The sequence below is a fragment of the Rhizobium sp. BR 362 genome, from assembly GCF_036528765.1.
In the GTDB taxonomy this organism is placed as follows: Bacteria; Pseudomonadota; Alphaproteobacteria; order Rhizobiales; family Rhizobiaceae; genus Rhizobium.
Window position 1 is genome coordinate 288,358 of record NZ_JARWGH010000007.1, and the last position, 53,537, is coordinate 341,894.

55 protein-coding genes and 3 pseudogenes are annotated in these 53,537 nt (G+C 59.1%); 27 read left to right on the forward strand and 31 right to left on the reverse strand.

Going from position 1 to position 53,537, the window contains the following annotated elements:
- Nucleotides 1–13 precede the first annotated feature (13 nt).
- From QDY28_RS13470 to QDY28_RS13495, 6 genes are all read left to right on the forward strand, one after another.
- The gene (locus QDY28_RS13470) at nucleotides 14–1,018 is read left to right on the forward strand and encodes an ABC transporter substrate-binding protein (RefSeq protein WP_331382181.1); all 1,005 of its coding nucleotides are present in this window, start codon (nucleotides 14–16) and stop codon (nucleotides 1,016–1,018) included.
- 53 nt (nucleotides 1,019–1,071) lie between these two features.
- Entirely contained in the window at nucleotides 1,072–1,887 is an 816-nt protein-coding gene (locus QDY28_RS13475) for an ABC transporter ATP-binding protein (protein WP_331382182.1), read from the forward strand.
- A 3-nt stretch (nucleotides 1,888–1,890) separates the two neighbouring features.
- Nucleotides 1,891–2,754 (forward strand): ABC transporter permease, encoded by an 864-nt coding sequence (locus QDY28_RS13480; RefSeq protein ID WP_331382183.1) that lies wholly within the window; start codon nucleotides 1,891–1,893, stop codon nucleotides 2,752–2,754.
- A gap of 51 nt (nucleotides 2,755–2,805) precedes the next feature.
- Nucleotides 2,806–4,542, forward strand: a complete 1,737-nt coding sequence (araD, locus tag QDY28_RS13485; RefSeq protein WP_331382184.1) for an L-arabinonate dehydratase — start codon at nucleotides 2,806–2,808, stop codon at nucleotides 4,540–4,542.
- Nucleotides 4,543–4,560: 18 nt separating this feature from the next.
- Nucleotides 4,561–5,286 carry a ribonuclease activity regulator RraA gene (locus QDY28_RS13490; protein ID WP_331382185.1) on the forward strand — a complete coding sequence of 242 codons (726 nt, stop codon included), beginning with the start codon at nucleotides 4,561–4,563 and terminating at the stop codon, nucleotides 5,284–5,286.
- 322 nt (nucleotides 5,287–5,608) lie between these two features.
- Nucleotides 5,609–6,028, forward strand: a complete 420-nt coding sequence (locus QDY28_RS13495; RefSeq protein ID WP_331382186.1) for a GlcG/HbpS family heme-binding protein — start codon at nucleotides 5,609–5,611, stop codon at nucleotides 6,026–6,028.
- Nucleotides 6,029–6,050: 22 nt separating this feature from the next.
- On the opposite strand, the gene QDY28_RS13500 is transcribed toward QDY28_RS13495, so the two are convergent.
- From QDY28_RS13500 to QDY28_RS13525, 6 genes are read right to left on the reverse strand one after another with little or no spacing between them, the layout of a single operon-like run.
- Nucleotides 6,051–7,244, reverse strand: coding sequence for an aminotransferase class V-fold PLP-dependent enzyme (locus QDY28_RS13500; protein ID WP_331382187.1), 1,194 nt, complete (start codon nucleotides 7,242–7,244; stop codon nucleotides 6,051–6,053).
- Between the two features lie 13 nt (nucleotides 7,245–7,257).
- A complete protein-coding gene (locus QDY28_RS13505; RefSeq protein WP_331382188.1) occupies nucleotides 7,258–7,719 on the reverse strand; it encodes a RidA family protein in 462 nt (153 codons plus the stop codon).
- 20 nt (nucleotides 7,720–7,739) lie between these two features.
- Nucleotides 7,740–8,534: an amino acid ABC transporter ATP-binding protein gene (locus QDY28_RS13510; RefSeq protein WP_331382189.1), complete on the reverse strand. Its 795-nt coding sequence runs from the start codon at nucleotides 8,532–8,534 to the stop codon at nucleotides 7,740–7,742.
- Between the two features lie 5 nt (nucleotides 8,535–8,539).
- Complete coding sequence (locus QDY28_RS13515; RefSeq protein ID WP_331382190.1) at nucleotides 8,540–9,187, reverse strand: amino acid ABC transporter permease; 648 nt, start codon at nucleotides 9,185–9,187, stop codon at nucleotides 8,540–8,542.
- Nucleotide 9,188: 1 nt separating this feature from the next.
- Complete coding sequence (locus QDY28_RS13520) at nucleotides 9,189–9,917, reverse strand: amino acid ABC transporter permease (RefSeq protein ID WP_442967511.1); 729 nt, start codon at nucleotides 9,915–9,917, stop codon at nucleotides 9,189–9,191.
- 16 nt (nucleotides 9,918–9,933) lie between these two features.
- Nucleotides 9,934–10,809 carry a transporter substrate-binding domain-containing protein gene (locus QDY28_RS13525; RefSeq protein WP_331382191.1) on the reverse strand — a complete coding sequence of 292 codons (876 nt, stop codon included), beginning with the start codon at nucleotides 10,807–10,809 and terminating at the stop codon, nucleotides 9,934–9,936.
- A 152-nt stretch (nucleotides 10,810–10,961) separates the two neighbouring features.
- Here QDY28_RS13525 and QDY28_RS13530 point away from each other — a divergent pair, with 152 nt between their 5' ends.
- Nucleotides 10,962–11,768: an IclR family transcriptional regulator gene (locus QDY28_RS13530; protein ID WP_331382192.1), complete on the forward strand. Its 807-nt coding sequence runs from the start codon at nucleotides 10,962–10,964 to the stop codon at nucleotides 11,766–11,768.
- A gap of 15 nt (nucleotides 11,769–11,783) precedes the next feature.
- Here the strand turns inward: QDY28_RS13530 and QDY28_RS13535 are convergent, their stop codons facing one another.
- The 4 genes and pseudogenes from QDY28_RS13535 to QDY28_RS13550 form a co-directional block, all read right to left on the reverse strand.
- The gene (locus QDY28_RS13535; protein WP_331382193.1) at nucleotides 11,784–12,383 is read right to left on the reverse strand and encodes a DUF922 domain-containing Zn-dependent protease; all 600 of its coding nucleotides are present in this window, start codon (nucleotides 12,381–12,383) and stop codon (nucleotides 11,784–11,786) included.
- A 95-nt stretch (nucleotides 12,384–12,478) separates the two neighbouring features.
- Nucleotides 12,479–13,015: a recombination regulator RecX gene (recX, locus tag QDY28_RS13540; RefSeq protein ID WP_331382194.1), complete on the reverse strand. Its 537-nt coding sequence runs from the start codon at nucleotides 13,013–13,015 to the stop codon at nucleotides 12,479–12,481.
- Nucleotides 13,016–13,098: 83 nt separating this feature from the next.
- Nucleotides 13,099–14,511, reverse strand: a complete 1,413-nt coding sequence (locus QDY28_RS13545) for a mannitol dehydrogenase family protein (RefSeq protein ID WP_442967514.1) — start codon at nucleotides 14,509–14,511, stop codon at nucleotides 13,099–13,101.
- Nucleotides 14,508–14,689: pseudogene (locus QDY28_RS13550) on the reverse strand (mannonate dehydratase); the annotation flags it as partial. The gene QDY28_RS13545 and the pseudogene QDY28_RS13550, both read right to left, overlap by 4 nt.
- 216 nt (nucleotides 14,690–14,905) lie before the next feature.
- Between QDY28_RS13550 and QDY28_RS13555 the strand changes: the two are divergent.
- Nucleotides 14,906–15,937 carry an aldo/keto reductase gene (locus tag QDY28_RS13555; protein ID WP_331382196.1) on the forward strand — a complete coding sequence of 344 codons (1,032 nt, stop codon included), beginning with the start codon at nucleotides 14,906–14,908 and terminating at the stop codon, nucleotides 15,935–15,937.
- A 135-nt stretch (nucleotides 15,938–16,072) separates the two neighbouring features.
- Here QDY28_RS13555 and QDY28_RS13560 read toward each other — a convergent pair whose 3' ends face one another.
- Nucleotides 16,073–16,906: an alpha/beta fold hydrolase gene (locus QDY28_RS13560; RefSeq protein ID WP_331382244.1), complete on the reverse strand. Its 834-nt coding sequence runs from the start codon at nucleotides 16,904–16,906 to the stop codon at nucleotides 16,073–16,075.
- A 283-nt stretch (nucleotides 16,907–17,189) separates the two neighbouring features.
- Here QDY28_RS13560 and QDY28_RS13565 point away from each other — a divergent pair, with 283 nt between their 5' ends.
- Nucleotides 17,190–17,630 (forward strand): MarR family winged helix-turn-helix transcriptional regulator, encoded by a 441-nt coding sequence (locus QDY28_RS13565; RefSeq protein ID WP_331382197.1) that lies wholly within the window; start codon nucleotides 17,190–17,192, stop codon nucleotides 17,628–17,630.
- 21 nt (nucleotides 17,631–17,651) lie between these two features.
- Here QDY28_RS13565 and QDY28_RS13570 read toward each other — a convergent pair whose 3' ends face one another.
- The 5 genes from QDY28_RS13570 to QDY28_RS13590 all read right to left on the reverse strand — a co-directional run bounded on the left by QDY28_RS13570 (nucleotide 17,652) and on the right by QDY28_RS13590 (nucleotide 21,287).
- Nucleotides 17,652–18,143: a DUF4142 domain-containing protein gene (locus QDY28_RS13570; RefSeq protein ID WP_331382245.1), complete on the reverse strand. Its 492-nt coding sequence runs from the start codon at nucleotides 18,141–18,143 to the stop codon at nucleotides 17,652–17,654.
- A 111-nt stretch (nucleotides 18,144–18,254) separates the two neighbouring features.
- The gene (locus QDY28_RS13575) at nucleotides 18,255–18,485 is read right to left on the reverse strand and encodes a hypothetical protein (protein ID WP_028750278.1); all 231 of its coding nucleotides are present in this window, start codon (nucleotides 18,483–18,485) and stop codon (nucleotides 18,255–18,257) included.
- A 132-nt stretch (nucleotides 18,486–18,617) separates the two neighbouring features.
- Entirely contained in the window at nucleotides 18,618–18,932 is a 315-nt protein-coding gene (locus QDY28_RS13580; protein ID WP_331382198.1) for a DUF982 domain-containing protein, read from the reverse strand.
- A gap of 195 nt (nucleotides 18,933–19,127) precedes the next feature.
- On the reverse strand, nucleotides 19,128–20,528 hold the full coding sequence (locus QDY28_RS13585; RefSeq protein WP_331382199.1) for an FAD-dependent oxidoreductase: 1,401 nt from the start codon (nucleotides 20,526–20,528) through the stop codon (nucleotides 19,128–19,130).
- 81 nt (nucleotides 20,529–20,609) lie between these two features.
- Nucleotides 20,610–21,287, reverse strand: coding sequence for a peroxiredoxin-like family protein (locus tag QDY28_RS13590; RefSeq protein ID WP_331382200.1), 678 nt, complete (start codon nucleotides 21,285–21,287; stop codon nucleotides 20,610–20,612).
- 115 nt (nucleotides 21,288–21,402) lie between these two features.
- On the opposite strand from QDY28_RS13590, the gene QDY28_RS13595 reads away from it, so the two are divergent.
- Nucleotides 21,403–22,293, forward strand: a complete 891-nt coding sequence (locus QDY28_RS13595) for a LysR family transcriptional regulator (RefSeq protein ID WP_331382201.1) — start codon at nucleotides 21,403–21,405, stop codon at nucleotides 22,291–22,293.
- 328 nt (nucleotides 22,294–22,621) lie between these two features.
- Here the strand turns inward: QDY28_RS13595 and QDY28_RS13600 are convergent, their stop codons facing one another.
- From QDY28_RS13600 to QDY28_RS13610, 3 genes are all read right to left on the reverse strand, one after another.
- On the reverse strand, nucleotides 22,622–23,281 hold the full coding sequence (locus tag QDY28_RS13600) for a peroxiredoxin (protein WP_331382202.1): 660 nt from the start codon (nucleotides 23,279–23,281) through the stop codon (nucleotides 22,622–22,624).
- Between the two features lie 113 nt (nucleotides 23,282–23,394).
- Nucleotides 23,395–23,979 carry an RBBP9/YdeN family alpha/beta hydrolase gene (locus QDY28_RS13605; RefSeq protein ID WP_331382203.1) on the reverse strand — a complete coding sequence of 195 codons (585 nt, stop codon included), beginning with the start codon at nucleotides 23,977–23,979 and terminating at the stop codon, nucleotides 23,395–23,397.
- 238 nt (nucleotides 23,980–24,217) lie between these two features.
- Nucleotides 24,218–24,403, reverse strand: a complete 186-nt coding sequence (locus tag QDY28_RS13610) for a hypothetical protein (RefSeq protein ID WP_331382204.1) — start codon at nucleotides 24,401–24,403, stop codon at nucleotides 24,218–24,220.
- An 841-nt stretch (nucleotides 24,404–25,244) separates the two neighbouring features.
- On the opposite strand from QDY28_RS13610, the gene QDY28_RS13615 reads away from it, so the two are divergent.
- The 3 genes from QDY28_RS13615 to QDY28_RS13625 all read left to right on the forward strand — a co-directional run bounded on the left by QDY28_RS13615 (nucleotide 25,245) and on the right by QDY28_RS13625 (nucleotide 27,563).
- The gene (locus QDY28_RS13615) at nucleotides 25,245–26,150 is read left to right on the forward strand and encodes a hypothetical protein (RefSeq protein WP_331382205.1); all 906 of its coding nucleotides are present in this window, start codon (nucleotides 25,245–25,247) and stop codon (nucleotides 26,148–26,150) included.
- Nucleotides 26,151–26,284: 134 nt separating this feature from the next.
- A complete protein-coding gene (locus tag QDY28_RS13620; RefSeq protein ID WP_331382206.1) occupies nucleotides 26,285–27,094 on the forward strand; it encodes a mechanosensitive ion channel family protein in 810 nt (269 codons plus the stop codon).
- 127 nt (nucleotides 27,095–27,221) lie between these two features.
- Nucleotides 27,222–27,563, forward strand: coding sequence for a DUF2934 domain-containing protein (locus QDY28_RS13625; RefSeq protein ID WP_331382207.1), 342 nt, complete (start codon nucleotides 27,222–27,224; stop codon nucleotides 27,561–27,563).
- Between the two features lie 301 nt (nucleotides 27,564–27,864).
- Here QDY28_RS13625 and QDY28_RS13630 read toward each other — a convergent pair whose 3' ends face one another.
- On the reverse strand, nucleotides 27,865–28,143 hold the full coding sequence (locus QDY28_RS13630; protein WP_331382208.1) for a hypothetical protein: 279 nt from the start codon (nucleotides 28,141–28,143) through the stop codon (nucleotides 27,865–27,867).
- A 187-nt stretch (nucleotides 28,144–28,330) separates the two neighbouring features.
- On the opposite strand from QDY28_RS13630, the pseudogene QDY28_RS13635 reads away from it, so the two are divergent.
- The 3 genes and pseudogenes from QDY28_RS13635 (at nucleotide 28,331) to QDY28_RS13645 (ending at nucleotide 29,937) form a co-directional block, all read left to right on the forward strand.
- Nucleotides 28,331–28,911: pseudogene (locus tag QDY28_RS13635) on the forward strand (hypothetical protein).
- Nucleotides 28,912–29,079: 168 nt separating this feature from the next.
- Entirely contained in the window at nucleotides 29,080–29,244 is a 165-nt protein-coding gene (locus tag QDY28_RS13640; RefSeq protein WP_331382209.1) for a DUF1328 domain-containing protein, read from the forward strand.
- A 486-nt stretch (nucleotides 29,245–29,730) separates the two neighbouring features.
- Nucleotides 29,731–29,937 carry a CsbD family protein gene (locus tag QDY28_RS13645; protein WP_028750292.1) on the forward strand — a complete coding sequence of 69 codons (207 nt, stop codon included), beginning with the start codon at nucleotides 29,731–29,733 and terminating at the stop codon, nucleotides 29,935–29,937.
- Between the two features lie 267 nt (nucleotides 29,938–30,204).
- Here QDY28_RS13645 and QDY28_RS13650 read toward each other — a convergent pair whose 3' ends face one another.
- From QDY28_RS13650 to QDY28_RS13660, 3 genes are all read right to left on the reverse strand, one after another.
- Complete coding sequence (locus tag QDY28_RS13650; protein ID WP_331382210.1) at nucleotides 30,205–30,468, reverse strand: hypothetical protein; 264 nt, start codon at nucleotides 30,466–30,468, stop codon at nucleotides 30,205–30,207.
- Between the two features lie 37 nt (nucleotides 30,469–30,505).
- Nucleotides 30,506–31,171 (reverse strand): acyl-homoserine-lactone synthase, encoded by a 666-nt coding sequence (locus QDY28_RS13655; protein WP_331382211.1) that lies wholly within the window; start codon nucleotides 31,169–31,171, stop codon nucleotides 30,506–30,508.
- A gap of 78 nt (nucleotides 31,172–31,249) precedes the next feature.
- Nucleotides 31,250–31,993 carry a LuxR family transcriptional regulator gene (locus QDY28_RS13660; RefSeq protein ID WP_425337579.1) on the reverse strand — a complete coding sequence of 248 codons (744 nt, stop codon included), beginning with the start codon at nucleotides 31,991–31,993 and terminating at the stop codon, nucleotides 31,250–31,252.
- Nucleotides 31,994–32,131: 138 nt separating this feature from the next.
- Here QDY28_RS13660 and QDY28_RS13665 point away from each other — a divergent pair, with 138 nt between their 5' ends.
- Together QDY28_RS13665 and fba are read left to right on the forward strand one after the other, a co-directional pair.
- Nucleotides 32,132–32,341 (forward strand): hypothetical protein, encoded by a 210-nt coding sequence (locus QDY28_RS13665; RefSeq protein WP_331382212.1) that lies wholly within the window; start codon nucleotides 32,132–32,134, stop codon nucleotides 32,339–32,341.
- A 412-nt stretch (nucleotides 32,342–32,753) separates the two neighbouring features.
- Nucleotides 32,754–33,818, forward strand: coding sequence for a class II fructose-bisphosphate aldolase (gene fba / locus QDY28_RS13670; protein ID WP_331382213.1), 1,065 nt, complete (start codon nucleotides 32,754–32,756; stop codon nucleotides 33,816–33,818).
- 81 nt (nucleotides 33,819–33,899) lie between these two features.
- Here fba and QDY28_RS13675 read toward each other — a convergent pair whose 3' ends face one another.
- Nucleotides 33,900–34,802: a LysR family transcriptional regulator gene (locus QDY28_RS13675; RefSeq protein ID WP_331382214.1), complete on the reverse strand. Its 903-nt coding sequence runs from the start codon at nucleotides 34,800–34,802 to the stop codon at nucleotides 33,900–33,902.
- 129 nt (nucleotides 34,803–34,931) lie between these two features.
- Between QDY28_RS13675 and QDY28_RS13680 the strand changes: the two genes are divergently transcribed.
- The gene (locus QDY28_RS13680; RefSeq protein ID WP_331382215.1) at nucleotides 34,932–36,068 is read left to right on the forward strand and encodes a TauD/TfdA family dioxygenase; all 1,137 of its coding nucleotides are present in this window, start codon (nucleotides 34,932–34,934) and stop codon (nucleotides 36,066–36,068) included.
- Nucleotides 36,065–36,826 (forward strand): class II aldolase/adducin family protein, encoded by a 762-nt coding sequence (locus QDY28_RS13685; RefSeq protein WP_331382216.1) that lies wholly within the window; start codon nucleotides 36,065–36,067, stop codon nucleotides 36,824–36,826. Before QDY28_RS13680 ends, QDY28_RS13685 begins: the two co-directional genes overlap by 4 nt.
- A gap of 28 nt (nucleotides 36,827–36,854) precedes the next feature.
- On the opposite strand, the gene QDY28_RS13690 is transcribed toward QDY28_RS13685, so the two are convergent.
- From QDY28_RS13690 to QDY28_RS13720, 7 genes are all read right to left on the reverse strand, one after another.
- Nucleotides 36,855–38,594 carry a glycerol-3-phosphate dehydrogenase/oxidase gene (locus tag QDY28_RS13690; RefSeq protein WP_331382217.1) on the reverse strand — a complete coding sequence of 580 codons (1,740 nt, stop codon included), beginning with the start codon at nucleotides 38,592–38,594 and terminating at the stop codon, nucleotides 36,855–36,857.
- A gap of 60 nt (nucleotides 38,595–38,654) precedes the next feature.
- Nucleotides 38,655–40,184 carry an FGGY-family carbohydrate kinase gene (locus tag QDY28_RS13695; RefSeq protein WP_331382218.1) on the reverse strand — a complete coding sequence of 510 codons (1,530 nt, stop codon included), beginning with the start codon at nucleotides 40,182–40,184 and terminating at the stop codon, nucleotides 38,655–38,657.
- 90 nt (nucleotides 40,185–40,274) lie between these two features.
- Complete coding sequence (locus tag QDY28_RS13700) at nucleotides 40,275–41,117, reverse strand: DeoR/GlpR family DNA-binding transcription regulator (RefSeq protein ID WP_331382219.1); 843 nt, start codon at nucleotides 41,115–41,117, stop codon at nucleotides 40,275–40,277.
- A 172-nt stretch (nucleotides 41,118–41,289) separates the two neighbouring features.
- Nucleotides 41,290–42,237, reverse strand: coding sequence for a D-ribose ABC transporter substrate-binding protein (locus QDY28_RS13705; protein ID WP_331382220.1), 948 nt, complete (start codon nucleotides 42,235–42,237; stop codon nucleotides 41,290–41,292).
- 115 nt (nucleotides 42,238–42,352) lie between these two features.
- The gene (locus QDY28_RS13710; protein WP_331382221.1) at nucleotides 42,353–43,405 is read right to left on the reverse strand and encodes an ABC transporter permease; all 1,053 of its coding nucleotides are present in this window, start codon (nucleotides 43,403–43,405) and stop codon (nucleotides 42,353–42,355) included.
- 23 nt (nucleotides 43,406–43,428) lie between these two features.
- Entirely contained in the window at nucleotides 43,429–44,973 is a 1,545-nt protein-coding gene (locus QDY28_RS13715) for a sugar ABC transporter ATP-binding protein (RefSeq protein ID WP_331382222.1), read from the reverse strand.
- Nucleotides 44,970–45,617: a DUF2291 domain-containing protein gene (locus QDY28_RS13720; protein ID WP_331382223.1), complete on the reverse strand. Its 648-nt coding sequence runs from the start codon at nucleotides 45,615–45,617 to the stop codon at nucleotides 44,970–44,972. The genes QDY28_RS13715 and QDY28_RS13720 overlap by 4 nt, the downstream gene beginning before the upstream one ends.
- 832 nt (nucleotides 45,618–46,449) lie before the next feature.
- Here QDY28_RS13720 and QDY28_RS13725 point away from each other — a divergent pair.
- The 7 genes and pseudogenes from QDY28_RS13725 to QDY28_RS13755 form a co-directional block, all read left to right on the forward strand.
- Nucleotides 46,450–48,003, forward strand: coding sequence for an FGGY-family carbohydrate kinase (locus QDY28_RS13725; RefSeq protein WP_331382224.1), 1,554 nt, complete (start codon nucleotides 46,450–46,452; stop codon nucleotides 48,001–48,003).
- 63 nt (nucleotides 48,004–48,066) lie between these two features.
- Nucleotides 48,067–49,578 carry a glycerol-3-phosphate dehydrogenase gene (locus tag QDY28_RS13730; RefSeq protein ID WP_331382225.1) on the forward strand — a complete coding sequence of 504 codons (1,512 nt, stop codon included), beginning with the start codon at nucleotides 48,067–48,069 and terminating at the stop codon, nucleotides 49,576–49,578.
- A gap of 20 nt (nucleotides 49,579–49,598) precedes the next feature.
- Nucleotides 49,599–50,531, forward strand: coding sequence for a sugar phosphate isomerase/epimerase family protein (locus QDY28_RS13735; protein WP_331382226.1), 933 nt, complete (start codon nucleotides 49,599–49,601; stop codon nucleotides 50,529–50,531).
- Between the two features lie 174 nt (nucleotides 50,532–50,705).
- Nucleotides 50,706–51,656: a sugar-binding transcriptional regulator gene (locus QDY28_RS13740; protein ID WP_331382227.1), complete on the forward strand. Its 951-nt coding sequence runs from the start codon at nucleotides 50,706–50,708 to the stop codon at nucleotides 51,654–51,656.
- Between the two features lie 92 nt (nucleotides 51,657–51,748).
- Nucleotides 51,749–52,513, forward strand: a complete 765-nt coding sequence (locus QDY28_RS13745; protein ID WP_331382228.1) for a DeoR/GlpR family DNA-binding transcription regulator — start codon at nucleotides 51,749–51,751, stop codon at nucleotides 52,511–52,513.
- 8 nt (nucleotides 52,514–52,521) lie between these two features.
- Entirely contained in the window at nucleotides 52,522–53,340 is an 819-nt protein-coding gene (locus QDY28_RS13750) for a triose-phosphate isomerase (RefSeq protein ID WP_331382229.1), read from the forward strand.
- Between the two features lies 1 nt (nucleotide 53,341).
- A pseudogene (locus tag QDY28_RS13755) lies at nucleotides 53,342–53,537 on the forward strand (IS110 family transposase); the annotation flags it as partial.

The following is a 53,537-nucleotide window of genomic DNA, read 5'->3' on the forward strand; positions in this document are numbered from 1 at the left end:
TTGGGAGGATTAAATGAGAAGATTTCTTCTCGGCATGACCGCGGTCGCCGTGATGCTGGCCGGTGCTTTTTCGGCTGCCGCCGCCGAAAAAACCGACGTTTCGATCACGCGCCAGCCGGGCATTCTTTATCTCGTCAGCCACGTCATGGAGACACAGAAGCTTATCGAGAAACGCGCCGAGGCTGACGGCCTGCCGGGCGTCAAGGTCGAATGGCGCACGTTTAGCGGCGGTGGCGCGCAAACCGATGCGCTGCTTGCCGGCAGCGTCGACATCGTCAATACCGGTACCGGCAATCTGCTGCTGCTTTGGGATCGCACCAGAGGCAAGGTCAAAGGCATCGTCACCAATTCTGCGCAGCCGGTTGTCATGGTCTCGCGCGATCCGCGCATCAAGTCTCTGAAAGACATCCAGCCAGGCGACAAGATCGCCGTGCCGACGGTCGGGGTTTCGACGCAGGCGATCCTGCTGCAGATGGCCGCCGCTCAGATGTATGGCGATGATCAAGTTCATAAGTTCGATGCCAACACGGTGCAGCTCGGTCATCCGGATGCGATGGCAGCGCTTGCAAATCAGAACCATGAGGTGAAGAGCCATTTCTCGGCCCCGCCTTTTCAATATCTGGAACTCAAGCAGCCGGGCGTTCATGAAGTCGTCAATTCGCGCGACATCATCGGTGGCGAGCTGACGCAGGGCACTTTCTTCACGACGACGCAATTCGCCAGCGCCAACCCGACGATCGTCAAGGCTATACGTGAAGCAACGGCCGATGCCATCGGTGTGATCAAAAAGGATCCGAAGACAGCGGTCGAGGCTTACAAAACGGTCAGCGGCGACAAGACGAGTGTCGACGATCTCCTGGCGATTCTCAATCAGCCTCACATGATGGAGTTCCGCATGGATCCGCAGGGAACCATGAAATTTGCGGCGCATCTCTACAAGATCGGGACTTTGAAGACGATGCCCAAGGTCTGGACCGACTATTATCTGCCCGAAGCGGCGGATCTGAATGGCAATTGAAGCCTGTTGGCGGCGCCAATGCCGCCTTCAGCTATCTCTCGTGGAGGAGCCCTATGCTTCAGGCAAAAATTGCAGCCGATGCCCCGCCGACTGAAATGGCGGTGGCCAAACCGCTCTTGAACGTCGACAAGGTGACGCTTCGCTACAAGACACCGAACCTTTTGATTACAGCCACCGAAGAGGTCAGCTTTTCGGTCGCTCAGTCCGATCGTTTCGTACTCCTCGGGCCGTCCGGTTGCGGAAAATCGACATTGCTGAAGGCCATCGGCGGCTATCTGGCGCCGACGGCGGGGCGCATTGAAATCAAGGGGCAACCGGTCAAGAAGCCCGGCGCCGACAGGATGATGGTCTTCCAGGAATTCGATCAGCTCCTGCCATGGAAGACGGTCCTTGAAAACGTCATGTTTCCGCTAACGACTGCTCGCCGCCTGCCCCGCGCGGAAGCCGAGAACATTGCCCGGGACTATATCGAGAAGGTTAAGCTCACGCGTGCTGTCGATACCTATCCGCACATGCTCTCAGGCGGCATGAAGCAGCGTGTGGCGATCGCCCGTGGCATGGCCATGCAGCCCGACATCCTGCTGATGGACGAACCTTTTGCGGCACTCGATGCGCTGACTCGCCGGCAGATGCAGGACGAACTCCTGCAGCTCTGGGAGGATACGCGTTTCACCGTCATCTTCGTCACGCATTCGATTGCAGAGGCGATCAAGATCTCCAACCGCATCCTGCTGCTTTCGCCGCATCCCGGCCGCGTCAAGGCCGAGATTCGCAATGTCGAAGCGGTCCGCCACGATGCCGCGGCTGCCGCCAAGCTGGAGCAGGAAATCCATCACATGCTGTTTGCCGAAGCAGGACATAGGGAATAGGCCATGAGCGCACCGCATTTCATCCTCGCGGCCGAAAGGGCCGAGCCCGCGGGCCACATCGCTGCTGTCGAGCAGAAGCTCGGGGCTATCGAGCTTCTTTGGCAATCCAGCCTCTTTCGCAAATCGCTGCTGATTGTGGTTCTCGCCATCATTTGGGAGGCATATGCGCGGCATCTCGACAATCCGCTGCTTTTCCCGACGCTCAGCGACACGTTGACGGCGCTCTATGAGCGCTTTGCGGACGGCGTGCTGCCCGAACGCATCTGGACCACGCTGAAGATTTTGGTCACAGGCTACATCACGGGGACCGTGCTCGCCGCTATCCTCACCGTCGTTGCCATCAACACCCGTATTGGCACCGATTTCCTCGAGACGATGACGGCAATGTTCAATCCGCTGCCGGCAATCTCGCTGCTGCCGCTGGCGCTCATCTGGTTCGGTCTCGGACCCGCGAGCCTCGTCTTCGTGCTGGTGCATTCGGTCCTCTGGGCGGTTGCCCTCAACACGCATGCCGGCTTTCTCGGCGTTTCGCGCACGCTGCGCATGGTGGGGGCCAACTACGGACTGACTGGACTCTCCTATGTATTTCGCATTCTTATCCCGGCGGCCTTCCCGTCGATCCTAACCGGCCTGAAGATCGGCTGGGCCTTCTCCTGGCGCACGTTGATCGCCGCCGAACTCGTCTTCGGCGTTTCCTCTGGCCAAGGTGGGCTTGGATGGTTCATCTTCGAAAACCGCAACCTCCTCGACATACCCTCAGTCTTCGCCGGCCTGCTGACCGTCATCGTCATCGGCCTTATCGTCGAGAACCTGGTTTTCCAAACGATCGAGCGTCGAACCCTGCTGAAATGGGGCATGAAGGAATGATCTCCGGGCGGGTTCATCTCTTCCAACAGTTGAATACAAGGTTCTAAGATAATGAATGCCAAAAGGAAATCGGCGGAATTGCGCAGTGCTCGATGGTTCGCGCCCGACGACCTCAGAAGTTCCGGACATCGTTCGCGCACCATGCAGATGGGCTATGCGCCGGAAGAATGGGCGGGCAAGCCCGTCATCGCCATCCTGAATACCTGGTCTGACGCCAATCCCTGCCACGCGCATTTCAAGCACCGGGTCGAAGACGTGAAACGCGGCATCCTTCAGGCCGGCGGCTTTCCTCTCGAACTGCCGGCGTTGTCGCTGTCTGAAAGCTATGTCAAGCCGACCACCATGCTCTACCGCAACATGTTGGCGATGGAGGCGGAGGAACTGCTGCGCTCACATCCGGTCGATGGTGCTGTGCTGATGGGCGGCTGCGACAAGACCACACCCGGCCTTGTCATGGGCGCGCTCAGCATGGGCCTGCCGATGATCTATCTCCCTGCCGGCCCGATGCTGCGCGGCAATTTTCGCGGCGAATATCTGGGCTCCGGTTCCGATGCCTGGAAGTTCTGGGACGAGCGCCGCGTGGGCGCTATTTCGGAGAAGGAATGGGTCGAAGTCGAGGCCGGTATCGCCCGCTCCTATGGCCACTGCATGACGATGGGCACGGCGAGCACCATGACAGCGATTGCCGAGGCGCTGGGCCTGACCTTGCCCGGAGCAAGTTCGATCCCGGCCGCCGACTCCAACCACATCCGTATGGCTTCCGCCGTCGGCCGCCGCATCGTCGAGATGGTCTGGGAAGACCTTGTCCCCGCAAAGATCGTCGCGGCCACGGCCGTCGGCAATGCCGTCGCCGTGGCAATGGCGACCGGCTGTTCCACCAATGCGGTCGTGCATCTGATCGCGATGGCGCGCCGCGCCGGCGTCGACCTCACGTTGGACGATCTCGACAAGGCCGGCCGTACGACGCCGGTGCTCGCCAATATCCGGCCGACCGGCAAGACTTATCTGATGGAAGACTTCTACTATGCCGGCGGCCTGCGGGCACTGATGGCAAAGCTTGCCTCCAAGCTCGATCTCTCCGCGCTGACCGTTTCGGGCGTCACCCTCGGAGAGACCCTGCAAGGGGCAAAGTGCTACAATGACGACGTCATCCGCTCGCTCGACAATCCCGTCTATCACGAGGGGTCCCTCGCGGTCGTGAAGGGCAATCTCGCGCCCACTGGAGCCGTCATCAAGCCGGCCGCCTGCGATCCGCGCTTTCACAAGCATCAGGGGCCGGCGTTGGTGTTCGACAGCTATTCGGAGATGAAAGCAGCGGTGGATGACGAAAATCTCGACATCACACCCGACCACGTCATGGTGCTGCGCGGCGCCGGCCCGCAGGGCGGTCCCGGCATGCCGGAATGGGGCATGCTGCCGATTCCGAAGGCGCTGCTGAAGCAGGGCCATCGCGACATGCTGCGGCTATCCGACGCCCGCATGAGCGGCACGAGCTACGGCGCCTGCATCCTGCACGTCTCTCCGGAATCGCATGTCGGCGGCCCGCTGGCGTTGTTGAAGAACGGCGACATTGTTCGCCTCGATCTCGAGGCACGGCGGATCGATATGCTCGTGGACGAGGACGAATTGCAGCGCCGGCGCGAAGCCTGGGTCAAGCCTGCCGAAAAATTCGGCCGTGGCTATGGCTGGATGTTCGCCCGCCACGTGGCGCAGGCCGACACGGGCTGCGATTTTGATTTCCTGGAAACCGGATTTGGCCCCACACCGGGCGAACCTGATATTTATTGACCGCAAAGGACACATGTCATGAGCAATTACGTGCTGAGCAGCGAGACCCGCAACAAGCTGATGGGCGTTGCCACGCCGACGATCGCCACGGCTCTCTTCAAGCGCGGCCTTCGCAACCAGTTCATCCAGGATGTCCGCCCGCTGTCGCCGAAGAAGGCGAACATGGTTGGCCAGGCCTTCACGCTGCGCTACATCCCCGCGCGCGAAGACCTGAACACGCTTGACGTTTTCCGCAATCCTGAGCATCCACAGCGCGCGGCAGTCGAAAAGTGCCCACCCGGTGCCGTCCTCGTCATGGATAGCCGCAAGGATGCACGCGCGGCCTCGGCTGGCTCGATCCTGATATCGCGGCTCCAGGTGCGCGGCGTTGCCGGCGTCGTGACCGATGGCGGCTTCCGTGACAGCCCGGAAATCGCCAATCTCGATATCCCCGCTTATCATCACCGCCCGTCCGCGCCGACAAACCTGACGCTGCACCAGGCGATCGAAATGAACGTGCCGATCGGGTGCGGCGATGTCGCGGTTTTTCCCGGCGATGTTCTCGTCGGCGACAATGAGGGCGTGATCGTCATCCCGGCGCACCTCGCCGACGAAATCGCCGATGAGACTGTCGAAATGACCGTTTACGAGGATTTCGTCACTGAAGAAGTCTTGAACGGCGCGACCATCATCGGACTTTACCCGGCAACCAGTGACACCCCGAAGGTCAAGTTCGCCGAGTGGCGCAAGCAGAAAGGCCGCTGATCGGCGCCTTCGCCGCTATGGTACCAAAAATCCCGTCACCGATAACGGCGATGGGATTTCTCTCCCGATAAAATAACTAGATAACAAAGGCTTACGCTTGTAATCTCATTCCGTTTGGGAAGAAGCTTTCATCGGCAGAGCAAAAATTCAGCGCCTTTACCGCGTTCCAAGTCGCGGACATCTCGGCCCTAACGTCGACAAGAACCTCGGCGGCACTTCACCAACTCGCTTCTTGACGTTGTCATCGATGAGAATACCGGTCTATTCAGGCCGAATGGCCTATGTTTGCCATAAAAATTTGATCGTTAAGGATTGCCAGCCCATGTCCATTACACGCGAAACCTTGGTCCTGTCTCATGCCGGCGCAATGCAGGCTCTTGCGGCTGCGGTCACCCATGCCGAGAAGATGGGTATTCCGCAATGCATCTTCATCGTCGACGCCAGCGGCGAAACCATTGCCAGCATCCGGATGGATGGCGCGAAATATCTGAGCATGCACACGGCTCGCGCCAAGGCCCGCACCGCCGCCTCGATCAATGCGCCGACCGGCGCGATATCCTTCGAATCCGCTACGGCTGCCGGCATCGCCTCGCAGGGCGGCGTCACGCATCTGCCGGGCGGCCTGCCCATTCGTTTCGGCGGCCGGCTTGCCGGCGCGATCGGCGTAGGATCAGGCACGGGCGATCAGGATTTCGAGGTCGCCCGCGCCACGCTTGCCGCCATCGGAGCCGATGCCGTCTGAGGCAAGCTTTTCCTCAATCCGGCTATTTGCGAACGTTGCGTGTCGACTTCTGCGGCGCCAGCATCGCGTCCGCCGGCCTTTCCTTCGCCGACAATAGCGAATGAAACTCGCGGGCAACGGTCTCGGCTTCTCCCGGATGTAGATTGCAGGGATCGAGGAAGAAATGGCCGCGTTCCACTTCATGATTGCGGACGATGATCGGTATCTGCGCGCGGGCAAGAGCGGCGGCAAGCCCTGCCGCCGTAAAGCCGCTCTCGGGCCGCACATTGATCTCCAACCTGTCCAAGGGATTGTTGGTCGGATCGGGAACGATAACAGCCTCGATGCCTGCAAGTCCCTCCAGCGTGTTTTTCCAAAGGTCCAGCGCAGCGCGCTCGCGGCGGCGAATGCCGTCGTGATCGCGATGCTCCCACGCCTCCAGTGCCGCCATGACCCCGGCAATGCTTTCCTTGCCGACCTTCATGCCGCGGCCGATCCCGCGGTTCTGCAGGAAAGTGGCACGCACCAGGTCCTTGCGGCCGGCCACGATGCCGGTAGTCGGGCCGCCCAGAAACTTGTGCCCACTATAGACGACGATATCCGCGCCCTGCTGCAGGAAGATCCGCAGATCGTATTCGGATGCGGCATCGACGATAACCGGCACGTTTTTGGCGTGGCAGATGGCCACGAAGTCCGGCAGCGATAGCATGCCGTATTGCACCGTATGGTGCGAGACCACGTAGAGGGCGGCAGCCGTGCGGTCGTTGATGGCATCGGCGACGTGATAATCATTGACGACGCTGACGGTGCCGGCCGCAATTACCTTGCCGCCGGCAAGCCGGACCGCTTGATCGATATTGCCGCCGAAGCTGACCATATGGCCGATCTGCACGATAACTTCCGTCTTCAGCCCCTCGGTCCGGTCCGGCAAGTTTTCGATCGCCAAGAGGTTGTCGCCGGTGATCGCGGCGGCCAGCGACAGGCTGATGCCGCTCGCGCAGGAGGCGGTGACAAAACCGGCTTCACCGCCGGTGAGACGCGCAATCACCTCGCTCGCCCGCCGGTGCAGATCGTCCATCTCGACGAATTGCGAGGCGATTTCGCTCATTGCCTTGATCGCCTCCGGCACGATGATTGAAGCCCCCAAGGCAGTCATCGTGCCCGAGACATTGATGATGGGCCGGAGGTTGAGGCGTTCTCTGATCGGCTGCTCGGAGCCTTTGGTGGTCGCAACCATGGGATTGGGCCTTCTAGCTGTGAAGTTCGATAATCGCTTCGATTTCGACGGTGATATTGTTCGGCAGCGAACCGACGCCGATTGCCGAACGTGCATGCATGCCGATATCGCCGAAGACGTCGACGAACAGATCCGAACAGCCGTTGATGACCTTCGGGTGTTCGGTAAATTCCGGGGTCGCGTTCACGAAGCCCAATAGTTTCACGATCTGCTTGACTTGGCTGAGATCGCCGATGCTATCCGACAATGCCGATAGAAGATTGAGCCCGGTCAACCGTGCATGCTGGTAAGCGGTCGCGACATCCACATCCTGCCCGACCTTGCCCGTGTGGAGCGTGCCATCGGCATCGAGAGGCCCCTGCCCCGAGATGAAGAGCAGCGACCCGCAGCGGACGAAATTGCGGAAATTGCCGATTGGCGTCGGCGGTGTGAAGAGCTCCAGGCCCAGAGCCTTCAATCGATCGTGAGGCGTCATCTCCATACTCCCGTTCACTCTCACACGGCCGCGGCCGCATGGAAGCGGGACAGGAAAGCCTTCAGCCGTTCGTTTTTCGCCACAAGCGCTGGAAGGTCCTTCGGCGCGCCCTCAGCAGACACTTTTCCATCGGCCATGAACACGATGCGGTTGCTGGCGTCCCTCGCAAAGGCGATCTCATGGGTGACCATCAGCATCGTCATCCCCTCCTCCGCCAACTGCCTGACGACATCGAGAACTTCGTTCACCAACTCCGGATCGAGCGCCGAGGTGATTTCATCGAGCAGCAGGATCTTCGGGTCCATGGCAACCGCTCGGGCAATGCCGACGCGCTGCTGCTGACCACCGGATAGTTCCGACGGAAGATTGTTGATGCGGTGTCCGAGGCCGACGCGATTGAGCCAATGTTCGGCTCTCTCCCGCGCCTCCTTCTTCGGCTTGCCCCGGACCTTTTGAAGGCCGAGCATCACATTTTCTGCGGCCGTCAGATGCGGAAAGAGGTTGAAGCTCTGAAAAACCATGCCGGTTTCGGCGCGCATGCGCGCAAGGTCCTTCTCGCCGCGGCGCTGCTGATTGGTGCCGTCGCGATAGCCGACTTCGGCTCCATCGATCTGGATCGAGCCGCTGTCGTAGCTTTCGAGGAAGTTCACGCAGCGTAAAAGCGTCGTCTTGCCGCTGCCCGAAGGGCCGATGACGGAGACCACCTCGCCTTTCGCGACATCCATATCGATGGAATGTAGTACCTGGACGGCTCCGAACGCCTTGGCGACATTGCGTATTCTGAGCAGCGGCGTTGCCGATTGTGTGTTGTTCATGACGGTCATTCCCTGATGTAGGAGTAGCGGCGCTCCATTCTCCGGCTCAGGCTGGAGAGACTGTAGTTGATCGCGAAATAGATGAAGGCCCCGAGGAGATAGAGCGGCATGGCCTCATAGGTTCGGCCGATCACTTCGTTGATCGACTGCATAAGATCGACGATGCCGAGCAGCGAGATCAGAGCGCTTCCTTTCACCGCGTCGGTCACGCCATTGATCCATGGCGGCAGAAAACGGCGGGTCGCCTGCGGAAAGATGACATAGCGCAGCCGCTGTACAAAGGTCAGGCCGATGGACATGCCGGCTTCCATCTGTCCCCTCGGGATGGAGAGGACGGCGCCACGCACATATTCGACCACCTGCGCCGATTTGAACAACGTCAACGCCACGACACCGGCCCAAAAGGCGACGATGTGCAAACCGAGTGCCGGAAAGCCGTAATAGACGATGAAGATGAGAACGAGGATCGGAATACCGCGGATACAGTCGCTGAAGAAGCGCACGAGGAGCTTGATTGGCCACGGGCCATAGATCAGCCCGACGCCAAAGACGATGCCGATGCAAAGCGAAAGCGCAACGACGATCGCGGAGACCCAAAGCGTGATCAGCAGGCCTTTCAGGAGGAATGGCAGAGCATAGAGGATCGCAGCCATTCTAGCGCTCCACCCTGAAATGACCTTCCAGCCGGCGAAGGCCGAACAAGATGAGATAGCCGGTGACGAGATACATCAGGGTCGTGATGATGTAGACCTCGACGATGCGGAACGTATTGAAATTGATCCATTGCGCCCCGTATGTGAGCTCGGGAACAGCAATGACCGAGGCGACCGACGTATCCTTGAACAAGGAGATGAAGGTGTTGGACAGCGCCGGCAGGGTAATGCGCGTCATCGTCGGCAGACGGACGTAAAGGAGACGCTGCAGCGGCGTCAGCCCGATCGCCTTGCCCGCATCGATCTGGCCGCGCGGCACGGCCTCGAGGCCGGACCGGAATACCTCGACGAGATAGGCACCGGCATAGACCGAGAGGGTAATGACGAATGATGTGGTTGCGCTATAGGCAATGTTCACTGCAGTCGGAAGTCCATAAAAGACGAGATAGACGAGCAGGATCAACGGCACATTGCGGATGAACTCGACGTAGGCGGCGATGAAGCTGCGAACGACTTTGCCCGCCGATACGTACCAAATGGCGAGGACAAGCCCGATCAGGGCACCGATGGCGATGGAAACGACAGCAAGTTCGAGGCTGAGCAGAAGCCCGCCCCACAGCTTGTCGATGTGTCGCCAGATAAGATTGAAATTCAGGTGATAGCCCATACCGGCTGCCGTCTCCCGCAATGCGATCGAAGTCTGCGGCGGAGCCAGCGCCCGCGAGGCCACGCTGGCTCCGTTCAGATCAGATGGTCGGGAAACCCGGCTTGCGCACCGGCGCATCCAGGCCGAAATATTCCTTGAAGGCGGCGTCGTAGAGCGCCGATTCATGGCCGAACATGGCGGTATTGAACGTCGTATTGACGAAATACAGCCAGTCGAGGTCGCTCTGGCGGACTGCGGCGCCGTAAAGCATGCTGTTCCACTGCTTGCCGGCGTCGAAATACCGATCGGGCGTTCGCGACGCGAGCCAGCGCACCGTCGATAGATCGACTGCGGCCGCATCGACGCGCTTTGCTTCCAACGCCTGAATGACGTTTGCCTGCGTGTCGATCTGCATGACCTGTGCATCCGGCAGAACGAGGTGAACGGTCTTTTCCGCATCCACGTTCTGGAGAATGGAAACGCGCGTGTTGCTGCCACCGGCCAAGAGCTTATCGTAGGTCTTGTTGTCGGCGTCGGGACGGGTCAGCAGGGCCACGCCTTCGACATAATAGGGCCGGGAGAAGTTGATGAGCTGCGCACGCTGCGCCGACATCGTCATGAACTGGATGGTAATGTCCACCTTGCCAGTGACGATGTTCGGAATGCGCTGCTGCGCATCCTGCTTGACGAATTCGACCTTGGTTTCGTCGTCGAACAGGCCCTTGGCAAGAATGCGGCCCATGGTGATGTCCATGCCGACCAGCTCACCGGCATCGTTCTCGAAATGCCAGGGAGCGTTGGTGCTGCCGGTGCCGACGATCAGGTGACCGCGATCCAGCACCGTGCGCAGCAGGCTGTCGCTGGCTGCCTGAGCCGCCGCCTCTTCGCTGCTGGCCATCAGGCCAACGGCAGTACCGACCGCCAGACCACCCAGGCCCAGCTTCAAAAAATCACGACGCTGCGAAATATCGTTCATGTAAGCCTCCGCGTTTAAGATAGGGTTCCCGTTATCAAGCTTGTTTCTCAAGCCTTTGTCTTGTATATAAGACACGTTTCTTATATTTAAGACGATATACCGATTTCAGCGCTGGCGCAATGCCAGAGCGGTAGCAATGGAGCATTTTTGGCATGGCTTCGAACGACGAAGGTGCGCGAAAGACCCGCGAAGCCCACGGGCCCCGTGAGCGCGGCATTGATAGAGTTTTGAAATTGCTCGCTTATCTGAACAAGGCCGGGCAGCCCGTGCGGCTTGCCGACCTGCCGAAGGCGATCGACGCGCCGCGATCGACCATTTATGACCTCGTCGGCATTCTGTCGGATGCGGGTATTCTGGAGACCAATGGGAGCGACAACAGGGTCTATTTCGGCAAGCTGCTGTATCTCTACGGTACGCGCTACCTGCAGGAAAATGACATTATCATTCGCGGCAGGGAAGCCGTCGAGCGGCTGTCGAAACAGACCGGCGAGACGAGCGAGCTCTGCGTGCGCCACAGAAACAAGCAGGCGATCGTCCATGCCGCCCCAGGCTCCCGCCCCCTCCGCATCAGCTCGGAGATCGGATCGCAGGTGCCGATCCCCTGGACGGCATCGGGAAGGCTGCTGCTGTCACATCTGTCCAAGGAAGAAATCGGCAGATTGCTGGAGGAAGGCGACTTGACTCTTCCCGATGGACGCTCTGTCGACCTTGAGGATTTCGCGCGCGAATGCAGCGAAGCTGGAAAAAAGAAACTGATCGTCACGACGGGACTGATCAACAGCTTTACGCAGTGTATGGCCGCCCCCATCTGGAACTCGAACGGCATCGTCGAGGCGACGATCTGTTTCGTCCTTCCGATCGACGTTTCCGAGGATCATAAGACCGCTCTGGGCGCAGAGCTCGTTCGTACAGCCGAAGCGCTTTCGATCGGCAACAGCTATTTGGCGGCGGCACAATAGGCCGGCAGCGGGCGTCTACTGCTCCCTCACCAGTCCAAGGACGAGCTGCTGGAGATTGCCACCGTCGCTGAGTTCGGTTTTGTCAAAATCCCGGGCGCGCTGCCGCTGCTTGTTCGAAATCTCGGACAGGCGCTTCGTCAAATCGTTTCTGATCTTGCGGCAATCGGGATCGTCGGCGGCGGTCAGGCCGACACTCTCGGTCTCGATCTCCTTCACCATGTCCTTGATCATCTCGCCATGCACGAGCTCATGCTTGTGCACGCCGGCGATAAACGTCTCCCAGCTTCTCCTTGTCGTGACGGGCAACTGCTCCGCCGGCTTGGGCAAGGTGTAGGTGATGGTGAGCTTCGGCTGCGCTGAAACGAGCACGCAGGCATCTCCCTGCGGCTCGTATTTCCGCGTCCAGGTCAGTTTGAAGCCTGTATGTGCGATAGCGCGCGCTTTGCCTCCCATCTCGGGACCTCGCGCACCGATCGATTCATAAAGCTCTGCGCCCGATTTGCCGGCAATGGCATAGGTCTTCACCTTTTCGACGGCCTGCCATTGCGCATGCGCAACCATCGGCAATGAGGCGAGGCCGGCCGCCAGCAAACAAAATCGAACGACTGCCCTCATGCAAATCTCCGCAAACCACGCTCCAATGCGCGCGAAACTATCGGGTGCACGTTCCGCTTTCAATCGGACCATGAGAATTCGAACCACTTGTCTTGCTAGAAAACCGATGAGGAATGCAGGAGGTCTTCGGCCTCCTGTCGGCTCATATGGAAAATTGTCTTGCCGATCTCGAAGCCGAACCCGTTGCGGGCGAACGCGGACAATTCTTTCGTCTTCCGCTTCTCATCGAGTTCGCCTCTCCGAAAAGGCCCGAAGCCACGTTTGCGGGCAAAGATGATCGCTGCGAACAAATCGTTCGCAGCATCCAAAGCCGCTACCACCGTATCGCTCTCTATGCCTTTCGAAGCGAGCTTATAGGCGATGGCCTTCCTTGATTTGCCGGACCGCACCGCGGACCGCGTGCGGATCTCGGCATAGGCAACGTCGTTGAGAGCCTGCTGGTCGTAAGCGAACTTGACCGCGAAATCAGCGACGGCCTTGATCTGTGCGTCGCTGATGCCTTCGAACTTCTGTTTCGCTTTTCTCGCAATTGCGTCGAACAACTGCTTCTCAGTCATCATCTTGCGTTCGAGACGATAGACCGTCGAATTGCGTGCCCAGGCCAGCATTCGGGGTGTGGGAATTTGGTCCATGGAGAGACGTTCGGAATCGGCGAAGCGGAGATTCGGGGTGAAGGGTCTTTACGTCACGCGCCACGTTTTCGCAATGAAACGCCTTACGAACGAAGAGATTTCAGCAGCGAATTCACCCGGTCTCTCCACGCTCTGTTACCCTGCAATTCCTTTGGGAAAAGCCCCGGAATAGCGAAGAAGGAAGCTGTTTCGTCGCCCGGCTCCTCTGCATCTGCCGCAGCTTTCAACAGTTCACTGGAGCGTGGGTCGTCGAGAGTCCCGGCCTGCTTGATAAAGGCTATCCAAACCGCTGTTGCGAAAGCGAATTCCGCCCCGTCGCTTCCCGAAGAAAGGGCGTCGACGGCAGGTTGGAAGAGACGCTGCGGCAGTTTCTGCGAGCCATCCATCGCAATCTGCAGCGTGCGATGCGCGATCGCCGGATTGGCGAAACGCTCCACAAGCTGATCCATATAGTGGGCAAGGTCGATGCCGGGCACTGGATCGAGCGTGCGAACCGCCGCCTGCATGTGCCGCCGCACCAGCGCGACATTCTCCGGCACGCCCATGACGTCGCGGACGAATTCGAGTTTCTGCAACTGGCCGAGATAGGCGATCAGCGAGTGCGAACCGTTCAGCAGTCGCAGCTTCATTTTCTCATAGGGCTCGACATCTTTGACGAAGAGCGCGCCACCCGCTTCCCAGGCGGGGCGATCCGAAACGAAATCATCCTCGATCACCCATTGCGAAAAGGTCTCCGCCTCGATCGACAGCCTGTCCTCGACTCGCAACAGCCTTTCGGCACGGGCGCGGGTCTCTGCTGTTGCGGCCGGAACGATGCGATCCACCATGCTGCATGGAAAGGACACGTTTTCCGCGATCCAGGCAGCAAGCGCGCGATCGCGCATTTCGGCCATCTCGATGACGAGACGCCGGACGATGCGACCATTGCTCGGCAGGTTGTCGCAGCAAAGCACGGTGAACGGCCGCTGCCCTCTGTCCCGCCGCCGGGCAAGCCCTTCGGTCAGATAACCGATCACTCCCGTCGGTCGGGTCGGCGATTTCAGATCGCTGGCAATTGCGGGATGGGCCTGATCAAGCCCGCCGCCGACAGGATCGATACCGTACGCCTTTTCGCTGACGGTCAGCGTGACGACATGGACGGAAGGATCGGCAAGTCTTGCAAGGACAGTCTCTCCGTCTTCGCTGGCGGCAATCGCCTCGACGATCGAGCCGACGACTCCTATGCTGTCGCCGGAGCGGTCACGCGCAACAACGCTGTAAAGGCAATCCTGCGCCTGCATATCATGGGCGATTTCCGTCGATCGCAGGCTGACGCCGACAATGCCCCAGTTTCCAAATGCATGCGCCAGCGCCGCATCCGTGTAAACCGCCTGGTGCGCACGGTGGAAGGCGCCAAGACCGATATGAACGATGCCCGGCCTCAGCGCCTGCCTGTCATAGGCAGGCGAGTGGATCGAATCATGAAGTCGCGTGCGGGCAGTCAATCGTTCCATCAGTGGGCCAATCCATATTGGGAATGCGACAAGGCGCGGTCGATGCCACGCAGTTCTGCGAGGCCTTTCAACCGTCTGATGGCAGGATAGCCGGCTGGGGATCGCGCGCCAAGTCATTCAAGATGTCCTGGCTGCGATCGGGCCGCATGAACATCGTATGATCAGCGCGCCACTCAGCCTTCCCTCAGAAGCAGCGCAGCTTATTTTGCAAACCCACTTGGTCACGGCAGCATGATTGGTTATGGTTTCGTCACGGCCGCTGCGCTGGAGCGCGGGGCGCCGAACGTCATCCGGTGGCCGGAGGCCATCTCAAGCACGACATCGCTATAGATCACGGGCTCTCGCTCCGTCGGCCGCTTTGCGGGCCGGGTGCAGGTGCTCACCAGAGGAGGCAGGAATGGATTATCGCAAACTTGGCCCCAGCGGGGCCGTCGTCACGGCATATTGTCTTGGCACCATGACCTTCGGCGCGGAGGCCGACGAGGCGGCATCTCACAGGTTGCTGGACGACTATTTCGCTTGGGGCGGCAATTTTATCGACACAGCCGATGTCTACAGCGCCGGCAGGTCGGAGGAGATCATTGGCCGTTGGCTCAAAGCGCGCCCGACCGAGGCGCGGCAGGCTGTCATCGCCACCAAGGGACGCTTCCCGATGGGCAACGGGCCGAATGATGTCGGTCTGTCGCGGCGGCATCTCAACCAGGCTCTCAATGACTCGCTGCGGCGTCTCGATATCGAACATATCGACCTCTACCAGATGCACGCCTGGGACGCGCTGACGCCGATCGAAGAGACGCTGCGCTTCCTCGACGATGCCGTCTGCGCCGGCAAGATCGGCTATTATGGTTTTTCCAATTATGTCGGCTGGCATATCGCCAAGGCCGTCGAAATCGCCAAGGCGCGCGGCTATACACGGCCGGTTACGCTTCAGCCGCAATACAATTTGCTTGTCCGAGATATCGAGCTTGAAATCGTCGCCGCCTGCCAGGATGCGGGCATGGGCCTCCTGCCCTGGTCGCCGCTCGGCGGCGGATGGCTGACCGGCAAGTACAAACGTGACCAGATGCCGACCGGCGCAACCCGCCTCGGTGAAAACCCGAACCGCGGCAGCGAATCCTACGCAGCGCGCAATGCACAGGAACGGACCTGGGCAATCATCGAGGCCGTTGAGGAGATCGCCAAGGCACGGGGCGTCAGCATGGCGCAGGTGGCACTCGCCTGGACGGTAGCACGGCCCGACGTGACCTCCGTCATCCTCGGCGCCCGCACGCCGCGGCAGCTTGCCGACAACCTCGGCGCGGCGGAACTGATACTGTCAGCAGCGGAGATGAACAGGCTCAACGAAGTGAGCGCACCGCAGCCGGCGGATTATCCCTACGGCAAGGGCGGCACCAACCAGCGTCACCGCAAGATTGAAGGCGGCCGATAATATGGTCGGGCGGCGGAGGAGCATTGATTCTCTGCAGCCATTTTTGAAGGCCTGCATAGAAATGTATGAAACAGCCATCACCTGGCTCATGGAGCGCCCGCCTTCCGGCGGGCGTTCTATTTTTGTGGGGGATCGTTACGCCTTCAAGAATGCAAGCAGATCGGCATTGATGACATCAGCATGGGTGGTGGCCATGCCGTGCGGGAAGCCCTTATAGACCTTCAATGTCGCGTTCTTGAGCAGCTTGGAAGACAGAAGCGCCGAATCCGCGATCGGCACGATCTGGTCGTCATCGCCGTGCATCACCAGCACGGGCACATCGATCTTCTTCAGATCCTCGGTGAAGTCGGTCTCCGAGAAGGCCTTGATGCAATCGTAATGAGCCTTGGCGCCGCCCATCATGGCCTGACGCCACCAGTTGTCGACGATGCCCTGCGAGACGGTCGCACCCGGACGATTGAAGCCGTAGAACGGGCCGGCTGGAACATCGTGGAAAAACTGGGCGCGGTTTGCGGCAAGCGCGGCGCGGAAGCCGTCGAACACTTCGATCGGCAAGCCACCAGGATTTTTCTCCGACTTGACCATGATCGGCGGGACCGCACCGATCAAAACCGCCTTGGAAACCCGACCGTTGCCGCCATATTGGGCCACATAGCGAGCAGCTTCACCGCCGCCGGTCGAGTGGCCGATGTGAATAGCGCCCTTCAGGTCCAGATGAGCCGTCAGCGCTGCAACGTCGGCGGCATAGGTATCCATTTCGTTGCCGGTCGCCGTCTGGCTCGAGCGGCCATGGCCACGGCGATCATGGGCAATGACGCGGAAACCCTGGTTCAGGAAAAACAGCATCTGCGCGTCCCAGTCGTCGGCGCTCAGCGGCCAGCCGTGATGAAAGACGATCGGCTGACCGGTGCCCCAGTCCTTATAGAAGATCTGCGCTCCGTCCTTGGTCGTAATCGTGCTGCTGCTCATGATTTCCTTACCTTTCGAAGACTGTTTTACGGGAGAGGCTTGTGCGGTTTGAGCGAAGGGCATGACAGCCGCCGCAGCGGCCAGGCCGAGTCCGGTCGTCATGACACCTCGGCGCGTAGCTTGATTGATCGATTGGCTCATTTCAATCTCCATCAGTTTTATGTTGCGCGATTTATTATCGCGATATCGACATGCCTAAATCCATTTTGAATCGTTGTCTACAAAAAATTATCGCGATATCATTTTGTGATAAGGGAATAACGCCCTCAATTGGAAGATGCCCATGTCTGAACCCAAACCCCTCGCCTTGAACAATCAGCTTTGCTTTTCGCTGTATTCGGCAAGCATCGCCATCAACCGCACGTACAAACCAATGCTCGATTCAATGGGCATAACCTATCCGCAATACCTGGTCTTATGTACGTTGGGCGAGAATGATGGGCTGACGGTCGGTGCGATTGCCGATCGGCTCTCACTGGAATCGAGCACGATTACGCCCCCGGTGCAGCGTCTGGAACAAGCGGGCCATGTCGAACGCCGGCGCAGTACGGTCGATGAACGCCAGGTCCATGTTTGGCTGACGGGACAAGGCCGCGAGCTGTTCGCGCGCAGCCGCTGTCTTGGCGAAACCTTGATGGAACGCTCGGGCATGACGCCTGCGCAGTTGGAAGCATTGAATGGGCAGGTCCGGGAACTCCAAGACATGCTCGAGGGAGAGCAATAGCCGCCGCGCGATCTGGTGCGTTCAACGTCCTGACAGAGATTGCGCGAGTTCCAGGTGCTTCTGCAATGTCGGCAAAGTCTTGGCGGCAAGTTCGGGGACCTGCCTGTTGCCTTCGCCGGCTTTCTCCTTGAACTCGGAGATAGCCTTCTCATGGTCCATGACCATGAAGCTCACGAACTCCTTGTCGAATTCGGAGCCGGCCAAATGCTGCAGCTTCTCGAGTTCTTGTTGCGCATCTCCCGCGATGCCTTCGGAAACTTTCACTTCAAGGTCTGCTGCGAGAGCGGCGGCTTCGTCCTTCGCTTTGCGATGATCGGTGACCAAGGTTTGCCCGAATGAGCGCACGCCATCGCTTCCGCCTTTTTCAGCCGCCAACTGACCAAGCGTGATTTCCGCATTGTCGCCTTTGATCGCGTCGCTTAAAAACTGCTTGTCGCTTTTTGCCATTGCCGATGAGGCTGCCAGGCAGCCGATTATTATTGTTGCACTCGCCAGGATTAATTTGGTTTGCATCGCCACACCTCGTGTTTCAACGATCCGGCACTATCCACTTGAGCGGCGTTTTCTCGCGCCTGATAAGCCGGGGCGAGATATGATTGCGCTCTCAATACGGCGCGGCCCGACCTACATCGCCGGCACGAACTTCCAAAACACGCCCTCATAGCGTTCCGGATAATATTTGAACTCGCATTCGAAGCGGCGGCCATAGGCTTCCGCATTATCGAGGGCCGCTTTGCTGACCGGGTTCATCCCGGTCCCTGGAGCAAACCAGTCTTCCAGCAGGTCCTCGGGCACATAGGCACCGATCCTGAGCGGCAGCTTTCTCAGCACATCGTCCATCTCTTCGGGAGGCATTGTCTTCTCCAACCTGTAACGTCGATGATATCGGACATCGCCAACCGGAGAGATTTGCTCCATTCGTTGGGCGCTTGACGGTTATGCCTATACCGCAGCTTGCAAGCCCCGCCCTCAGGCGGAGCCGTTTGCTCAAATTCTGTTGTAGCGCACTGCCCGCGAAAATCCGGAGGCCGGCTGCGGTATCGTCTTGCGAGGAGAAATGACCGCCGGCATATCCGCTTCCAGGCAAGCGGCGACAAACGCCTCACGCGCAATCATCGAAGGTATGACGCCATTCAACGCACCGCGGCATGTCTTGACGGCGCGCTCATACCGCTCGCCGTGCCGGACCGGCCACTCGTTTTCGAGGAAATCCAGCGCATCATATGCGCCTGAGAAACTCCGCTCCAAACCACATTGCAACCGAATGGTGACGGGCCGTATCCAGGGAACGTTGCTTAACATTTTCTTCCTCCCGTCGAATGCCATCCGAAATCGTCCTGGACTATGAATATTGTCCAGTCCTCCTCATGTTCAAGGGAGGACTTGTGGCATTTGGAGGTCTTAGTCTCTGAGGCGATTGCTTGAAAATATAAACATACCCGCAAACAGCTTGGGGCGGCACTCCGTCCCAAGCTGTTTGCCAAATAAGGGACCTGATTACCGCGGAGATCGCGGGCTGACGTTCTCCAGGAGCGGACCGAGGCCTTCGGCGATCGTCAGATGGACGATAACGGCATCGCGAAGCTTTGCGTAAGGCAGCCCACCCAACATGGCGGTCTGGACGGCGGCCATGACCTCGCCAGCCTCGGAACCAATCATCGTAAAGCCGAGAATGCGGTCGTCTTCGGCGCTGACAAGCACCTTCATGAAACCCTCGGTCTCCTCGGTTGCTTCCGTGCGCAAAACATTGCTCATCGGCAGTGTTGCCACCCGCACTGTAATGCCCTGGCGCTGCGCCTCGCCCTCACTCAGTCCGATACGGGCAAGCGGCGGGTCGGTGAACACGACATAGGGGATCAGCCGATCGTCCGTCCTGCGATTGCCGCCGGCCATATTGTCCCTGACGATCCTGAAGTCATCGACGGAGACATGGGTGAACTGCGGACTGCCGGCGCATTCGCCGATCGCCCACACGCCGGGGGCGGTCGTTTCCAGCCTCTCTGTGACGCGGATGAAACCGCGACCGTTCAGCTCTATCCCGGCCTGTTCCAAGCCGATGTCAGCCGTATTAGGAATGCGCCCGACGGCAACAAGGAGATCGCTGCCATCGATCCTCTGCTCGCCGGCAGCCGTGCGCAACGTGATGCTCACCTCATCGCCTGAAAGGCCACGGACATTGGTTGGTTCCACCCCGAGCAGCACGTCAATGCCCTCGTTCGTCAGTATGAGCAGCATTTCCTTGGCGACATCGGCGTCTTCCCGGCCCATCAATTGGGGGCCGGGCTCGATGATTGTCACACGGCTGCCAAAACGGCGGTAGGCCTGGGCCATTTCGACGCCAACATAGCCACCGCCGAGTACCAGCAGATGCGCAGGAATATAGTCGAGTTCCAGTGCTTCGATATGGGTGAGCGCGCGCGCAGCCTCGATGCCGGGAATGTTCGGGATGGCGGCATGGGAGCCGACATTGACAACGACCTCGTTGCCCGTCAGCAAACGTGTGCCGCCGTCATTCAGCGCCACTTCGATGGTTTTGGGAGCGACGAACCGACCGCTTCCCATGATCAGCTCGGCGCCGCTGGTCTTATAGGCATTCAGGTGAAAGGCGATCTCGCGATCGATCATTTCCTGTTTGCGTTGGCGCACCCTGGCCATATCGATCTTTGCGGGGCCCGCGATCGTACCGAACTGCGCGGCATTCTGCACGACATGTGCGACCCTGGCGCTCCAGATTTCGTTCTTGCTGGGCAGACAGGCGACGGCGGGACAAGAGCCCCCGATCCAACGCCGCTCCACAACGGCAACCTTCTGCCCTGAACGGGCCAAGTTCCAGGCAAGCAACTTGCCACCCTGCCCGCTCCCGAGGATGAGGGTATCGAAATGTTCTGGATTATACATAGAGTCTCCTCCTTCAGAGATCATTGAAACTGCTGCAAATCAAATCGCCGCCATTGGGGCCCGAGCGCAATGAAGTGGATGCTAGGCGGCACGCCGGCCCGCCAGAAGATCGAGCGTCGGCAGAAGTTCCGACGGATCTGGGCGCTTGGTATAATCAGGGTTGATTTCGGAAAAGGCGATCACGCCGTCGCGGTCGATGATGTAACGGGCGGGCATGGGGAGGGTCCACGAGTTGTTGCCGTTGAAGGTCTCGAGGTCAACACCAAGGCTCTTATGGACGCCGATCATCTCGTCGGACAGCTTCCAGCGAAGTCCGAATTTTGCAGCCAGCTCGTTGCCGGGATCATTCAGCATAGGGAAAGTCAAATTGTGCTGACGAATAGACTTTCGGCTGTTGGGAGCAGTCTGCGGCGAGATGGCGACGAGGCTGGCGCTGCGGGCGACAATCTCGGGCAGAGCTTCCTGCAAAGCCGAAAGTTCCAGGTTACAGTAAGGACACCATGCGCCGCGATAGAAGGTCAGTACCGCGGAGCCTTTGGCGAGCAAGTCCGAAAGGCTGACCAGGGTTCGATCTGCGCCTTCGAGCGTGAAGTTGGGAGCGACGTCGCCCGCCCGCAACGCCCACTCCGCCTGTCCTGTCGCAATCAGGGCTACCGTTGAGCGATGGAAAGCATCGATGATGGCGCGCGGAATGTTGCAAGGCGGATTGCCGGACTCGAAATCATTTTTAAAAGCGTCGAGACGACCCTGAAGCGACATGGCGATGATCCTTGCCTTTGCAGATCAGAGCATGCCGATCGCGCAGTCAAAAGATGCTCCATTCGACAGGAAGAGGGTATTCATTGATGCGGGATATGATTTATACGCTGGTTGTATGAGTGATCGGCTTCAGCAATTGACCCTTTTCGTGCGTGCCGTCGAAGCGGGCAGCTTTTCCAAGGCCGCGCGGGAGTTCGGCGTGTCTCAACCTTCGGTGTCGCGCAACATTGCCGAGCTGGAGGAGCGGATCGGCGTCAAGCTTTTGCTGCGAACGACGCGGAAGCTGATGCCCACCGATGCCGGCCGCGTTTTCTTCAAGCAGGCAAAGGATATCCTCAGCGGGCTAGACGAAGCGGAGAGCGCCGCGCGAGGAGCCGACAGTTTGTCAGGCGTGCTACGCCTTGCTTTGCCCGTCGCCTTCGGCACTCGCGAAATCGCACCTCTGCTTCGGCCGTTTCTCGAGCGGCATCCGGCGCTCACGATCGATATGCTGATGGCAGATCGCTTTGAGGATCTGGTCGCCGAAGGGGTCGATATGGCGTTGCGCCTCGGCCGGCAACCGGATTCGAGCTTCGTCGCGCGCCGGCTCGCCAGCGCAAGGCGCCTCATTGTTGCATCGCCTGATTATCTGGCCAGGCGCGGTGCTCCGACCACGCCCGCCGAGCTTGCCCAACATGATTGCCTGAGGGGGCCGTCCGATCCCCACACCGAAAGCTGGTCGTTCAAGCACGGCGATACCGTGACCTCCGTCGCCGTGAACGGGCGGGTCCGCGTGAGTTCCGCCAGCGGCCTGATTGCCTGCGCAGTCGAAGGCCTGGGATTAGCCCTCGTTTCGTTATGGATGTGCCGCACCGAGCTTGCCGCGGGCCGTCTCATGCCCGTTCTCAGCGACTACAGCTTGAATCCCGTTGACGCCTATGCGGTCTTTCCGGGTGGTCATCAGCCATCCCACAAGGCGCGGGCGCTCACTGAATATCTGGCAAATGCGCTGCGGTCCGAACTTTAGGACTGAATACCGCACCAGGATTTCACACCTTGCGAGTGCGCCTTGAGACTTTGTCCTTCCCGAGAGAAGGGCGACAGATCATACCGGAGACATGGGTTACACCTTTGGCCTTTGCGAGGCGAGCGAAATCGGCGCTGTCTGCTCCGGGCACCTTTCCATCCGACATCAATCGGTGATATCGCGAATCGAAAATTCGTTTGTGATAATGACTTAACTAGATGTGCTTCTGTTAAACAAGAACTTTAAGCGCGAAGTCCGCACGGCAATGATCAATTGACGGAGCGGGAACGCGGCTCAGCCCAAGCCAGCGTTCCCGGATGTAGGCGATTTAGGCTGACGGCTGCTTCGTTTTGCGAAGGTAGGGCAGAACCGTATCGAACGAGCCGAAGCGCGTGATGGCGTCTTCGTTGGATACCGCGGCCGTGATGATGACATCCTCGCCCTGCTGCCAGTTCGCTGGCGTGGCGACCTGATGCTTCGCCGTCAATTGAATGGAGTCGATGGCGCGCAGGATTTCATTGAAGTTGCGGCCCGTCGTCATCGGATAGGTGAGGATGAGCTTGATCTTCTTGTCCGGACCGATGACGAAGACCGAGCGCACGGTGGCGTTGTCGGCGGGCGTGCGGCCTTCCGAGCTATCGCCGGCGCCGGCCGGCAGCATGTCATAGAGCTTGGCGACGTTGAGATCCTTGTCGCCGATCAGCGGGTATTCGACGTCGAATCCGGTCGCCGTCTTGATGTCGCCCTTCCACTTGCTGTGGCTCTCGACCGGATCGACAGAAATGCCGATGATCTTGACGCCGCGGTTGGCGAAATCCTGCTCAAGGCCTGCCATTGCCCCGAGCTCGGTCGTGCAAACCGGTGTGAAATTCTTGGGATGGGAGAACAGCACTGCCCAGCCATCGCCGATCCAGTCATGAAACCGGATCGGTCCGCGGGTCGTGTCGGCGGTAAAGTCAGGCGCGATATCATTGATACGCAGGCTCATGGTGGGTCCTCCAGATAGTGCTCGTCGTTTTTGGCAAGGCTTGTTGGCGACGAACGTTGGGTTAAAATCTACCGCAGGATGCCGTCTAATGCATCCGAAGAAAAGTCCTCCTTTTAGGCGGTCGCGGCAGCCGCAGTGGTCGACATTCGCGGTCTCCGATGTCTCGCTCGCGCCTTCAGCATCTCCAGCAGCCCATACCCACTCGGCCAGCGCCCGAAGCCGCTGGCAATATTGATATGGCCCGCAAGGCCGATATTTCGGATATCGGAATTCCAGAGGTGCCCGAACATCGTAAGGCGGTCAAGTGTCATGTATATGTCGTTCAGGCTGCCGACCGTCAGGCTGGGAAAAGGCAAGGTCGCGGTGGGCATGGTCCCGAAAGAAATATGCCCCGCATGAAGCGCCTCGGTCGCCGGAAGATCACAGGGCGCGACGAGCAGCGCGCCTTTGACGCGGCGTGCCGTCGGTCGATCCGCAAGCTGCGCCGCCAGCAGGCAGCCGAGGCTGTGGGCCACGATATAGGCCTCCCCCACCTCTTCCAGCGCTGCATCAAGCCTCGCCATCCAGTCGCGAAGGTTCGGATGATCCCAATCCTCCTGATCCACCAGGCGTCCATCCGGCTGATCCTGCAGCCAGTAGCGCTGCCAATGCCCCTCGCCCGATCCGAACAGGCCCGGCAAGATCAACACTCTGCTCATTGCATGCCCATCATTACGCCGCGCCGATAGGCGGCGGACCGACTGCCCCATGCAAGCGATCCGAAATACAGGGGGGGAGCATCAGAATACTCCCGCCACAAAGGCGAACAAAAATAGGAAGGATGAGACAACGGAGCAAACTTCGACACCATAAACGAGATGGGATCGAATGCCGCTCGGCAACCGTCTCACGACCGGTTGCCGCAGATCGAAGGCTAGCGCCATAAGCTGTTTCCTCTCAATACCAGGGTGCTGGCGTGGAGCACCAATAGTAGAGCTCGTACTCGCGCGCGGATGGATCGCAGCCGTCATCCAGCGGGATCGTTCGTTCGACGTTTATCCTTGTAGCGCCTGGCTTGCCCGCCCGGTGGAGCACAAGACGGCTGAAGACTATCTGCAGGCGGCTGATGAAATCGAATTTCATGCGATTCCTCCATCTCGTTAACCCGTGCCTTCTGACGCAAGAACGGAACCTTGAGCCAACGGCCGAGGCTACTCGCATATATTCCCTATAAAAATAGTAGATAAAAAGGAACGACCATCTTTCCTTGCATGGAAAAGCGGAAATCTGTTCTCGACCTCCGCTGTGAAAGCCAGAACAAGCTCCGCGCTTTGCGATGTGGGCGCACCCCAGGCTGATTACATCATCCGCCCGGTCATCCGATCGGACCGAAAGCGCTAATACATATTAGCGACTATTTGGAAGCCCCGGCATGTGGCAAGTATTCAGCGGAATTCGGGGCGGTGCTGAGTCGAAGAATTTCGTGCAGCCATAAAGCGGACAGATGACTGCTTTGCGGCGGACTGAATGAAGAGAGCTCGCTGCTATCCGCCAGACGGCTGCGAGTTCTTTTCATGTTCTGAACCGCGCATATTCCACACGCAGCGAAAGCCGGACATCTTCATCTTTCAATGAAGAATCAGCCTGCCAGCGCCCATGAAGGGTTCGGCGTTGTGCGCATTGCCGCCCAACAAAATGGCTTTGACCTCGGCACCATACTGTTTTGAACCTCGCAGCCCTATGGATCGCGAGTGTGAAGTTCTGCATGCGAAGATTGTCGTTTTCGGACTAATTCATTGCTTTACCATTAGGTTTTTACCGTGACGGAACAAAGGTCTCTAGCCTGCGTTCAACCGCTGCATATCCCAAAGCAGTCGCTTGATACGGAGGTCTCATCATGGGTCGCGGTATTCTTCTTTGGCTTCTCGGCATCCCCCTGCCGATCGTCATCCTTCTTGTTCTCTTCATGCGATAGGAGGCGATGATGTCCGTCTCCATGAACAGGCCCGAAGCCTCCCTGGCTCCGGTCGAATCCTCCAGTTCGGCAATTTCCTGGGGGCCCATTATCGGCGGTGCCGTGGCGGCCACGGGAATCACTCTCATTTTACTTCTGCTCGGCTCCGGCGTGGGGCTCACCATGGTGTCTCCCTGGTCGGGTCAAAGCGCGTCGGCAGGTTCGATCGGCGTTACCGCAGCGATCTGGCTGGTGGTGGTGCAATGGCTATCGTCAGCGTTCGGCGGCTATCTCACCGGCCGACTTCGCACCAAATGGGCCGCCATCCATACCGATGAGGTCTTCTTCCGCGATACGGCCCATGGCTTTATAAGCTGGGCATTGGCCACGATCTTCGTCGCGGGTTTTCTGGCCTCCTCGCTCACCTCTCTGGCGGGCGCCGGTGCACAGGCCGTCAGCACGGCCGCAACGACCGCAGGCATCGCCGGAACGGCGGCTGCCGCTTCTTCCGATGGGCCGGCCAATCTCGCCACCGCCTATTTTACCGATGTGCTGCTTCGTCCCGAACAAAACCGCACGCGGAACACCGCCGACGAAAATGCGTCGGCTGCGGAGATTTCGCGCATATTGCTCAATGGCGCGGCTCAAGGCCAGATTTCCGATGACGACAAGAATTATCTGGCAACGATCGTCGCATCGAGAACCGGCCTATCCGAGGCGGATGCCAAGGCGCGCGTTGATGCCGTATTGAAGCGGATCGATGATGCCAAGACGGCCGCACAAAAGACTGCGGAGCAAGCACGCAAAACAGCCGTCACGACAACCTTGCTTGGCTCCTTGTCGTTGATTGTCGGCGCGTTCATTGCCTCTGCCGCAGCCGCCCTGGGCGGACGACAGCGTGATGAGGAAGAAGATCTCATCAGAACCCGGCTTTGACATCGCCATCCCCGATATGGTTCAGGGCATGACCTTCGTCTCGGCAGAAACGGCAATCCCCCGGTTGAAAACGGGGGCAACGGACTATTTCCGACCAAATTATATCAGCACTATCTTGAAAGGATGCTTTTCCAATGGAAAATCAGCCGGTCAACCTTATTCTTGCCGCGCGCGCCGCTTTCAGCCAAGCGGCGGCACTGATTGTACAATACAGCTTCTCCATTCTCGGCGCCGTCATTCTTCTCATCGGCGGCTGGATCCTGTCCGGAGCTTTGAGCCGATGGGCCTACCAAGGTCTGTCGAGAATACATGGGATCGATGAGACCCTGGCTCGCTTTTTCGAAAGCGTCCTCCACTATGGCATCCTCATTTTTGTCTTCGTCGCCGTGCTGGCACAATTCGGCATTCAGACCGCGTCGATTGTTGCCGCTCTCGGCGCCGCAGGCCTGGCAATCGGCTTGGCACTGCAAGGTACGCTTCAAAACATTGCAGCCGGCATCATGCTGCTGGTGCTAAGGCCACTGCGTGTGGGTGAGTATATCGAGACTACCAACGTCGAGGGACGGATCCTGGAAATAGGCTTGTTCGCAACCGAAATGAAGACGGCCGACGGCCTCTACTTGATGGCTCCGAATTCCACGCTCTGGAATACACCGATCAAAAATCACAGCCGCGAAGTCAGCCGGCGCCAGCAACTGTCGGTCGCCGTCGGTAACGATGTGGATATCGACGTTGCGACGCAGGCGATCCTGGAGCTTGTCACATCGGACGAACGGGTGCGAAAGGATCAGCCCACTCGTGTCTATTCGGACGATCTTACCGCCGACAAGACCGTGTTGATGATCGAATACTGGGCAAAAACCAGGGAATGGTCTGAGACACGCCACTCCGTGATCGAGCGGCTCCGTCGGGGCCTTTCTGCCAAGGGCATCATGCTCAAGTAAACCGCGGATGCGTTTGCGTCAGTCCGTGATGTGCCGCCGCAGGAATTTGCTGTGAATGAGCAAAAGGCCGGCATGGTCAGGGAACATACGCCCTTCATGTCGATTGTAGGCGAAAAGGAGATGACCGATGGCAGATGACATATCCACCAATTCGCCACCAGCCGATGAAACACAAGCGACGGAGCCGGCAACGAGAGACCTCGAAAAGGAAATCAGAGAGCGGGCATACGCCATCTGGGAGAACGAAGGCAGACAGGAAGGTCGACATCTTGAGCACTGGGAACGTGCCGAAAGGCAGATCAATGGTGAGTTTCACCTTGATAAAGCCGAGATCGAGGGCGACGACGTGCCGAAATTGGATGCACTGAGGGAAGCTGCCAGCGAACATACCGACACTTTCCTGGTAAAAAGCGATCTGGAAGACGCCGACATACGCACGGCTGCTCCAGGCACGCGAGAGCAGCCTTAGAACGACAATACGGCCCCTTTCATCGCTGGCCCGACCGCAGCCTCATGCTCGTTCGTCGTAAGCGGCCGAGCTTACCCTCCGGTCCCTGTGCGTTTGCCTCCGGCAAGACCGCGGTGGCTCGTTGCGCGAGTGTCGCTATCGGCCCGGGCGCGTTCCGACCGCTCGCCTCCCCGCATATTGACAAATGGCGACGCGGACGCTCGTTTGTCGGCAAACGAACCCAGCCTTTCCGCAAACTCTCTCGCCGCGGCGGCAGGAGTCCTCGGTTTTCCTCGGTCATGTCTCAGGCATCGAGCATTCGTCAGGATGATTTCCCGACTGCCTCTGCATATTCGGCAAATGTCCTGGATTTCCCCAAATCCGAGTCCTCATTGGCAAGCAGCAGGAGGCGGATCGGAAAGAGCATGGCCTTTCGATTGGCTTCTGAAAGTCCCCGGGCCTCGCCATTGACGCCCTGTTGTGCACGTTCCAAGGCCTGCTGCATTTCGCCGCGGGAAACGATGCCGCTATCGACAAGAAGGGCATTGATCGAAGCGATAGCGGTGAGAAGACCTTCGAGCTGTAGGTTGGCGGTGTTCAAGGTTGGACTCCTTCCCCAATGAATTCCACTATAGCGGCCGCGTAATATAACGCCGTGCCTATATCGGTGAATTGCATGATGTCCTCCGATAAGAGATGGCTATAAACGGCAGACTATTCATGAAGTTCCGGTCGCCAGAGGCGCCTGCCGTCACAGTCGTTCGTTGGTTATTACTGGTATTGCCACGATGATGACCGAATTGCGTGGTGTTCCCTTCTCCTCCGGCAATGGGACGACTTACAAATGGAATGGATCAATCGTTACATCGATCAACCCCTGCTCGATGGCGCAGCCAATTGGCTGCGAAGCTGGCATATTTATTCCGGTCAGCCTCCAGAGCGGCTCGAACCGGCTTGGCACCTAGCTGTGCTCCTGTTTCTTTTGATTGCCGCTGAACATTTTCTACACGGCTCGGGGCTTCTCGTCAGCGTTTCGGCTCTCATCATGCTTGCGCTTCCTTCCGTTTGGAAGCTCCTCTGCTCGATGAAAAAAGCCGATCTATATGGTCTGCGTGAATATGCGCGCCTCAGAACACATGCATTCGCCAAACGAGAAGCAGAATGGTCGGTGAGAATGACTGTTCTGTTCATGTCCGCCTGCCTTCCGTTTTTCGCCGGCTCGGCCGACGCCGTCGGCGCGTATTTTTTGTTCGGAGCAAGTATTTGGTTCGTTCTGACGGCGCCTGTCAAATTCTACCTTCAGGCGGCCGAACCCCCAGAACCCCATGAGGGCGACAGATCATTCCAGAATGCCGTGGAATTTGGATAGCCAGCGTATAGTTGTCCTCTCGCCAGTTCATCGCCGGCATTCATATGCGTAGTTTGAACGATCGGTGCCATAGCCAAACTTCGAGGGTTAGATTGGCTATGGCATGATGGTTCGGAACCAATATCGTGGCGCTCCGTTATCTTCTACATCAATCGAAAGGAGACCACGATGCTCTACTATGCTCTCGTGTTTTTGGTTGTGGCGGTGATTGCCGGTGTTCTCGGATTCGGGGGTATCGCAGGCGCTTCTGCTTCTATCGCGCAATTTCTATTCTTCATCTTCTTGGTTTTGTTCGTCGTCTCGCTGGTTATGCAAGTCGTCCGGCGACCATAACACCAAGAAACAATGGCTCGGCTAGGGAACTACGCCTTTCGTATAGGGTGCAGTTCTTTAGCCGAGTTTTCTAAAAACTCGCTGGAACTTTCCCATATCCTATTGGTTTGGACGCGGGTGGCAGGGGGGCGCCACCGGGTGTCGCATGAACCAAGCAGCGATGCCCTGGCCCGTCGCGTGCTTGCCCAGCATCGCGGCGGGCCTAAAGACTTCGTGCGACAGGCTCGATTCCACAGAACGAAAAAGCCCCATCCGATCGTGGTGAGCTAAATGATAATTCAATAGCCAGGGCGAGCACGCCGGGCGCTCGATCGACAACAACTTCTTCCTGGGTCAATTTTAAGAGGCTTGCGGCACACCTCCGCCGATGCTCCTAAGCAAACTCGGCCTGGCATTTTCCCCGCTTGCAGCGAGCCTTTTTCCCGAACAAAGACAACGAACCTGCGTTATCCCTTCGTCAGCAAACGAGATAGCGAGGACAAAATCATGGATTGGCACAGAGTCGAAGGAAACTGGAAACAGTTCAAAGGCAAGGTCAAGGAGCAGTGGGGCAAACTCACGGATGACGACCTTGATCAAATCGACGGTCGCTTAGATCAGCTCGAGGGCAAAATTCAGGAACGCTACGGGTTAGAAAGAGACCGAGCCCGGCGCGATATCGACGCCTGGTACAATCGCCAGACCTGGCACTGATAGCTCTCATATGGAAGTACTGCCCTGCTTCGGCGGGGCTTTCCTTTTCACTCGTTCGCTATATTCGATGCCAACCCCTTCCCTGCCCCGTAGGCTGTTTGCGCAGGGATCGGCGCCGACGCGCAGACTGAAACTTATTGAATACTCGCTCCTCGTGCACCGTATGTTATTCGAACGCACAAACGGCGCTCCAGTCTTTCGGCGGTAGAGCATCTTATCCGCATGCAGGTCATTCCACCTGCAAGCGAGGCTCTCTAGCCCCGGTCGTCAGGGATGGGGTAGAACGAGCAGGTTCTCCCTGCCGCTCCTCATCGCGATCCGCGCCTTCTCTCGAACGAGCCCTCCGAGATCGATATCCGGATCACGTTCGGGGTCCAGACCATCCCAGTCGAGTGCCACCTGCAGCAACGCCATATTCGTCAGATGGACAAGGTTGCGAAGCTGTAGCGCTTCGGCTGCCTCCTTCGCCGAGGAGATCAGCCTGAACATTCTGACAAATTCACGTACTCTCAGACTATCGTCTTCGGACATGAGCGCCTCCTAATTCGAAACACGAAGGTCACGTTTCTCACGCCGCGATGTCCAACAGTCGGGTCGTAACGGATCGCTTTGGCTGGGGACGGACATAGAGCGGAGCCGAGACTTTGAGCATGCGCCGCATATTCGCAAGGACACGCGGCGAGACCTCGAAAGCGCCACAGCAAACGGGATATCTCCCGTATCCGTCGCTGCGGCCAAGTTCGTCGACTTCGGCGCCTGCCCGCTTGTACACCCTCTTGAGATAGGGTTCGTAGTTGGAAATCATCGTGTGGATACCGTGATCGAGGGCGCATTCGCAAAGTGCGAGCAACAACAGACTGAATGCCCGGCCGGCATCGATGTCGGGAAAATCATTCGCGATGGCAGCTTCGTCGATACACATGCGCGTTCCTTCCCAAATCCCCGGTGCAACGAGATCGGTTGCAGCCGGAAACGTGTCTCTGAAGACGTCATAGAGAAGCGTTGGCCCTGTTGTTGGCATGAGCCGTATCCCGCCGTAGAACCGGATACGCCGTTCGTCGCACCAGACGAGATAGGCGGGGCCGAGAGCATCATAGCTATCGCGTTCGTAAGGGCCGACGACGGTTACGTCCCAGCCGAGCGTGTCCGCAAAGATTTTCTTACGAAGGCGGAACATCTGATCGAGGATGTTCGCATATTTATGATATTCATGTGCCTGAATAACTATGAACATTTTCGCCTCCAACAGTTGCTGTCGTAAGGCAAGAATGGGCCGGAAAACCATAGTGGGAAATCCCGCAAATGGAGCCCCTCATTTGAGGGGATTTGTCAGGGGAGTGATGATGCGAAGCTGGACTGCTTTGGTCGTGGCTGCCGAGAGAGTGGCGCAGCCCAGCTTGAACCGTGCCGTCTTTAGATAATCGCGCGTGGTATGTTCGGAAATGTCGAGGATCAGCGCGATGTCTTTGTAGTCCTTGCCAAGCGCTGTCCAATGCAGGCATTCGATTTCCCTTGGGCTCAAGGATGGCACGGGGTCATGTTCGCCGTAGAGTTCCTGCACTGCTTTGCCATGGATGAGATGCGCCAGTTCCGTCCATTCCTCTCGGCAACTGGCAACTAATTCTTGCCACCTATCGGGCGGCAAACCGGAATTGATCGAAAGCAACGACCGGCGTCTGGCCTTGTCGGCCACGGGAATGGAGTAACCATTGCCGCCAAGACCATGCTTCTGTGCGTCGACCAAGAGCGCGTAAGCCTCCGGCGTCGGCTCCACCTCGCTCCAGTCGAACGGAAGTTGACGCAGAAAACCTTCCCTCACGACGGGATCAATCTTGACGTAACCGTTGAGAAGATATCGGGAGACCCAGGAATCGGGATAGGTGGTACGAACAAATGGCGCGTCGATCGTATCCATGATGGTCTGGGCAAGATGGTAAGTCACGTAATCGACGTGATATGCCGCCTGCAGAGACCGAATGGCGGTGTCAACATTAGGCGCCGCTTTGATCTCATTGAAAGCGTGCTCAAACCTTGGGTTGTCGGACGTTCCCCGCATCATGCGTCACCCCAGCTTCGTTACTATCTTACCGCGAGATTGGTTCCACAAACAAGAGCATCCCCACATATGAGGGGAATGACGTTAACGAAGCCAATCGTGTATCCTCACGTAAGGTGAGGGAGATGGGCCAAAAAAATGGGCCAAGTGGACGAAGCCGAGGAGGCGGTGAGCCAAGCTGCGATCGGATTGAAAACGAGCTGGCACGATATGGCCGGCTCGGAAGCGTTGATACGAGCTCTGATCGCCGAACGAAGCCAACGGACCAGCGAAGCGCTATTTTGGATTCGGGTCTATCGAGCTCTATCCCCCGAGACGATCGATCCAGTCCCTTCTTTTTTCCGATAGAAACGTTGTCGCCGCTGGGCCGATTGAACGAGGCCTGCTGCCCGGCACCCCGGCCGAGCGACTTTCAACCGGCGCTCGGAGCCTCCTCCTATTCCGATAACCCGAAGATTGCTTTTAGCAGCTCTGAACGTTGAGCCGCCGCCACCTGGTCCAGGGCCTGCGAAAAAGCGCCCGAATTCTCCGCCATTCCTCACGATACCGAGCAAAGCGTCACAAATTATGTGATCTTGTTAGTTAAGGCTGTTATGAATTTTGATGGGATGTTATGCCCTTCTATAATTTTCCGGGAGGTTTCTGACATCGACGCATCCGGCCAGACCTAAAGCCACCCCTCCGGTGCAATCGCAAATGACATCCCGACAAATATCGAAATGATCGCAGTCGCTCACAATGGCAAAGGGAGAGAGCTTGAATGGCACGCATCACGTTGAGGCAGTTGCTCGATGACGCAGCAGAACATGGCTATGGCGTACCCGCATTCAATATCAACAACATGGAACAGGCGCTCGCCATCATGGAGGCGGCCGATGCTGTCAACGCGCCCGTGATCATGCAGGCATCGCGCGGTGCCAGAGCCTATGCCAACGACATCATGCTGAAGCACATGATGGATGCCGTCGCCGAGATCTATCCTCACATCCCACTGTGCGTGCATCTGGATCACGGCAACGATCCGTCCAGTTGCATGACAGCCATTCAAGCCGGCTTCACTTCGGTGATGATGGACGGTTCTCTGAAAGCCGACGCCAAAACGCCGGCAGATTGGGAATATAATGTCGACGTGACGAAAATGGTCGCCGATATGGCGCATCTCGGCGGCATCTCGGTGGAAGGGGAGCTCGGGGTGCTCGGCTCGCTGGAGACCGGCATGGGCGAGGCCGAGGACGGCCACGGCGCCGAAGGCAAGCTCTCGCATGACCAGCTTCTCACCAACCCCGACGAGGCGGTCAAATTCGTGCGGGAGACGAAGGTCGATGCCCTGGCGATCGCTATGGGCACCTCGCATGGCGCCTACAAGTTCTCGCGCAAGCCCGACGGCAAGGTGCTTGCGATGAATGTGATCGAAGAGATCCATCGCAAATTGCCGAATACGCATCTGGTGATGCACGGCTCCTCTTCCGTTCCGGAGGAGCTTCAGGAGATCATCAACAAATACGGCGGCCAGATGAAGCCAACCTGGGGCGTGCCGGTCGAAGAAATTCAGCGCGGCATCAAGAACGGCGTTCGCAAGATCAACATCGACACGGATGGCCGCATGGCGATGACCGGCCAGATTCGGCGCGTGTTGCAGGAAGACCCGAGCGAATTCGACCCGCGTAAATATATGAAGCCGGCCATGGCGGCGCTGACGAAGCTTTGCAAGGAGCGGTTCGAGCAGTTCGGAACGGCAGGGCACGCGGCCCGCATTCGACCGCTTTCTGTCGCGGAAATGGCCAAGCGCTATAAGTCCGGCGCGCTCGACCCGGTCTTTTCGTAAAAGCGAATGTCGGTCCACAAAGCCTGCCGCAGGTGGCAGGCTTTGTGGACAATCTCTTTCGTGTATGCGGATGGCCGCCTGTCAGGCCGAAGCGCCCGCGCCGTTTCCAAGACCGACGATCCACTCCGTCAGAAGCCGCACCGCTGCCCCGCACTCCGGCACTATGGGAGAAACGAGGAAGAAGGCTTCCTTGGGATAATAGGCAGTCGCGCCAAACACCACGAGCCTCCCCTCACGAACGAGATCTCCCGCATTCGACTCCCATCCGAGCAGGACGCCCTGCCCTGACAACGCAGCCTGCGTCGCCTGAACATAGTTGGTGAAATAGCGGCCTAGCGCCCGATTTTCGGGCAATCCATTGAGGCTGAGATAATCCTTCCAGGTCAGCCAGCTATTGTCGTCGCTTCTGACATGCAGCAAGGTCGCGGTGGACAGGCCCCCGTCGGCTTCGATCCGCTCAGCGACAGCCGGACTGCAGACGGGAACGACCCTTTCGTCAAAGAGCTTAATGCTTCGGCCGTCTGTCCACCTGCCCGTGCCGTAGCGGATCACAAGATCAACGCCGGGCTGGAACTCCGGCGCGCCGGCCGTCGTCAGCACGTTCACTGCGACGTTCTGGTGCGCACTGTAAAAATCCGCCAGCCGCGGCATGAGCCAGTAGGTCGCCGTGCCGACGCTGCAGGCGACGGTGACGGAGTGTTCGGCGGCACTCTGGAGCGAGCGTATCTGCAGGAAGGCCTCCGCAATGCGCCCGAGTCCTTCCGAAACGCCGGCCTGTAGAATTCTGCCCGCCTCCGTAAGCGCTGCCGGGCGCTTACTGCGGTCAAGCAGGCGCGTGCCGACGTAGTCTTCAAGCGCCTTGAGCGCCTGGCTCACGGCCGGTTGCGTAACATTCAGATCCGACGCAGCCTTCTGGACGCTGCCGGTCCGCAGCACGGTCTCGAAGACAGTCAGCAATCGAAGGGGTGGCAGACGAGCGTCCAATATAATCCCTGTGTTATACCAGGTGTATTTTTTTCGATCTTCAGATTAGCGATTACCCGCTCTATTGTCCACGAATAAGGACCTTTCGAGATGAAAGCCGGTTGTTAACATAAGCTGGGAGAGGGTAGGATGGGTACGAGACTTTTGAACGAACCCCCGGTAAGATTGGCCGACCAAGGTCTTCATCTTCACCTGTCGGATGGGACGGCGAGCTATTTCAATTACTATTGGCTGCGGGACAATTGCCCGACATCGTTCGACAGCCAGACGCGCGAGCGCGTGTTCGACATCTTCCATCTTGATGATGCACCCGCACCGGAGCAGGCCGCCGTGGTCGAAGATGCTCTGGAAATCATCTGGACGGGAGACGGGCACAAGAGCCGTTATCCGCTGAGCCTGCTGGCGCAGTATAGCAGCGGCAAGCGCCGGCATGATCCCGCAGACCTTCCGCGACGGCCATGGTATTCCGATCATTATTCGGCCATTGCCAGGTTCTCACAGCCGGAGCTTCTGGCCGACAAATCCATCGTCGCCAAATGGCTGGAGGCACTCATTGTCGAAGGCGTCGCGATCGTGACGGACATGCCCGACAGCAACGAGGGACTGACAGAGCTGGTGCGCCTGATGGGGCATGTACGCCCGACATTCTTCGGCGATTATTTTGACGTGCGCACGCATATCAAGCCGACAAACCTTGCCTATACGGCAAAGGCCCTGGAACTGCATACCGACACTCCTGCCGAAGAAATGGCGCCGGGCATGCAGTTCCTGCATTGCCGGGCCAACAGCGTCGAGGGAGGCAGGAATCTCTTTCTCGATGGCGCCGCGGTCGCGAACGATCTGAAGAAGGAGTTTCCAATAGACTTCAAGCTCCTGACGGAGACGGAAATCCCCTACTACTGTGAGCACGACACCTATGATGTGCGCTCCCGTCAAAGGGTGATCGAACTGGACGAGCACGGCGAGGTGTCCGGCGTCACCATCAGCCAGCACATGGCCGATATATTCGACCTGCCGCAGACTTTTCTGGATCGGTATTATCCGGCCTTCTGCCGCTTCGGCCGCATGTTGCAATCCGACAAGTACCTCATGCGCTTCACGTTGAAGGCGACGGAATGCATCGTCTTCGACAATCACCGCATCGTGCACGGGCGGGCAGCCTATTCAGCAACCAGCGGTGAACGCTATCTTCGCGGCTGCTACGCCGATCGCGGCGAGATGCGTAGCACCTATCGCGCGCTGACATCCGAAGGACGGTTCAAATGAACGGACAGACTTTCTTTACCGATATTGCCGACGATGATCTCGCGCAATTGCGGATCGATCTGGCGGCCGCCTTTCGCCTCTGCGTCGAATTCGGCTGGAGCGAATCCGTCGGCAATCACTTCAGCGCCGCCGTGTCGGCTGATGGCAAACAGTTCCTGATGAACCCGAAGTGGAAACATTTCGGGGCGATCCGGGCAAGCGATCTCTTGTTGCTCGATGCGGATGATCGGACGGTTATGAATCGCGAAAATGCACCAGATCCATCTGCCTGGACTGTTCATGGTACAATTCATCGCGAATGCCCCGCGGTCCGCGTACTGCTCCACTGCCATCCGCCCTATGCGACGGCACTTTCCACCCTCAAGGATCCGTCAATGAAGCCGATCGATAACAATACGGCGCGCTTCTTCGGCAGGCTCGGCATCGATCTCGGTTTCGGAGGGATCGCCGATGATGCCGAGGAAGGCGAAAGGCTGGCTCGATCTCTCGGCAGCAACAAGACGCTGATGATGGGGAACCACGGCGTGACCTGCACCGGCGATACCGTGGCAGAGGCATTCGAAGATCTCTATTTCTTCGAGAAGGCTGCGAAAACCCTGATGTTAGCCTATGCCAGCGGCCAGGCATTGAACATCCTGTCCGATGGCGTCGCCCGCAGGACCGCGGAAGGCTGGCATGCCTACAAAGGCATGGCGATCGCACATTTCGATTACCTCAAATCGACGCTCGACCGCAGCGACGCGTCCTACAAAGAATAGGGTAAGCGGAGACAGAAGCTAGGCCGGTTCATATCCGCGCTTCCACCGGCTGCTGGCCGGACGCATCGGGCAGCCGGCCGTCGTGGAACTTCGCCAGTGAATTCACCACGTCTTCGATCTCGGCCGCAAGCCTTTGTTCCGTCCACTCAAGCGCTTCGGCGGCAATTGCGCCGATGTCGCGCAAGCCTTGCATGGTCAAAGCGCCCTCGATCGCAAGCGTCGTACGCCGGAACACCACGTCGGAAAGATGGACGACGAGCTCTTGCCGTACGATCCAATCGATTTCGAGCGCGCTGTAATGCGTGGCCCCGGAGATACGCGCGGCGTCGGTATGTGCCGATGGATAGTCGAGGATCGCTGCGGCAGTGGTGCCGTATCGGCTCAAGAGCTGGTCGATCCGCCCCGGTGCCGCACCGGTTCGTTTCGCGACGGCACGCACCCATTCGCCACGTGCAGTCGCATTCCCCGGAAAGTCGCGGCCTCCGCCGATCGGAAGATGTTTTGTCGATTGACCGCGAGTGCGGTTCAAGCGCTGCAGCACCAGATCCGCAACTTCCTCGGCAAAGCCGCGAAAGGTTGTCCACTTGCCGCCCACCAGCGAGATAATGGCAAAGGGACGATCCGCCTGGGGCTCGATCACCGGAGCGGAATGGTCGCGGCTGATCAGGCCCGGCGACGATGCATCCGAAGCCGGCAAGGGACGAATGCCGCTATAGCTATAGACCACCTGCTCCCGCCCGAAGCTAAGTCCTGGCAGCAGTGCTTGGACGCTCTCGAGGAAATAGTCGATCTCGGGCTCTTCGCACCGCACATTGTCGGGATCGTCGCAGGGAATGTCCGTGGAGCCGACCAAAGCGAGACCGAGATAGCTATAGACGAGGCAAATGCGGCCATCATCCGCCTCGAAGTAAATCATATGGCCGTTCAGGCCGCGCACGAGCTCGGGGTGATCGAGCAGGATATGCGAGCCTTTCGTGCCGCCGATCAGGCGCGAAGGCGCGCCAAGCGCATGGTTGACGCGGTCGATCCAGGGACCGGCAGCGTTGACGACAAGCTTCGGGGAAATGGAAAATGTCGTGCCATCGGCTCGCTCGAAACGGAGCGTTCCACCCGCCGAAGACGTCAATGTGGTGAAGTTTGCCGCCAGCGCGTTTTCGTTGGCCTGAAGCCCATCCATGACTAGTTCGTAGACGAGCCGCTCCGGCCGGCTGATCTTGGCATCGTAGTAGATGCCACCCGCGACGATATCCGGGGTGACATACGGCATTTCCTTGAGCGCGCGCTTCTTCAATAGGAACCGGTGACGGGGCATGACGCGGTTGCGCGACCCGAAGAAATCATAGAGCGCAAGGCCGATCTTGATGAGAACGGCGCCACGGCTGCGCGGCGCCGTCGTCGAGCCCGTCAGCGTGCGCAAAGCTGCCCATATGCCTCGCGTCCATGAGAAAATCGGGATGAAGGTCGGGAGTGCCTCGACGCAGTGCGGCGCGTTCTGAAGCAGGAGATTGCGTTCCTGCGTCGATTGGGCAACCAGGCCGAACTCACCCGTTTCCAGATATTTCAGGCCGCCATGAATGAGCCGCGACGGCGCGGCACTTGTTCCCGACCCGAAATCGGCCTTGTCGACGATGAGGCAATTGATGCCCTGGGCGGCAAGATCGCGAAACAGCCCCGCACCGTTGACACCGGCACCGAGAATGACGACGTCTATGTCCTTGTCCGGCAACGTCGCAAAGCGATGTTTCAGATCGGCAGCAATATCGGTCATACCATTGTTTCCTAGTGAGCCGCCGTCAGCGAGTGCTTGTCCGCGCAACGGCTTTTTGTCCTAATCTTGCGCTTCAGCGGCGGCGAGGCGGCCGATTTTCGGCCAGATCGGCGTCATCGCCTCGGCGATCTCGCGGAACAGACCGTATCTTTCCCGATAATCGAGGCTGCGGGACGCATCCGGATGGAAGGTTGTGGCGATCTTGCCGACATCACGCGGGTCGCTCTGCGGATCGGCATAGAGGCCGATGCCTGCGCCTGCACAAAGAGCCGCGCCCCAGGCCGCGGCCTCGTCTGTGTCCGTCACCGTCACCGGAATGCCCAGCACGTCGGCGAACATCTGGACGACCCTCGGATTGCGGGAAACGCCGCCAGCCAGCCTTGCCTCGCTAAAGGCGAAACCGTCACGCAGCGCATCGACGTGAATCTTATGGTTGAAGGCAATTCCCTCCAGCACGGCGCGCAGCATGTCGCCGCGGTCATGCCAGCCGCCCAGACCGAAGAAGCCGGCGCTTGCCGAAGCACCATAGGGCGAGCCAAACAGATAAGGGTGGAAAAGCGCCGTCGAAGGACGTGCAAACGCGGCGTCGATCTCGGGTGCCAGCAACGCATGGATCGACCCACCAGACGCTTCGCAATTCGTGCGTTCGCTGGCGCAAAGCCGATCGAGGAACCAGTCGTAATTCGCCGTTGAAGCCGGCGAGATCGACATGTTGTTCCATTGACCGGGCGCAATGGCATTGCGGCAGAACCAGCGCCTGTCGACACGTGGCTCGGAGGAGAGGGTTTCGTTGATCGAGTATGTGCCGGCGATCACCGCAACCACGCCGGGGGCGTAACCGCCCGCGCCGAGCGCCGATGCGGTGACATCGTGCAGGCCCGCCACGACAGGCGTACCCTCGGCAAGCCCGGTGCGCATCGCTGCGGCCCGCGTCACATGACCGACGATCTCGTCCGAGCGTGAGGCCGGCGGCAAGGCATTCGCCAGAGCTTCCAGTCCGAAAAGCCCGAGTGCATCCTGCGAATACTCCTGGCTCCTGACATCCGTGAAGGAGGTGCTTGCTTCCGTCCGGTCCGTACCGATCACCTCGGTCAGGCAGAAGCGCAGCCAGTCCTTACAGCTCATGATATGGCCGATTTCCGCGAAACGGGCGGGCTCCTTCTCCTGGATCCAGGCAAGCAGCGCCGACGGCGCCGAGACGTGTGGCAACTGGCCGGTGAGCGCCAGGGCGTCCGCTGCGATCTGACTTTCCAGCCACCCATCGACGACCGCTCCCGCGCGGCTATCGAGCGACAGGATCGCACGTCCAAGCGGCCCGCAAGCGCGATCAAGCATATAGATGCCGTCGCCGTGTGCGGTTGCTGCGATCGCCTGGATATCGGAGGCAGGACGCTTGCTGAGGCTGATAGCCTCCGCGATTGCATCGGCCGTCGCCGACCAGAGCTCATCCATATCGCGTTCTATATGTCGTGCCTTGGGTATGAACTGCGTGACGCGCCGGCGCGCCACGGCGATCGGCGTTCCGTCGATATCGAAGATGACGGCCTTTGTGACCGTCAGACCGCTGTCAATTCCGAGCAGACTCGGCATTCTCATTGCTCCGGATAGTGGAAGGGTAGCAGGCATGATCCGGTCTGCGATCAGACCGACCGCCTTTGCGGTTGCCTGTCATCGCCACCCTCATGACCGGTCCCCACCGCCCTTGGCGATGACGACATTGATATCTTTGGATCGCATGCGGTCGATGTGCACGGCAGGCGTCTTGTCATCGACGACGACGGCATCAAATTCGCCAAGTGCCGCGAAACTATGCAGCGCCCGGCGCTCGAATTTCGTGTGATCGGCAAGCAGGATCCGCTTGACGGCGCTGTCGAACATCGCCCGCTTTACGTCGACTATTTCCGGCGACTGATGGAAAACGATATCGTCGGTGATCGCCGACATCGAAATGAAGGCGATATCGGCCCGCAGCCGGGTGATTTCGTTGATCGTCATGCGGCCCATGAATGCATTGCACCAACTGTAGTACTGGCCACCAAGCGCCAGAAGCGTCACATCATGCATGCCCTTCAGCGTATTCATCAGGGTGAGCGAGTTGGTGATCGCCGTCAGCGGGACCTTGGCGGAGAGATGGGCGGCCATTTGCAGCACGGTCGTTGAGTCATCGAAGAAGATCGCCTGACCCGGCTCCACAAACTGCATTGCTGCAGCGGCAATCGCTTTCTTTTCAGCCGCTTGCCGGTTTGAACGATAAACGTCGCTCGATTCGATGAGGCTGGTTGCGGCGGCTGTGACGATACCCCGTGTCTTGCGGAAAAGACCGCGGCTTACGAGTTCGTCGACATCGCGATGAGCGGTCATCAGGCTGATGCCGAATCTCTCGGTCAGATCCTCGATACGCATGGAACCTTCCGTCATCACGGCCTCGGCAATCATCTGCCGGCGAACGAGCTGGCGCGTGTGCCGGCTGTCGCTTGGCAATTCGTCCAAGAGGGATGCTCCTACGCTTGTCTTCTGTGTCACTTTGGCCCCTGCCGCTGAATCTCGTCGATGTCGGTTTCGTACAGCGAATGCAGTGCGAAGGCAAAAAGAGGAGATGGAACAACCCTTTGCATTGCGCATGTCTGGCCGCTTTCGGCGAACTGCCGGCGGCTGGAATGAGGGAGACGCCACTGCCGGCGTCCCCCTGTTGCCATCACTGCGACAGCACGAACGGAGCCGTGTACTTGTCGACGTTGTCCTTGGTGATCAGGATGCAATCGAAAAGCTGCTTTTCGCTCTTGGCGCCGGTCTTACCCGTCTTGATGACGCTGTCAGCCTGCTTGACAGCTTCCGCTGAGAATGTCGCGACTGGCTGCAATACCGTGTACTGCAATTCACCGGCCTTGATCGCGGCGACCGCATCCGGCGAACCATCGAAGCCGCCGACCTTGATCTTGGCAAGTTTGCCGGCTTCCTTCAGCGCGGCGATGGCGCCGAGCGCCATTTCGTCGTTACCGGAAATGACGCCGACAATGTCCGGATTGGCCTGCAGCATGGACTGCATCTTGTCATGCCCCTGGGTGCGATCCCAGTTGGCGACTTCCTTCGCGACTTTCTGCAGGTCCGGATACTGCGACAGCACAGTTTCGTAACCGTTGGAGCGGGTTGCGGCATTGTTGTCGGACGGAGCACCGAGCAGCTCGGCATACTTGCCCTTGTCGCCGACGCTTTCGACCCATTGCTGGGCCCCAAGTGCTGCCCCCTGCGCATTGTTGGAGACGAGCTGAGCCTTGGCGAGACCTTCCTGGTTGATTTCAGCGTTGACGAGAACGACCGGAATACCGGCGGCCACAGCCTTCTTCACCGCACCGACGGAGCCATCGGCGTTGGCCGGGTCGAGGATGATGGCGACGGACTTGTTGGTGATAGCTGTGTCGATCAAATTGCTTTCAGCATTGGTATCGCCCTTATGAGCGCTGACAGTCGCCGTATAGCCCAGCTTCTCGGCCGTTGCCTTTGCGATATTGCCTTCCGTCAGCCAGTACGGGTTGGCCGGATCGTTGACGATGATCGTCATCTGACCCGCGGCCCATGCTGCTCCGGTCAAAAGCGGCGCCACCGCGACTGCCGTCATAACAATGCGCAAGCCTTTTTTAAACATTAGTCTCTCTCCCATTTGATGAGCTCGGATTGTGCCGGCGAACCGGCGGTGCTTTCCGCAATCGGTGGGCTGTTCGAAGCAGCTCCGCCGTCGTGGACAAGTTCAGTCGCGATCGTCAGCCCGACTTGGTCCGACGGCCGTATTGGATGCTGTTCATCAGGACTGCGAGTACGATGACTGCGCCGGTAAAGACCGTCTGCCAGTAGGCGGACACCCCGATGATAACGAGACCGTCCGACAGGAAGCCGATGACGAAGGCGCCGAGCATCGTGCCGCGAACGGTGCCGCGGCCGCCGGTCAGGGCCGCGCCGCCGATCACCACGGCTGCGATTGCGGTCAATTCGTAGGTCGTGCCCGCGGTCGGACCGGCCGAGGTGAGCTGCGACGACAAAACCAGGCCGGCGATTGCGGCGCAGACACCGGAAAGAACGTAGACGATGATCTTCACCCGCTTGACCGGCACGCCGGACAGATCCGCCGCGCGTTCATTGCCGCCGGCGGCATAGAGCCAGCGACCGAAAGCGGTGCGGCTCAGCACGATACCGCAGATGATGGCCAGTGCCGCCAATACGATCACACCGATCGGAATGCCGGCCAGCCGGTTGAAGCCGAGCCAATCAAAGCCGGTATTGCCGAGTTCCGGACGGCCGCCGAGATTGTTGTAGGTCAGCCCGTTGGTCATCAGCAGCGCGATGCCGCGCGCTACGTAGAGGACGCCGAGCGATGCGACGAAGGCCGGTACGCGCAAATAAGCGATCAGCACGCCGTTCACTGCGCCCACCACCGCGCCGAGCGCGCATGTGATCACGACGACGGCCCAGACCGGCGGATAGAGGATGACGCCGAGGTTCGACAGCGTCACGCCTTGCATCAGGAAGCCGGCGATGCAGCCGGCAAGGCCGAGTGTGGAGCCGACGGAAAGGTCGATACCGCCGTTCAGGATCACCAGAAGCATGCCGATCGCCAGAATGCCGAAGATCGCGACATGCGAGGCCATGATCAGGAAGTTGTTGAGCGTGAAGTAATAGGGCGACAGAAAGGAAAAGACTGCGATGATGACGATCAGCGCGAAGAACGCGCGGCCTTCGAGGATCAACCGGATAACATTGGTGTTCCGCTTCTGCCCGTTCGCAACCGTTTTCTTTTCAGTGACATTCGTGACTGACATAATCAGTGCTCCATAATTGCCGGCTAGTGCGCGACCACTGCTTCGCCCGAAGCGGCCATAATTTTTTCTTTGGTGACGTCGGGACCGAATTCGGCGGATATCCTGCCGCGATGCATGACGATGATGCGGTGGGCGATGCTGAGGCATTCGCCGACCTCCGAGGTCGAATAGATCACTGCCAGACCCTGCTTGGCCCGTTCGGCCAAAAGCTTGAAGACCTCTGCCTTCGCGCCGACATCGATGCCGCGGCTCGGTTCGTCGAGCAGCATGACCTTGGGCTCGGTCGCCAGCATCTTGCCGATGACGACCTTTTGCTGGTTGCCGCCCGAAAGCGAGCCGATCGCCGCCTCGCCGCCGTCCGTCTTGATATGAACCTTGCGGATCGAGTTGTTCACCAGCTCCCGCTCGCGCCCGCCGGATGTCAGCAATCCTTTGGTGAACGCGGCGATGCTGGCGAGCGAAAGGTTGGAGCCGACCGTCATCGTCTGGACGAGGCCATCGCGCTGGCGGTCTTCGGGCACCAGCACCAGGCCACTGGCGATACGTCCGGCGATGTTGAGATTGCCGACGTCACGGCCTTCGAGCAGCACTCTGCCGCCACTTGATCGAAGACGTCCCGCGACGCATTCGAGCAGTTCGGTGCGCCCTGCCCCCATCAAACCGTATATGCAGACGATCTCGCCGGCGCGCACCTTTAGCGAAAGACGATCCACCGCGTTATAAGCTGCGCCGGACGGTCCGGGGACTGTCAAATCCTCCAGCGCAAGCGCGACCTCCCCGATCTCGTGGCCGGTCGGCGGACTACCGAGATCGAAGTTTTCGCCGACCATATTGCGGACGATCCATTCGAGATCGATGTCCTTGCGCTCGGCATAAGCCGTCATGTTCCCATCGCGAAGCACGACGGCATGGTGGGTGATCTGAAGCGCCTCTTCGAGATGGTGCGAGATATAGACGATGGAGACGCCTCGGCTCGTCAGGTCGCGAATGACCTTGAAGAGAACCTCCACCTCGCTGGCGCTGAGCGCCGAGGTGGGCTCATCCATGATGAGAATGCGCGAATTGACCGACAGGGCGCGGGCAATTTCGACGATCTGCTGCTGGCCGAGGCGCAGATCCTCGACGGGGGTGAGCGGATCGATCTCCTCCTCGAGCTCGGCCATCAGGGCGCGCGTTTGGCGTTCCTCTTCGGCAAAGTCCACGCCGCCATTCCTGATGATCTCGCGACCCATAAAAATATTGTCGCGAACATTGAGGTTCGGAGCGAGGCTCAATTCCTGATGGATGATTGAGATGCCGCATTCGCGGGCATGGGTGGAGGAAGAAAAGGTGACCGGCTCGCCATCGAGGACGATTTCGCCGGAGCTCGGCTGGACGACGCCGGAGAGGATCTTCATCAGCGTCGATTTGCCCGCGCCGTTCTCGCCGAACAGTGTGGTGACCTGGCCGCGATGAATGTCGAAATTGACACCCTTCAGGGCATGGACACTGCCATAGGATTTGGTGACGTGGCGAGCGGCAAGAACGACCTCGCCGCGTGCGCCCTCTTGTTGCGGCGCTGCACTCATTTGACTTCGACCTTGACCGGCGTGACGAGCCAGTTTTTCGGATTGATGAGCTTGAAGACGCCGACGACCGATGCTGTCTTGCCCGAAAGATTTTCCACATCGAGACCGGCGAGAACGGCCTTCTTCATCTCATTGTTGATCGCCGAACCGGCATCCTGATACTCGATCTGGTTGGTGAACTGGCCGAACTCGATCTTACCCGTGGCATCGCGCAGGTCCGTGCCGTTGACGGCCGGTCCCGTCTGGACGCGCACGACGATGTCCGCCGGCAATCCGTCCACCTTGATCTCGTTGTAATTGGCCTTTCGGGCGCCGAACACGCCGGTCAGCGAAACCGGCATAACCGGACCAGTGCTCGTCGCAACGCCGTATTTCTCGCCCGCCGCTTTCTTGTCGGCCGCGATTGCATTGGCGAGATCGACGGCAGCGACGGCGCGTTGCTCGACATTCGCCTGCACCTTCGGGAATTCTTGGGCACCGTAGGCTTCCGGCGAGAACGCTTGCTCTCGCACATCGTGTTCGGAGCCAATCTTGACCACGGTCGTATCAAAGCCAATCGCCGCTATGACGATCACCGCCGCCGCCACGCTCGCCCACAATGTGAATTTCGGCTTGGACGCCGCTTTTTGAACTTGTGCACTCATATTCGAAAGACCTTCGGCGCTATCGGCCGGATTGCCCTATTGGCAGGAAAACGGAAACGGCGAACCCCATTTGCCGGCAGATCATGATCATCAAAGCCGCTGTCGGCTTGCTCGGATGGAACGGGGCATCCCTCGCCCATCGACCGTATGGCATCGGCGTGAAGCCGGACCGCGTTCCGAAACGAAATAGCTCATCGAAGTTCCTCCTCAGTTTGCCTGTGCTCGTCTCTCCCGATCACCTGGCCTCGAACACAACAGCATCCCGGTCGCGATAGATATGTGTTATTAACGTCACAAACCATGTTATAATTTCGAAGGCGTGTCAACCGCCTCTCTAACTGCCTTCGCAGCTTCCTTACATCTTCTCCGTTACGGCGAGCAGCAACAGTCATTCCACTTGCAGCAATCGCGAGCGTCGTGGCATTCGACACAACCGCCAAAATTTTTCAAATAAGCAAGCGTGCCCATCTCATTGAATATCAACGAGATCCAGATCATTGACGCCGAACTGCCCGATCGGCTGCCTTTTTGGCCGCGACCGTTGCAGACCAAGGCACGTAGCGTCCACAGGCCTGAAGCCATGCACCTTCTGGCGGGTGCAGCCGATTGACAGGATCTATTTTATCTGAAAAAATTTACATTGCTAGAAAAATATTACGGCCAAAGTGATATTTCTATGTTATAAACTGATCTTGGCTTGCAGCACGAGAGGGAAGAAGTTTCCGGCGTGGGCTGCGAAGATCGCAGATCAGGTGACCGAAGGAGCGAGGAATGGGGTTGACGCGAAGGGTGACGGCTGAGGCGGATCTCGGCGCGCGAGAGCTATCGTGCAATGCCTAGCAAGGACGCGATCATTATCGGAATTGACGCGGGAACTTCCGTCATCAAGGCCGTCGCCTTCGAGCTCTCGGGCCGGCAGATCGCATCGGCCTCGGCGCGCAATCAATACACGATGGGGGACGATGGTTCCGCCACGCAGCCGCTCGGGCGCACTTGGTCGGACTGCGTGAGCGCTCTGCGCGGGCTCGCCGACAATGTGGACGGACTTGCCGCGCGCACCGCCGCCATCGGCGTCACCGGCCAGGGCGACGGCACGTGGCTTGTCGGCGCCGGCAATGTCCCCGTCGGCGATGCGTGGCTTTGGCTGGACGCACGGGCGGCCCCGACCGTCAACCGCCTGAACGGCCATCCGAACAATCGCGCGCGCTTCGAGGCAACCGGCACGGGGCTCAACACTTGCCAACAGGGACCGCAGCTCGCGCATATGGATCATTATATGCCGGAGCTTCTCGATCGTGCCGAGACGGCCCTGCATTGCAAGGATTGGCTCTATCTCAATCTCACCGGCGTCCGCGCAACCGATCCGTCCGAAGCAAGCTTCACCTTCGGCAATTTCCGCACGCGTCGATATGATTCCGTCGTCCTCGACACGCTCGGTCTCAACCATAGGGAATCCCTGCTGCCCGATATCATCGAGGGAACGGAGATCACGCATCCTCTGTCGGTGGAGGCGGCAGGCGCGACCGGTCTCTTGGCCGGCACGCCCGTCTGCCTTGGTTATGTCGATATGGTTATGACGGCACTTGGCGCCGGAGTGCGAACCGCCGGCCAGAATGCGGCTTGTTCGACGATCGGTTCGACGGGGGTGCATATGCGCGCCAAGGCGGTCTCCGACCTTCAGCTCAATGCCGAGGGCACCGGCTATGTAATTACCCTGCCGATCTCCGGCATCGTCACCCAGGTTCAGACCAATATGGGGGCGACGATCAATATCGACTGGATTCTGCAGATTGCCGCCGATTTGATGTCAGAGGCGGGTAAGAAGGTCGCCGCCTCGGACCTTATTTCCCGGATCGATACGTGGTTCGCTGAAAGCCGCCCTGGCTCTGTTCTCTACCATCCTTATGTTTCCGAGGCGGGAGAGCGCGGACCATTCGTCAACGCGAATGCCCGCGCCGGCTTTACCGGGCTCTCCATCCGCCATGGCTTTCCGGACCTTGTTCGCGCCGTCATCGAAGGGCTCGGCATGGCAACGCGCGATTGTTACGCGGCAATGGGCGATATGCCGCTCGAACTGCGGATGAGCGGCGGAGCGGCGCGAAGCCGCGCTCTGCGGCAATCGCTGTCCGCCGCCGTCAACGCGCCGGTCAGAATCTCGGAACGTCAGGAAGCGGGAGCCGCAGGTGTTGCGATGATGGCCGCAGTCGCAATCGGCGCCTATGCGAACATGGATGACTGTATTGCCGAATGGGTCACGCCGCTGCTTGGCCAAGCCGAAGCACCCGATGCGGAGCAGGCGCGCCGCTATGAGCGATTGTTCGCAGCCTATCTGGACGTGCGGCAGGCGATCGCACCCGCATGGGACAAGCTTGCGGCCCAGCCATAGGCAGTCCCTCCGCGCGGTCGAGACAGATGATTTTGATGCAGAAGGCATCCGAAGGAGCATGATATGACTGAACCCGAAATCCTCGATCTCTTCGTGATTGGAGGCGGCATCAACGGCGCCGGCATCGCGCGGGACGCTGCCGGTCGAGGTCTCTCCGTCATGCTCTGCGAGAAAGACGATCTTGCCGAAGGCACGTCGTCACGATCCGGAAAACTCGTTCACGGCGGTCTTCGCTATCTGGAATATTATGAGTTTCGCCTGGTACGCGAAGCCCTGATCGAGCGCGAAGTCCTGCTGAATTCCGCAAGTCACATCATCTGGCCGATGCGTTTCGTGCTGCCGCACAGCCCGACGGATCGCCCCGCTTGGCTGGTCCGCCTCGGCCTCTTTCTCTATGACCATCTGGGTGGCCGCAAGCGCTTGCCCGGCACCCGTTCCCTCGATCTCAGCCGGGATCCGGAAGGCACGCCAATCGTCGATCAATATACCAAGGGGTTCGAATACTCCGACTGCTGGGTCGACGACGCGCGGCTCGTATTGCTGAATGCCCTCGATGCCGCCGAGAAGGGCGCACAAATCCTGACGCGCACCGCCTGCGTCAGCGCACGGCGCGACAATGGCAATTGGGTCGTTCAGATGCGCGATCAGCGTTCCGGCGACACGCGCACGGTGCGGGCACGCGTTCTTGTGAACGCGGCCGGCCCGTGGGTCAACGATATCATCGGCCGCGTTGCCGGCTCCAACAGCCACCGCAAGGTCCGGCTGGTCAAGGGCAGCCATATCATCGTCCCGAAATTCTGGAGCGGTCAGCATGCCTATCTGGTTCAGAACCATGACCGGCGCGTGATCTTTATCAACCCCTATGAGGGCGACATGGCCCTGATCGGCACCACCGATATTCCCTACGAGGGTAAGCCGGAGCATGTGACGGCCGACGAGCAGGAGATGGATTATCTGATCGCCGCCGTGAACCGTTATTTCAAGGAGAAACTGCGCCGTTCCGATGTGATCTCAAGCTTCTCCGGCGTTCGCCCGCTGTTCGACGACGGTCAGGGCAATCCTTCCGCCGTGACGCGCGACTATGTCTTCGATCTCGACGAGACCGGCGGCGCGCCGATGCTCAACGTTTTTGGCGGCAAGATCACGACGTTCCGCAAGTTGTCCGAACATGCGCTGCAGCGGCTTGCCAAATTCTTTCCCAAGATGGGCGGCGATTGGACCCGCGGGGCGACATTGCCGGGCGGCGAGATTCCGAATGCCGATTACACCAGCTTCACCGATTCGCTTCGCGCGGCCTATCCCTGGATGCCACGCACGCTCGTGAACCACTACGGACATCTGTATGGGGCGCGGACCAGGAACATAATAGGCAACGCAGCATCGCTCGCCGCCCTCGGACGCCATTTCGGCGGCAATCTTTATGAGGCGGAAGTCCGCCACCTCGTTGCCCACGAATGGGCACAGACAGTCGACGATGTTCTCCTGCGGCGCACCAAGGAAGGCCTGCATATGACCGCCAAGGAGAAAGCGGATTTCTCGGTCTGGTTCGAGAGCGAACTGGCTTTGGTTGCCTGAGATATCCGAGGAGCCACCCCATGCCATTGACGCTTTCACTCAACACCAATCCGCTGGTCAACCGTTTCGCCGAGCCTGACGATCTGATCGAGACGGTTGCGCGCGACCTCAGGATCCGCGATCTGCAATTAACGCATGAATTCATCAATCCGAGCTGGCAGGCGCCGGTGATCCGGAAGCTGACCCGCACGATGCGGGCCGCATTGGAGCGCACCGGCGTTCGTGTGACCTCAGGCATGACCGGTCCTTATGGGCGCCTCAATCATTTCGGCCACCCTGACGCCGACGTCCGGCGTTACTATGTCGACTGGTTCAAGACCTTCGCCGACATCATCGCCGATCTCGGCGGCCAGTCGATCGGTACCCAATTCGCCATCTTTACCTACAAGGATTTCGACGATCCGGCACGGCGGGAGGACCTTACCCAGATCGCAATCGATTGCTGGGCTGAGGTTGCCGAGCACGCCCGTTCGGCTGGCCTTTCCTATGTGTTCTGGGAGCCGATGAGTATCGGCCGCGAATTCGGCGAGACAATCAGCGAATGCATTGCGCTGCAGGATCGCCTGACCGCCGCCAATCTCCCGGTGCCGATGTGGATGATGGCCGATATCGATCACGGCGATGTCACATCGGCAAATCCCGATGATTACGATCCCTATGCCTGGGCGCGCGCCGTTCCCAAGGTTTCCCCGATCATTCACATCAAGCAAAGCCTGATGGACAAGGGCGGGCATCGGCCGTTCACGGCAGAATTCAACGCCAAGGGCCGTATCCAACCCGCGCCGTTGCTGCAGGCCCTCACCGAGGGCGGTGCCGAGGACAATGAGGTCTGCCTTGAGCTGTCGTTCAAGGAGCGCGAACCCAATGATCGTGAGGTTATCTCGCAAATCGCCGAAAGCATCGCCTTCTGGGCGCCTCATATCGACACGGGCGCCGGAGACCTTCGCATCTAGTTGCATGAAGCCGGCAAGGCTTTAGGACATCAAACGTTGCGGCGTCGCATTTGATTCTCGCTCAAGCCTCGATGCGAAACAGCAACGAAGCAATGCCGCGGCCTGCATCGAGCAGTGCCGCCGGAGAAAGGGCGACCTTGGGTGAACGCAAGATCGAATGGAAGGGGACAATCGATGGCCGATGCGGATGAGTCGCTCGCCGTGCGCGCCGCCTGGCTGCACTATGCCGGCGGACTGACACAGTCGGAGGTCGCCAAGCGCCTCGGCGTGCCGTCCGTCAAGGCCCATCGCCTGATCGCACGCGCAGTCGCCGATGGCGTCGTCAAGGTGACGATCGACGGCGATATCGTCGAATGCGTGCAGCTTGAGACGAAGCTGGCAGAACGTTTCGGCCTGCAATATTGCGAGGTAGCGCCGGATCTCGGCGAGGAGGACTTCGAATTTCGCGCCCTCGGCCAAGCCGGTGCCGGGTTCCTGAAGCGGGAAATCGAGCGCGGCGACAACAGGGTCATCGGTCTCGGCCACGGCCGGACATTGTCATCGGCTGTGCACCACATGCCGCGGCTGAATGCGAAGGGTCTCCGGTTCGTCTCGATGCTCGGCGGTCTGTCGAGAAACTATGTGGCCAATCCCTATGACGTGATGCACCGCATCGCCGAAAAGACCGGCGCGCACGCCTATATGATGCCCGTGCCCTTTTTCGCCAATACCGGCGAGGACCGCGAAGTCATGCTTGCCCAACGGGGCGTCAGAGAAGTGTTCGACCTCGCCAACAATGCCGACCTGAAGCTTGTCGGCCTCGGCACGGTCGATACCCATGCGCAGCTTGTCCTCTCCGGCATGGTGGAACCGCGCGAGATTGCGGAGATCGCGGCCTCGGGCGGCGTCGGCGAAATACTTGGGCATTTCTTCGATGCTGACGGACACATTCTCGAGACGACGCTGACGGCGCGAACCCTCTCGGCTTCCTTGCCGAAGTCGAAAACGGAAAGACTGGTCGCCTTGGCCGGAGGCGCTGGGAAGGCCGAGGCCATCCGCGCGGTCCTCAAAAGCCGGTGCCTCTATGGCCTGATTACCGATGAACGAACTGCGCAGGCACTTCTGGAGCCCTCCCGCGCCACATAAACTTATAACAAACTAACAAAATTCGTGTGGAATCATGTGATAAACGTGTTACATTCCGAGCCATCCGATCCGGAGAGAACCGGAGTATCAAGGTGAAACGAGAAGAGCGGCAACAATCGATCATCAACTTGCTTGTTGAGCATAAGAGTGTCGACCTCGACGACCTGGCCGATCGCTTTGCCGTGTCGAAGATGACCATCCATCGCGATCTCGACGATCTCGAACAGGCCGGCGTCATCCGTAAGATCCGCGGCGGCGCGACGATCGACGCGGGTATGCAGTTCGAAAGCGACTTTCGCATCCGCGAACGCCAGGGCAACGAGGCCAAGCTCAGCATGGCGCGTCGCGCGCTGGAACTTGTCGAGCCGGGGATGACGGTCATGGTCAACGACGGCTCTATGGCCGCCGTCCTCGGTGAGATGTTGTTGCAGAGACGGCCGTTGACGCTGATCACCAACAATGCCGCGATCATCGATAGGCTGAAGAACGAAAGCGGCATCACCCTGATTGCGCTGGGCGGCATATACTCGCCGAAATTCAACGCGTTTTTGGGGGTGGTGACGGAGGAAGCGCTGTTTCGCCTTAGGGCGGACATCGCGTTCATCTCGACGCCGGCCGTTTCCGGCACCCTCGCCTATCACATGGACGACAATGTCGTACGTGCCAAGCGGGCGATGATCGCATCTGCGAGCAAGACCTGCCTCCTGGTCAACCACCAGCGCATCGGACACACCGCTTTGCATGTCATGGCCGATCTTTCCGATTTCGACGCCATTATCACCGACAGCGCCCCCGAGCCCACCGCCGCCGAGCCGCTCGAACGCGCCAACATCAACCTGATCATCGCCTCGGAATAGGAGACGACATGAGCGCCGCACCTCGATTCTGGATTGGAACCAGTTGGAAGATGAACAAGACGCTGGCGGACGCCAGCAGCTATGCCGAGACGCTGCGCGCCGCCGATGCCGGGCGCGACCCAGCGATCCAGCGTTTCATCATTCCGCCGTTTACCGCTGTGCGGCAGGTCAAGGCCGTGCTTGCCGGCACCTCCGTCAAGGTGGGCGCGCAGAACATGCACTGGGCTGACGAGGGTGCCTGGACCGGCGAGATCTCTCCCCTCATGCTGCGGGATTGCAATCTCGATATCGTCGAGCTTGGCCACTCCGAACGCCGTGAGCATTTCGGCGAGACCGACGAGACGGTCGGCCTGAAGACCGAAGCCGCCGTCCGCCATGGCCTGATCCCGCTCATCTGCATCGGCGAAACCTTGGCCGACCGGGAAAGCGGCCGGGCCACGGATATTCTGAAAACTCAGGTTCTCGGCGCTCTTTCGAAGCTGTCCGAGGAGCAGAAGACCGCAGAGATCCTTCTTGCCTACGAACCTGTCTGGGCGATCGGCGAAAGGGGAATTCCCGCCTCGCCACACTATGCCGATGCAAGCCATGCCGAGATTATTTCGGTCGCGCAAGATGTGCTCGGCCGCCGAATCCCCTGCCTTTACGGGGGATCGGTCAATCCGGGGAACTGCGAAGAACTCATATCGTGCCCGAACATCGACGGGCTGTTCATCGGTCGTTCGGCTTGGAGCGCTGAAGGTTACCTCGGCATCCTCGCCCAATGCACCGCCAAAATCCAAGGAGGTGGCATGAAAGATGCCGCGCCCGTTGAGAGAACGGATCATTGAGATGCAGGTGATGATCGAGGGACAGTCACACTTCCAGCCTTTCGGCGTACCTTATTGGGGTTCGCAAGATCTCAACAAGGGAGTTGGAAGCATGACTGCCTCTTATGAATACCATATCGGGGTCGACTACCACAAATCCTACAGCCATCTAGTGGTGCAGGATTCGGCTGGCAAGACGCTGCGCTCTGGCCGTGTGA

Excerpts from the sequence above, each read along its gene's own strand:
- QDY28_RS13470 (WP_331382181.1), top strand. The coding sequence starts at position 14 with ATGAGAAGATTTCTTCTCGGCATGACCGCGGTCGCCGTGATGCTGGCC.
- QDY28_RS13475 (WP_331382182.1), top strand. The coding sequence starts at position 1,072 with ATGCTTCAGGCAAAAATTGCAGCCGATGCCCCGCCGACTGAAATGGCG.
- QDY28_RS13480 (WP_331382183.1), top strand. The coding sequence starts at position 1,891 with ATGAGCGCACCGCATTTCATCCTCGCGGCCGAAAGGGCCGAGCCCGCG.
- araD (WP_331382184.1), top strand. The coding sequence starts at position 2,806 with ATGAATGCCAAAAGGAAATCGGCGGAATTGCGCAGTGCTCGATGGTTC.
- QDY28_RS13490 (WP_331382185.1), top strand. The coding sequence starts at position 4,561 with ATGAGCAATTACGTGCTGAGCAGCGAGACCCGCAACAAGCTGATGGGC.
- QDY28_RS13495 (WP_331382186.1), top strand. The coding sequence starts at position 5,609 with ATGTCCATTACACGCGAAACCTTGGTCCTGTCTCATGCCGGCGCAATG.
- QDY28_RS13500 (WP_331382187.1), bottom strand. The coding sequence starts at position 7,244 with ATGGTTGCGACCACCAAAGGCTCCGAGCAGCCGATCAGAGAACGCCTC.
- QDY28_RS13505 (WP_331382188.1), bottom strand. The coding sequence starts at position 7,719 with ATGACGCCTCACGATCGATTGAAGGCTCTGGGCCTGGAGCTCTTCACA.
- QDY28_RS13510 (WP_331382189.1), bottom strand. The coding sequence starts at position 8,534 with ATGAACAACACACAATCGGCAACGCCGCTGCTCAGAATACGCAATGTC.
- QDY28_RS13515 (WP_331382190.1), bottom strand. The coding sequence starts at position 9,187 with ATGGCTGCGATCCTCTATGCTCTGCCATTCCTCCTGAAAGGCCTGCTG.
- QDY28_RS13525 (WP_331382191.1), bottom strand. The coding sequence starts at position 10,809 with ATGAACGATATTTCGCAGCGTCGTGATTTTTTGAAGCTGGGCCTGGGT.
- QDY28_RS13530 (WP_331382192.1), top strand. The coding sequence starts at position 10,962 with ATGGCTTCGAACGACGAAGGTGCGCGAAAGACCCGCGAAGCCCACGGG.
- QDY28_RS13535 (WP_331382193.1), bottom strand. The coding sequence starts at position 12,383 with ATGAGGGCAGTCGTTCGATTTTGTTTGCTGGCGGCCGGCCTCGCCTCA.
- recX (WP_331382194.1), bottom strand. The coding sequence starts at position 13,015 with ATGGACCAAATTCCCACACCCCGAATGCTGGCCTGGGCACGCAATTCG.
- QDY28_RS13555 (WP_331382196.1), top strand. The coding sequence starts at position 14,906 with ATGGATTATCGCAAACTTGGCCCCAGCGGGGCCGTCGTCACGGCATAT.
- QDY28_RS13560 (WP_331382244.1), bottom strand. The coding sequence starts at position 16,906 with ATGAGCAGCAGCACGATTACGACCAAGGACGGAGCGCAGATCTTCTAT.
- QDY28_RS13565 (WP_331382197.1), top strand. The coding sequence starts at position 17,190 with ATGTCTGAACCCAAACCCCTCGCCTTGAACAATCAGCTTTGCTTTTCG.
- QDY28_RS13570 (WP_331382245.1), bottom strand. The coding sequence starts at position 18,143 with ATGCAAACCAAATTAATCCTGGCGAGTGCAACAATAATAATCGGCTGC.
- QDY28_RS13575 (WP_028750278.1), bottom strand. The coding sequence starts at position 18,485 with ATGCCTCCCGAAGAGATGGACGATGTGCTGAGAAAGCTGCCGCTCAGG.
- QDY28_RS13580 (WP_331382198.1), bottom strand. The coding sequence starts at position 18,932 with ATGTTAAGCAACGTTCCCTGGATACGGCCCGTCACCATTCGGTTGCAA.
- QDY28_RS13585 (WP_331382199.1), bottom strand. The coding sequence starts at position 20,528 with ATGTATAATCCAGAACATTTCGATACCCTCATCCTCGGGAGCGGGCAG.
- QDY28_RS13590 (WP_331382200.1), bottom strand. The coding sequence starts at position 21,287 with ATGTCGCTTCAGGGTCGTCTCGACGCTTTTAAAAATGATTTCGAGTCC.
- QDY28_RS13595 (WP_331382201.1), top strand. The coding sequence starts at position 21,403 with ATGAGTGATCGGCTTCAGCAATTGACCCTTTTCGTGCGTGCCGTCGAA.
- QDY28_RS13600 (WP_331382202.1), bottom strand. The coding sequence starts at position 23,281 with ATGAGCCTGCGTATCAATGATATCGCGCCTGACTTTACCGCCGACACG.
- QDY28_RS13605 (WP_331382203.1), bottom strand. The coding sequence starts at position 23,979 with ATGAGCAGAGTGTTGATCTTGCCGGGCCTGTTCGGATCGGGCGAGGGG.
- QDY28_RS13610 (WP_331382204.1), bottom strand. The coding sequence starts at position 24,403 with ATGAAATTCGATTTCATCAGCCGCCTGCAGATAGTCTTCAGCCGTCTT.
- QDY28_RS13615 (WP_331382205.1), top strand. The coding sequence starts at position 25,245 with ATGTCCGTCTCCATGAACAGGCCCGAAGCCTCCCTGGCTCCGGTCGAA.
- QDY28_RS13620 (WP_331382206.1), top strand. The coding sequence starts at position 26,285 with ATGGAAAATCAGCCGGTCAACCTTATTCTTGCCGCGCGCGCCGCTTTC.
- QDY28_RS13625 (WP_331382207.1), top strand. The coding sequence starts at position 27,222 with ATGGCAGATGACATATCCACCAATTCGCCACCAGCCGATGAAACACAA.
- QDY28_RS13640 (WP_331382209.1), top strand. The coding sequence starts at position 29,080 with ATGCTCTACTATGCTCTCGTGTTTTTGGTTGTGGCGGTGATTGCCGGT.
- QDY28_RS13645 (WP_028750292.1), top strand. The coding sequence starts at position 29,731 with ATGGATTGGCACAGAGTCGAAGGAAACTGGAAACAGTTCAAAGGCAAG.
- QDY28_RS13650 (WP_331382210.1), bottom strand. The coding sequence starts at position 30,468 with ATGTCCGAAGACGATAGTCTGAGAGTACGTGAATTTGTCAGAATGTTC.
- QDY28_RS13655 (WP_331382211.1), bottom strand. The coding sequence starts at position 31,171 with ATGTTCATAGTTATTCAGGCACATGAATATCATAAATATGCGAACATC.
- QDY28_RS13660 (WP_425337579.1), bottom strand. The coding sequence starts at position 31,993 with ATGCGGGGAACGTCCGACAACCCAAGGTTTGAGCACGCTTTCAATGAG.
- QDY28_RS13665 (WP_331382212.1), top strand. The coding sequence starts at position 32,132 with ATGGGCCAAGTGGACGAAGCCGAGGAGGCGGTGAGCCAAGCTGCGATC.
- fba (WP_331382213.1), top strand. The coding sequence starts at position 32,754 with ATGGCACGCATCACGTTGAGGCAGTTGCTCGATGACGCAGCAGAACAT.
- QDY28_RS13680 (WP_331382215.1), top strand. The coding sequence starts at position 34,932 with ATGGGTACGAGACTTTTGAACGAACCCCCGGTAAGATTGGCCGACCAA.
- QDY28_RS13685 (WP_331382216.1), top strand. The coding sequence starts at position 36,065 with ATGAACGGACAGACTTTCTTTACCGATATTGCCGACGATGATCTCGCG.
- QDY28_RS13690 (WP_331382217.1), bottom strand. The coding sequence starts at position 38,594 with ATGACCGATATTGCTGCCGATCTGAAACATCGCTTTGCGACGTTGCCG.
- QDY28_RS13695 (WP_331382218.1), bottom strand. The coding sequence starts at position 40,184 with ATGCCGAGTCTGCTCGGAATTGACAGCGGTCTGACGGTCACAAAGGCC.
- QDY28_RS13705 (WP_331382220.1), bottom strand. The coding sequence starts at position 42,237 with ATGTTTAAAAAAGGCTTGCGCATTGTTATGACGGCAGTCGCGGTGGCG.
- QDY28_RS13710 (WP_331382221.1), bottom strand. The coding sequence starts at position 43,405 with ATGTCAGTCACGAATGTCACTGAAAAGAAAACGGTTGCGAACGGGCAG.
- QDY28_RS13715 (WP_331382222.1), bottom strand. The coding sequence starts at position 44,973 with ATGAGTGCAGCGCCGCAACAAGAGGGCGCACGCGGCGAGGTCGTTCTT.
- QDY28_RS13720 (WP_331382223.1), bottom strand. The coding sequence starts at position 45,617 with ATGAGTGCACAAGTTCAAAAAGCGGCGTCCAAGCCGAAATTCACATTG.
- QDY28_RS13725 (WP_331382224.1), top strand. The coding sequence starts at position 46,450 with ATGCCTAGCAAGGACGCGATCATTATCGGAATTGACGCGGGAACTTCC.
- QDY28_RS13730 (WP_331382225.1), top strand. The coding sequence starts at position 48,067 with ATGACTGAACCCGAAATCCTCGATCTCTTCGTGATTGGAGGCGGCATC.
- QDY28_RS13735 (WP_331382226.1), top strand. The coding sequence starts at position 49,599 with ATGCCATTGACGCTTTCACTCAACACCAATCCGCTGGTCAACCGTTTC.
- QDY28_RS13740 (WP_331382227.1), top strand. The coding sequence starts at position 50,706 with ATGGCCGATGCGGATGAGTCGCTCGCCGTGCGCGCCGCCTGGCTGCAC.
- QDY28_RS13750 (WP_331382229.1), top strand. The coding sequence starts at position 52,522 with ATGAGCGCCGCACCTCGATTCTGGATTGGAACCAGTTGGAAGATGAAC.